54 protein-coding genes (1 of these 54 running past the window's edge) are annotated in these 55,861 nt (G+C 66.1%); 20 read left to right on the forward strand and 34 right to left on the reverse strand.

Annotated elements, in window-relative coordinates:
* The first annotated feature begins 131 nt into the window (after window positions 1-131).
* The 3 genes from ACQR1F_RS05145 (at window position 132) to ACQR1F_RS05155 (ending at window position 3,193) form a co-directional block, all read left to right on the forward strand.
* On the forward strand, window positions 132-1,160 hold the full coding sequence (locus ACQR1F_RS05145; RefSeq protein ID WP_315800088.1) for a PrsW family glutamic-type intramembrane protease: 1,029 nt from the start codon (window positions 132-134) through the stop codon (window positions 1,158-1,160).
* A gap of 129 nt (window positions 1,161-1,289) precedes the next feature.
* Window positions 1,290-1,877: an HdeD family acid-resistance protein gene (locus tag ACQR1F_RS05150; RefSeq protein WP_316178874.1), complete on the forward strand. Its 588-nt coding sequence runs from the start codon at window positions 1,290-1,292 to the stop codon at window positions 1,875-1,877.
* 230 nt (window positions 1,878-2,107) lie between these two features.
* Window positions 2,108-3,193 (forward strand): 3-deoxy-7-phosphoheptulonate synthase, encoded by a 1,086-nt coding sequence (locus ACQR1F_RS05155; RefSeq protein ID WP_315800090.1) that lies wholly within the window; start codon window positions 2,108-2,110, stop codon window positions 3,191-3,193.
* Between the two features lie 50 nt (window positions 3,194-3,243).
* On the opposite strand, the gene ACQR1F_RS05160 is transcribed toward ACQR1F_RS05155, so the two are convergent.
* The 3 genes from ACQR1F_RS05160 to epmA are packed head-to-tail and all read right to left on the reverse strand — an operon-like array spanning window position 3,244 to window position 5,678.
* Complete coding sequence (locus tag ACQR1F_RS05160) at window positions 3,244-3,501, reverse strand: hypothetical protein (protein ID WP_315800091.1); 258 nt, start codon at window positions 3,499-3,501, stop codon at window positions 3,244-3,246.
* Window positions 3,502-3,537: 36 nt separating this feature from the next.
* Complete coding sequence (locus tag ACQR1F_RS05165) at window positions 3,538-4,632, reverse strand: lysine-2,3-aminomutase-like protein (protein WP_316178878.1); 1,095 nt, start codon at window positions 4,630-4,632, stop codon at window positions 3,538-3,540.
* Window positions 4,629-5,678 carry an EF-P lysine aminoacylase EpmA gene (epmA, locus tag ACQR1F_RS05170; RefSeq protein ID WP_434872756.1) on the reverse strand — a complete coding sequence of 350 codons (1,050 nt, stop codon included), beginning with the start codon at window positions 5,676-5,678 and terminating at the stop codon, window positions 4,629-4,631. The genes ACQR1F_RS05165 and epmA overlap by 4 nt, the downstream gene beginning before the upstream one ends.
* A 138-nt stretch (window positions 5,679-5,816) precedes the next feature.
* Between epmA and efp the strand changes: the two genes are divergently transcribed.
* From efp to ACQR1F_RS05185, 3 genes are all read left to right on the forward strand, one after another.
* Window positions 5,817-6,383, forward strand: coding sequence for an elongation factor P (gene efp / locus ACQR1F_RS05175; protein ID WP_006614774.1), 567 nt, complete (start codon window positions 5,817-5,819; stop codon window positions 6,381-6,383).
* 39 nt (window positions 6,384-6,422) lie between these two features.
* Window positions 6,423-8,042, forward strand: coding sequence for a M23 family peptidase (locus tag ACQR1F_RS05180; protein ID WP_434872755.1), 1,620 nt, complete (start codon window positions 6,423-6,425; stop codon window positions 8,040-8,042).
* 63 nt (window positions 8,043-8,105) lie between these two features.
* Window positions 8,106-8,366, forward strand: coding sequence for a hypothetical protein (locus ACQR1F_RS05185; protein WP_315800095.1), 261 nt, complete (start codon window positions 8,106-8,108; stop codon window positions 8,364-8,366).
* A 273-nt stretch (window positions 8,367-8,639) separates the two neighbouring features.
* On the opposite strand, the gene ACQR1F_RS05190 is transcribed toward ACQR1F_RS05185, so the two are convergent.
* Both ACQR1F_RS05190 and ACQR1F_RS05195 read right to left on the reverse strand, forming a co-directional pair.
* Window positions 8,640-8,822: a hypothetical protein gene (locus ACQR1F_RS05190; protein ID WP_316178884.1), complete on the reverse strand. Its 183-nt coding sequence runs from the start codon at window positions 8,820-8,822 to the stop codon at window positions 8,640-8,642.
* 59 nt (window positions 8,823-8,881) lie between these two features.
* The gene (locus tag ACQR1F_RS05195) at window positions 8,882-9,352 is read right to left on the reverse strand and encodes a carboxymuconolactone decarboxylase family protein (RefSeq protein WP_316178886.1); all 471 of its coding nucleotides are present in this window, start codon (window positions 9,350-9,352) and stop codon (window positions 8,882-8,884) included.
* Between the two features lie 53 nt (window positions 9,353-9,405).
* Here ACQR1F_RS05195 and ACQR1F_RS05200 point away from each other — a divergent pair, with 53 nt between their 5' ends.
* Complete coding sequence (locus ACQR1F_RS05200) at window positions 9,406-9,984, forward strand: MarR family winged helix-turn-helix transcriptional regulator (protein ID WP_316178888.1); 579 nt, start codon at window positions 9,406-9,408, stop codon at window positions 9,982-9,984.
* A gap of 61 nt (window positions 9,985-10,045) precedes the next feature.
* Complete coding sequence (locus ACQR1F_RS05205) at window positions 10,046-11,278, forward strand: lytic murein transglycosylase (protein ID WP_434912628.1); 1,233 nt, start codon at window positions 10,046-10,048, stop codon at window positions 11,276-11,278.
* A 229-nt stretch (window positions 11,279-11,507) separates the two neighbouring features.
* Here ACQR1F_RS05205 and ACQR1F_RS05210 read toward each other — a convergent pair whose 3' ends face one another.
* On the reverse strand, window positions 11,508-12,305 hold the full coding sequence (locus ACQR1F_RS05210) for an NYN domain-containing protein (protein ID WP_434912629.1): 798 nt from the start codon (window positions 12,303-12,305) through the stop codon (window positions 11,508-11,510).
* A gap of 272 nt (window positions 12,306-12,577) precedes the next feature.
* Between ACQR1F_RS05210 and ACQR1F_RS05215 the strand changes: the two genes are divergently transcribed.
* Window positions 12,578-12,979: a hypothetical protein gene (locus tag ACQR1F_RS05215; RefSeq protein WP_316178893.1), complete on the forward strand. Its 402-nt coding sequence runs from the start codon at window positions 12,578-12,580 to the stop codon at window positions 12,977-12,979.
* Between the two features lie 181 nt (window positions 12,980-13,160).
* Here the strand turns inward: ACQR1F_RS05215 and ACQR1F_RS05220 are convergent, their stop codons facing one another.
* Together ACQR1F_RS05220 and recJ are read right to left on the reverse strand one after the other, a co-directional pair.
* Complete coding sequence (locus ACQR1F_RS05220; protein ID WP_434872751.1) at window positions 13,161-13,415, reverse strand: hypothetical protein; 255 nt, start codon at window positions 13,413-13,415, stop codon at window positions 13,161-13,163.
* Between the two features lie 886 nt (window positions 13,416-14,301).
* The gene (recJ, locus tag ACQR1F_RS05225; protein ID WP_434907585.1) at window positions 14,302-16,143 is read right to left on the reverse strand and encodes a single-stranded-DNA-specific exonuclease RecJ; all 1,842 of its coding nucleotides are present in this window, start codon (window positions 16,141-16,143) and stop codon (window positions 14,302-14,304) included.
* Between the two features lie 308 nt (window positions 16,144-16,451).
* Here recJ and ACQR1F_RS05230 point away from each other — a divergent pair, with 308 nt between their 5' ends.
* On the forward strand, window positions 16,452-17,540 hold the full coding sequence (locus tag ACQR1F_RS05230) for a methyl-accepting chemotaxis protein (protein ID WP_434892156.1): 1,089 nt from the start codon (window positions 16,452-16,454) through the stop codon (window positions 17,538-17,540).
* A 10-nt stretch (window positions 17,541-17,550) separates the two neighbouring features.
* On the opposite strand, the gene ACQR1F_RS05235 is transcribed toward ACQR1F_RS05230, so the two are convergent.
* The 5 genes from ACQR1F_RS05235 to ACQR1F_RS05255 all read right to left on the reverse strand — a co-directional run bounded on the left by ACQR1F_RS05235 (window position 17,551) and on the right by ACQR1F_RS05255 (window position 22,682).
* Window positions 17,551-18,270, reverse strand: coding sequence for a haloacid dehalogenase type II (locus ACQR1F_RS05235; RefSeq protein ID WP_315800107.1), 720 nt, complete (start codon window positions 18,268-18,270; stop codon window positions 17,551-17,553).
* Window positions 18,271-18,426: 156 nt separating this feature from the next.
* Window positions 18,427-19,428, reverse strand: coding sequence for a class II fructose-bisphosphatase (glpX, locus tag ACQR1F_RS05240; RefSeq protein ID WP_315712118.1), 1,002 nt, complete (start codon window positions 19,426-19,428; stop codon window positions 18,427-18,429).
* A gap of 204 nt (window positions 19,429-19,632) precedes the next feature.
* Window positions 19,633-20,952, reverse strand: coding sequence for a homoserine dehydrogenase (locus ACQR1F_RS05245; protein WP_315800108.1), 1,320 nt, complete (start codon window positions 20,950-20,952; stop codon window positions 19,633-19,635).
* A 39-nt stretch (window positions 20,953-20,991) separates the two neighbouring features.
* Window positions 20,992-22,212 (reverse strand): LL-diaminopimelate aminotransferase, encoded by a 1,221-nt coding sequence (locus tag ACQR1F_RS05250; protein WP_315800109.1) that lies wholly within the window; start codon window positions 22,210-22,212, stop codon window positions 20,992-20,994.
* A gap of 233 nt (window positions 22,213-22,445) precedes the next feature.
* Window positions 22,446-22,682, reverse strand: a complete 237-nt coding sequence (locus ACQR1F_RS05255) for a hypothetical protein (protein WP_315800110.1) — start codon at window positions 22,680-22,682, stop codon at window positions 22,446-22,448.
* A 321-nt stretch (window positions 22,683-23,003) separates the two neighbouring features.
* Here ACQR1F_RS05255 and ACQR1F_RS05260 point away from each other — a divergent pair, with 321 nt between their 5' ends.
* Complete coding sequence (locus ACQR1F_RS05260; protein WP_434912630.1) at window positions 23,004-24,809, forward strand: PHA/PHB synthase family protein; 1,806 nt, start codon at window positions 23,004-23,006, stop codon at window positions 24,807-24,809.
* A gap of 73 nt (window positions 24,810-24,882) precedes the next feature.
* A complete protein-coding gene (locus tag ACQR1F_RS05265; RefSeq protein ID WP_315800112.1) occupies window positions 24,883-25,281 on the forward strand; it encodes an MAPEG family protein in 399 nt (132 codons plus the stop codon).
* A 7-nt stretch (window positions 25,282-25,288) separates the two neighbouring features.
* On the opposite strand, the gene ACQR1F_RS05270 is transcribed toward ACQR1F_RS05265, so the two are convergent.
* The 10 genes from ACQR1F_RS05270 to ACQR1F_RS05315 all read right to left on the reverse strand — a co-directional run bounded on the left by ACQR1F_RS05270 (window position 25,289) and on the right by ACQR1F_RS05315 (window position 35,146).
* Entirely contained in the window at window positions 25,289-26,338 is a 1,050-nt protein-coding gene (locus ACQR1F_RS05270) for a LacI family DNA-binding transcriptional regulator (protein WP_434912631.1), read from the reverse strand.
* Window positions 26,335-26,979, reverse strand: coding sequence for a ThuA domain-containing protein (locus ACQR1F_RS05275; RefSeq protein ID WP_315712128.1), 645 nt, complete (start codon window positions 26,977-26,979; stop codon window positions 26,335-26,337). The genes ACQR1F_RS05270 and ACQR1F_RS05275 overlap by 4 nt, the downstream gene beginning before the upstream one ends.
* A 10-nt stretch (window positions 26,980-26,989) precedes the next feature.
* Complete coding sequence (locus ACQR1F_RS05280; RefSeq protein ID WP_434889291.1) at window positions 26,990-28,087, reverse strand: Gfo/Idh/MocA family protein; 1,098 nt, start codon at window positions 28,085-28,087, stop codon at window positions 26,990-26,992.
* A gap of 22 nt (window positions 28,088-28,109) precedes the next feature.
* Complete coding sequence (locus tag ACQR1F_RS05285) at window positions 28,110-28,958, reverse strand: carbohydrate ABC transporter permease (protein WP_315800115.1); 849 nt, start codon at window positions 28,956-28,958, stop codon at window positions 28,110-28,112.
* Window positions 28,951-29,889, reverse strand: coding sequence for a carbohydrate ABC transporter permease (locus ACQR1F_RS05290; protein ID WP_315800116.1), 939 nt, complete (start codon window positions 29,887-29,889; stop codon window positions 28,951-28,953). Before ACQR1F_RS05290 ends, ACQR1F_RS05285 begins: the two co-directional genes overlap by 8 nt.
* Before the next feature lies 1 nt (window position 29,890).
* Window positions 29,891-31,150 carry an extracellular solute-binding protein gene (locus ACQR1F_RS05295; protein ID WP_434912632.1) on the reverse strand — a complete coding sequence of 420 codons (1,260 nt, stop codon included), beginning with the start codon at window positions 31,148-31,150 and terminating at the stop codon, window positions 29,891-29,893.
* 221 nt (window positions 31,151-31,371) lie between these two features.
* A complete protein-coding gene (locus tag ACQR1F_RS05300; RefSeq protein WP_434912633.1) occupies window positions 31,372-32,598 on the reverse strand; it encodes a threonine ammonia-lyase in 1,227 nt (408 codons plus the stop codon).
* A 118-nt stretch (window positions 32,599-32,716) separates the two neighbouring features.
* Complete coding sequence (argC, locus tag ACQR1F_RS05305) at window positions 32,717-33,709, reverse strand: N-acetyl-gamma-glutamyl-phosphate reductase (protein WP_434912634.1); 993 nt, start codon at window positions 33,707-33,709, stop codon at window positions 32,717-32,719.
* 10 nt (window positions 33,710-33,719) lie between these two features.
* Complete coding sequence (locus tag ACQR1F_RS05310) at window positions 33,720-34,370, reverse strand: FMN-binding negative transcriptional regulator (protein ID WP_315800120.1); 651 nt, start codon at window positions 34,368-34,370, stop codon at window positions 33,720-33,722.
* 245 nt (window positions 34,371-34,615) lie between these two features.
* Window positions 34,616-35,146 (reverse strand): DedA family protein, encoded by a 531-nt coding sequence (locus ACQR1F_RS05315; RefSeq protein WP_315800121.1) that lies wholly within the window; start codon window positions 35,144-35,146, stop codon window positions 34,616-34,618.
* 271 nt (window positions 35,147-35,417) lie between these two features.
* Between ACQR1F_RS05315 and parE the strand changes: the two genes are divergently transcribed.
* The 4 genes from parE to ACQR1F_RS05335 all read left to right on the forward strand — a co-directional run bounded on the left by parE (window position 35,418) and on the right by ACQR1F_RS05335 (window position 39,676).
* Window positions 35,418-37,481: a DNA topoisomerase IV subunit B gene (gene parE, locus ACQR1F_RS05320; protein ID WP_316215734.1), complete on the forward strand. Its 2,064-nt coding sequence runs from the start codon at window positions 35,418-35,420 to the stop codon at window positions 37,479-37,481.
* A 238-nt stretch (window positions 37,482-37,719) separates the two neighbouring features.
* Window positions 37,720-38,493 carry an outer membrane protein gene (locus tag ACQR1F_RS05325; protein WP_315800123.1) on the forward strand — a complete coding sequence of 258 codons (774 nt, stop codon included), beginning with the start codon at window positions 37,720-37,722 and terminating at the stop codon, window positions 38,491-38,493.
* 202 nt (window positions 38,494-38,695) lie between these two features.
* Window positions 38,696-38,881: a hypothetical protein gene (locus ACQR1F_RS05330; protein ID WP_009027935.1), complete on the forward strand. Its 186-nt coding sequence runs from the start codon at window positions 38,696-38,698 to the stop codon at window positions 38,879-38,881.
* A gap of 27 nt (window positions 38,882-38,908) precedes the next feature.
* Window positions 38,909-39,676, forward strand: coding sequence for an SDR family NAD(P)-dependent oxidoreductase (locus ACQR1F_RS05335; protein ID WP_315800124.1), 768 nt, complete (start codon window positions 38,909-38,911; stop codon window positions 39,674-39,676).
* An 8-nt stretch (window positions 39,677-39,684) separates the two neighbouring features.
* Here ACQR1F_RS05335 and ACQR1F_RS05340 read toward each other — a convergent pair whose 3' ends face one another.
* Window positions 39,685-41,181: a caspase family protein gene (locus ACQR1F_RS05340; protein ID WP_409997859.1), complete on the reverse strand. Its 1,497-nt coding sequence runs from the start codon at window positions 41,179-41,181 to the stop codon at window positions 39,685-39,687.
* 479 nt (window positions 41,182-41,660) lie between these two features.
* Between ACQR1F_RS05340 and ACQR1F_RS05345 the strand changes: the two genes are divergently transcribed.
* Together ACQR1F_RS05345 and ACQR1F_RS05350 are read left to right on the forward strand one after the other, a co-directional pair.
* On the forward strand, window positions 41,661-43,127 hold the full coding sequence (locus tag ACQR1F_RS05345; protein ID WP_315800126.1) for a DEAD/DEAH box helicase: 1,467 nt from the start codon (window positions 41,661-41,663) through the stop codon (window positions 43,125-43,127).
* A gap of 347 nt (window positions 43,128-43,474) precedes the next feature.
* Entirely contained in the window at window positions 43,475-44,542 is a 1,068-nt protein-coding gene (locus ACQR1F_RS05350) for a GGDEF domain-containing protein (RefSeq protein ID WP_316178913.1), read from the forward strand.
* 31 nt (window positions 44,543-44,573) lie between these two features.
* Here ACQR1F_RS05350 and ACQR1F_RS05355 read toward each other — a convergent pair whose 3' ends face one another.
* The 8 genes from ACQR1F_RS05355 to ACQR1F_RS05390 all read right to left on the reverse strand — a co-directional run bounded on the left by ACQR1F_RS05355 (window position 44,574) and on the right by ACQR1F_RS05390 (window position 52,277).
* Window positions 44,574-45,152, reverse strand: coding sequence for a TfoX/Sxy family protein (locus tag ACQR1F_RS05355; RefSeq protein WP_434912635.1), 579 nt, complete (start codon window positions 45,150-45,152; stop codon window positions 44,574-44,576).
* A 117-nt stretch (window positions 45,153-45,269) separates the two neighbouring features.
* Complete coding sequence (locus ACQR1F_RS05360; RefSeq protein WP_257170803.1) at window positions 45,270-45,659, reverse strand: HesB/IscA family protein; 390 nt, start codon at window positions 45,657-45,659, stop codon at window positions 45,270-45,272.
* Window positions 45,660-45,720: 61 nt separating this feature from the next.
* Window positions 45,721-46,092, reverse strand: coding sequence for an SUF system Fe-S cluster assembly protein (locus ACQR1F_RS05365; protein ID WP_315800129.1), 372 nt, complete (start codon window positions 46,090-46,092; stop codon window positions 45,721-45,723).
* Entirely contained in the window at window positions 46,089-47,336 is a 1,248-nt protein-coding gene (locus ACQR1F_RS05370) for a cysteine desulfurase (RefSeq protein WP_434895167.1), read from the reverse strand. The genes ACQR1F_RS05365 and ACQR1F_RS05370 overlap by 4 nt, the downstream gene beginning before the upstream one ends.
* Window positions 47,333-48,646: a Fe-S cluster assembly protein SufD gene (gene sufD, locus ACQR1F_RS05375; RefSeq protein ID WP_316236565.1), complete on the reverse strand. Its 1,314-nt coding sequence runs from the start codon at window positions 48,644-48,646 to the stop codon at window positions 47,333-47,335. The genes ACQR1F_RS05370 and sufD overlap by 4 nt, the downstream gene beginning before the upstream one ends.
* 19 nt (window positions 48,647-48,665) lie before the next feature.
* The gene (gene sufC, locus ACQR1F_RS05380; protein ID WP_315800132.1) at window positions 48,666-49,418 is read right to left on the reverse strand and encodes a Fe-S cluster assembly ATPase SufC; all 753 of its coding nucleotides are present in this window, start codon (window positions 49,416-49,418) and stop codon (window positions 48,666-48,668) included.
* 114 nt (window positions 49,419-49,532) lie between these two features.
* Window positions 49,533-51,029 carry a Fe-S cluster assembly protein SufB gene (sufB, locus tag ACQR1F_RS05385; protein WP_434872744.1) on the reverse strand — a complete coding sequence of 499 codons (1,497 nt, stop codon included), beginning with the start codon at window positions 51,027-51,029 and terminating at the stop codon, window positions 49,533-49,535.
* Window positions 51,030-51,113: 84 nt separating this feature from the next.
* Window positions 51,114-52,277: a cysteine desulfurase family protein gene (locus ACQR1F_RS05390; RefSeq protein WP_434912636.1), complete on the reverse strand. Its 1,164-nt coding sequence runs from the start codon at window positions 52,275-52,277 to the stop codon at window positions 51,114-51,116.
* A 116-nt stretch (window positions 52,278-52,393) separates the two neighbouring features.
* Between ACQR1F_RS05390 and ACQR1F_RS05395 the strand changes: the two genes are divergently transcribed.
* On the forward strand, window positions 52,394-53,245 hold the full coding sequence (locus ACQR1F_RS05395) for a LytTR family DNA-binding domain-containing protein (protein ID WP_434912637.1): 852 nt from the start codon (window positions 52,394-52,396) through the stop codon (window positions 53,243-53,245).
* 333 nt (window positions 53,246-53,578) lie between these two features.
* Complete coding sequence (locus ACQR1F_RS05400; RefSeq protein ID WP_008971476.1) at window positions 53,579-54,226, forward strand: alpha/beta hydrolase; 648 nt, start codon at window positions 53,579-53,581, stop codon at window positions 54,224-54,226.
* Between the two features lie 188 nt (window positions 54,227-54,414).
* On the opposite strand, the gene ACQR1F_RS05405 is transcribed toward ACQR1F_RS05400, so the two are convergent.
* Both ACQR1F_RS05405 and ACQR1F_RS05410 read right to left on the reverse strand, forming a co-directional pair.
* Window positions 54,415-55,092: a glutathione S-transferase family protein gene (locus tag ACQR1F_RS05405; protein ID WP_434898678.1), complete on the reverse strand. Its 678-nt coding sequence runs from the start codon at window positions 55,090-55,092 to the stop codon at window positions 54,415-54,417.
* Window positions 55,093-55,173: 81 nt separating this feature from the next.
* Window positions 55,174-55,861: the 3' portion of an anhydro-N-acetylmuramic acid kinase gene (locus ACQR1F_RS05410; protein WP_315800137.1), read on the reverse strand. It continues 416 nt past the right edge of the window; only the last 688 of its 1,104 coding nucleotides appear in the window; its start codon lies beyond the right edge, outside the window; the stop codon is at window positions 55,174-55,176.

Consider the following 55,861-nt stretch of genomic DNA (forward strand, 5'->3'; position numbering starts at 1 on the left):
TTTCCCTTGAAGGGCGGCTCATTCTGCCGACATGTAGATCTTGCCGTGCGGCCACGGACCGATGTCAAATCCATCCCCCGTGCGGGTGGTGGCGGCCGGTTCGGCCCCGCCGCATTGGATGATCGGAGACCATGGCTTACTTGCCATCGCAAATGAACCTGCTCGAAGCCCTCGCGACCGTGATCGGCACCGCCGCGATCGCGCCCGCGCTACTGATCCTCTGGCTGGTGGTCGCCGCGGGTGACAATTCAGGCCCCCCGCTCAAGATCTGGACCGCCTTCCTGCTGGGTGCCGCCAGCGTGCTGCTGCTCGGCATCGTCCGGATCCCGTTCCAGCATGTCGGGCTGACGCTGGAGAATCCCTGGATCGCGCAAGCGGTCCGGGCTCTGTTCGGCGTCGCCTTGCCGGAAGAGCTCGCCAAGGTCGCGGTGATCGCCGCGCTCTGGTCGCGGCGCCGGCAGGTCGGCAATGCCATGGACACGGTGTTCTACGGCGCCGCCGTTGGGCTCGGCTTCGCGGCTTACGAGAACCTGGCTTATCTCGTCCAGCATGCCGAGATGTGGCGCTCGCTGGCGGTGCTGCGCAGCGTGCTCACCGTGCCGTTTCATGGCGCGCTCGGCATCATTGCCGGTGCCTATCTCGCGATCGCTCGCACCAGTACGGCGCTCGGCGCCAACCGCCACAATCGCGAAGGGGCGCGGCTGTCGAGCTGGGCACTGGTGCTGGCCGCTCCGGTGATGCTGCATGCGGCCTTCGACTATCCGTTGCTGCTGCTGCAGCGGGCGTCGACCCTCGACGCCGCCGCGCGCCTCTGGCTCGGCGGCGTCAGCGTGCTGATCGGGTTCTCCTCGATCGGTCTTGCCGTGCGGCTGGTGCGCCGGGTCGCCCATCACCACACGCCGCGCACCGAGGTAGCGCGGGCAAGGCTGAGCCAGCTGCGCAGGATGTGGGCGCTGCTGCTGTTCGGCGGCGCCGCCGGCTTCGTCGGGCTCGGATTCGTGCTGACCTCCATTCGGCACTGGCTTCTCAACCCCGACCGCAACGTCGCCGCCGTGCTGGTTCCACTCGGTCTCACCGCGATCATCGTCGGCATGGCCCTTCTGATTGTCACAACGACGGTCTATGTTTTCGGCCGCAACCGGATGCGGACGACGGCCTAGTCCCGGCCTGCTGCGGCCGGCAGAGCAACGAAACGCGCATCGCGCGCTTGTCCGGGCCGCAGGTCCTCACCATGTGCGTGGGCAGGCGGCCGCGGCGTTGAGCGCGTGACCTTGCCCGGAGTGACGATCATGACCCTTCCCCAGGATACGATTCCGCCCGAGCTCGAACGCATGAGGTCGCAAATGGGGGCGGCCATGCGCGCGCATTGGAAGGCCTTCCTGATCGAGGGCATCCTGCTCGCGGTGCTCGGCCTGCTGGCGATGATCCTCACCCCGCTGGCGAGCCTCGCGGTCACGATCTTCCTCGGCTGGATGTTCCTGATCTCGGGCATCGCCGGGCTCGCGCTCACCTTCTGGGCTCGCGGCATGCCGGGCTTCTGGTGGTCGCTGTTGTCGGCCGTGCTCGCCATCGTCGCCGGAATCATCCTGGTGGCGCAGCCGGTCCAGGGGACGGTGACGCTGACGATCGTGATCGGCGTCTATTTCCTCGCCGAGGGCGTCGCCACCATCATGTATGCGCTGGAGCACCGCCGCGAACTGTCCGGACGCTGGTCGTGGCTGGCAATCTCGGGCGTCGTCGACATCGCGATCGCCGGAATCATCATTTCGGGCCTGCCCGGCACGGCGATGTGGGCGATCGGTCTGCTGGTCGGCATCAACCTGCTGTTCGGCGGGCTGTCGATGATCGGCATGGCGCTCGCCGCCCGCAACGCCTGAGTCCGAGGGTTGCGATTTTCGAGATGACAAGCGGCCGCGCGGCCGCTATAGAGCGACCATGATCAACGCCGCCACCAGCTACTATTGGTACTTTAGCTACGACAGCTCGCTGGCGGCGGGAGGATCGCGCTCAATCTGACACATTGCAGCAAGATATCCGAACGAGCCGCCAGACCTGGCGGCTTTTTTATTGCCGGCAGGTGCCCACCCAAGAGACCCAGGAGCCCGCCGTGCTGAGCACCACAGACGATCTTCGTATCAAGGAAATCAAGGAATTGAGCCTGCCGGCGGAGGTGATGGGTGAAATCCCCCGCACCCTCACTGCCACCCGTGTGGTGATGGCCGCGCGCAATGCGATCCACGCCATCCTGACCGGCAGCGACGACCGCCTGCTGGTCATCGTCGGCCCCTGCTCCATCCACGATCCCGCCGCCGCGATCGACTACGCCGGCCGCCTCGCTGCCCTGCGCGAGCGCCTCGCCGACCGCCTGGAGATCGTGATGCGGGTCTATTTCGAGAAGCCGCGCACGACCGTCGGCTGGAAAGGCCTGATCAACGATCCCGGCCTCGACAATTCCTTCGACATCAACAAGGGCCTGCGGCTCGCGCGCAGCGTGCTGTCTGCCGTCAACAATCTCGGCCTGCCGGCGGGATGCGAATTCCTCGACATGACGACCCCGCAATACATCGCCGACCTCGTCGCCTGGGCGGCGATCGGCGCGCGCACCACCGAGAGCCAGATCCACCGCGAGCTGGCCTCGGGCCTGTCGTGCCCGGTCGGCTTCAAGAACGGCACCGACGGCAACATCCGCATCGCCGCGGATGCGGTGAAGTCGGCCGCCCATCCGCATCATTTCATGGCGGTGACCAAAGGCGGCCGCTCGGGCATCGCGGCGACCACGGGCAACGAGGACTGCCACATCATCCTGCGCGGCGGCAGCGGCCCCAATTACGACGCCGCCCATGTCGAGCAGGCCGCGGCCGAGCTGATCAAGTCCGGACTGCCGGCGCGCCTGATGATCGACACCAGCCACGCCAATTCGAGCAAGAAGCCGGAGAACCAGCCGCTGGTCGCCGCCGACGTCGGCCGCCAGCTCGCCGCAGGCGAGCAGCGCATCATGGGCGTGATGATCGAGAGCCATCTCGTCGCCGGACGGCAGGACGTCAAGCCGGGCGTGCCGCTGACCTACGGCCAGAGCATCACCGACGGCTGTATCGGCTGGGACACGACGGTGGAGGTGCTGGAGCAGCTCGCCGAAGCCGTCGCCGCCCGGCGTGCGGCGCTTCGCAACTCCCCACGCGAGCGCTCGGCGTAACACTCACGAACCAATAAGGCGGCGCGCGTCGGGCGCGCCGCTGGTCGGGCTCAGCAGCCGCGGCAGATGCCCTTGATCTTGCGATCGAGGTCGCGGTCTTCCTTGGTCATGCCGCTCATCGAATTGTCTTCGGTCTGCTCGGCCTTCGGCAGGTCGCTGGGACGCACCTGGCGATGGCCGATCGGCGCCTGCGGCGGCATGCCGCTCTTCGATCCGGTGCCGGCGGAGGAGCCGCTGCCGCTCTGCGCCAGCGCGATGCCGTCAGTCGCGGCCATCAGGAGCCCCATCGCGATCGCAAGTCTCTTCATGTTGCTCCTCCGTGTCAGCGGAATCAGCAGGACACTTCATCCCGCGGCGGGCGGATAGAGGTGCGCCTCACCGCAATAGTCAATCACACGATAGCGCGTTTGCGCAGCTGCCACATGATCCTGCTCAACAGTTTCATCGGCAGTGAGGTATTGCGGCCCCACCGGCGCCTTGCCGTAGCCGCCGGGAATGTCGAGCACGTAGTCGGGCTGGCACAGGCCGGACACCCGGCCGCGCAGCGTTCGAATCAGGGCCTGACCTTGCGCCAGCGTGGTCCGCAGATGCGCCGTGCCCGGCGCGAGGTCGCCATGGTGCAGGTAATACGGCTTGATGCGGGTCTCCACGAAGGCGCGCATCAGCGCCTCCAGGGTCGCCGCGTCATCATTGACGCCGCGCAGCAGCACCGACTGGCTGACCATGGGAATGCCGGCATCGATCAGCCGCGCGCAGGCCGCCTGAACCGGAGGACTGAGCTCGCGCGGATGGTTGGCGTGCAGCGCGACCCAGGTCGTTGCGCCCGGCACCTTCAGCGCGTCGACCAGCGCTGGCGTGATGCGCTGGGGATCGGCGACCGGCAAACGCGTGTGGATACGGATGATCCTGACGTGCTCGATGCCGGCGAGATCGGCCATTATCTCCTTCAGCCGCCGCGGTGACAGCATCAGCGGATCGCCGCCGGTGAGGATCACCTCCCAGATCTCGCGATGGCCGCGGATGTAGTCGAGCGCGCCGCGATAGGCCTCCTCCGACAGCGCATTGTCCTTGCCGGGCCCGACCATCTCGCGGCGGAAGCAGAAGCGGCAATAGACCGCGCAGACATGCACCAGCTTGAGCAGCACCCGATCGGGATAGCGGTGCACGACGCCGGGCACCGGGGCATGCGAATCGTCCCCGATCGGATCGCCGCGCTCGCCGGGCGCGGCCGTCAGCTCGTCCGGGCTGGGCACGAACTGGCGCGCGATCGGATCGTTGGGATCGTCGGCGTCGATCAGGTCGGCGAGATGCGTCGTCACCGCCACGGCGTAGCGCTGCGCCACGCGCGCCAGCGCCGGCTGCTCCGCCGGGTCGGCCAGTCCCTGCGCGACGAGATCCTCGGCGCTGCGCAATGTCGTCGGACGTTCGATCCTGTTCATCGCTCACCTGCCGGCGGCGTCCACACCACCTGGTCGATCCTGATGGCGCCGGCCGCCAGCATCACCAGGCGGTCGAAGCCGAGCGCAACGCCGCTCGCCTGCGGCATCTCGGTCACGGCGGCGAGGAAGTCGTCGTCGAGCGGATAGCGCTCGCCATAGCGGCGCTCCTTCTCGGCCATCTCCTGCTCGAAGCGGCGGCGCTGCTCGGCGGCGTCGGTGAGCTCGCCAAAGCCATTGGCGAGCTCGACGCCGCAGGCATAGACCTCGAACCGCTCGGCGACGCGGGGGTCGGCGGCCACCCGTGCCAGCGCGGCCTCCGGCGCCGGATATTCATAGAGCACGGTGAGCCGACCCTGCCCGAGATGCGGCTCGACATGCTCGACCAGCACCTTGCTGAACAGGTCCGACCAGGTGTCGTCGTCGCTGATCCGGATCTTGCCGGCGGCGGCCTCGGCCAGCGCCGCACGGTCGCCCGCGCCGTCGCGGATGGTCGCGAGCAGGTCGATCCCGGCATGGCGCGCGAACGCGCCGGCAACCGTCAGCAGCTCGGGCTCGGCGAAGGGATCGGCGGTGCGGCCACGGAACGCGAACTGCCGGATTCCGGTGGTCTGGGCGGCGTGGGCGATCACCACGACCGTGTCGGCCATGATCGCGTCGTAGGGCGCCTCCGCCCGATACCATTCCAGCATGGTGAATTCCGGCAGATGCAGATCACCGCGCTCGCGGTCGCGGAACACCCTGGCGAACTCGAAGATCCGCTGCTCACCGGCCGCCAGCAGCTTCTTGCAGGCGAATTCCGGTGAGGTTCGAAAAAACCGCCGGTAGCGGGTTCCATCCGGCTCCGTCAGGTCGGTGCGTGGTGCGTGCAGATGGGTCTCGTTGCCCGGCGAGACCTGCAGGATGCCGGTCTCGACCTCGGTAAAGCCCTGCTCGTCGAACCAGGCCCGCAACGCCCGGGTGATCGCGGCCCGGGCGAGCAGGAACGGCCTGACATCGGCGTGCCGCTGCGGCGACCACCACGGCGAAGGCGCGGGCTCCCGGGACATCAGGGGGTCGCCCGTTCAGGCCGCAAAAGACTGGCAACCCCGGACAAAATCAGTATGTTGCCGCCCGAAACCGCATTCCGCGTCGCGTGGCGCCCCGGCTTGGTCCGGCGCCCCCTTTTCAGTGTCAGGAAAACAGCTTTGAAAGTCATCGCCAGCTCTATTCGCAAGGGTAACGTCATTGAGCAAGATGGAAAGCTCTATGTCGTCGTGACCGCCGAGAACATCCATCCCGGCAAGGGCACCCCGGTCAGCCAGATCGAAATGCGCCGAATCAGCGATGGCGTGAAGATCTCGGAGCGCTTCAAGACCACCGACCAGGTCGAGAAGGCGACGATCGAGGAGCGCAACTTCACGTTCCTCTACGAGGATGCCGACGGCTTCCACTTCATGAACCCGGAGACCTACGACCAGGTCCAGGTGCCGAAGGACGTGGTCGGCAACCAGGCCGCCTATCTCCAGGAGAACATGACGGTCAAGCTGTCGATGCACGACGTGGTCCCGGTGGCAATCACGCTGCCACAGCGGGTCACGCTCGAGGTCGTCGAGACCGAGCCGGTCACCAAGGGCCAGACCGCGTCGTCGTCCTACAAGCCGGCGGTGCTCTCCAACGGCGTCCGCACCGGCGTGCCGGCGCATATCACGGTCGGCACCCGCATCGTCGTCATGACCGAGGACGGCTCCTACTGCGAGCGCGCCAAGGACTGAGGCATCGCGAGGATCTGACGCCGGGGGGCGTGGGGGAATTTGGGGGCACGGGTCATCACGCTCATCGCCGCCCTGGCGGCGATCATCACGCTGGCCGCGTTCTCCACGACGCGCGCGGCCGATGACTTCGCGCCGCCAGCCCTCACCATCAACCGCGCCGACTGGCGCGCGGCGCTGGATCAGCTCCGCTCCGAGCTCAACGCGGCGCCCGAGGTCGCCGCCGGCTTCGCTCTGTCCGCGCGCCGCAGCGGTGTTTCGGCCGACGATCCGCGGCGCAGGCCCGCGCTGGTCCAGCTCAACGGCGTGACCTCGACCATCTTCACGGGGATCGGACGCAGTCCGGTCCCCGTTTTGCTGCCGTTCGACACCACGTCCTATCTTGTGGCGCGCCGCAGCGCCGCCATCGCGGCACCCGACCTGCCGCGCTATCAGGCCGACTTCCACACCGACCTGTTCGATGCCGGCCTATCCGGCTACGACGCCGTGTTCTCGCTGCCGCCGGAGGTGACCTCCGGCCTGCCGTCGCGCGTCTTCGCCAAGCCGGTCGAGATCCAGATCACCGGCTCACTCCTCACCTACGAGGTCGCCGACCCCGCCGGCGGCAGAGGCGAAGCCGTCAAGGCGCTGTCAGCGCAATATCCGGATCTGCGCCGCTTCATCCGCGAGGGCTATGTCCGCTACGCCTTCACCCGCTTTGGCGTGCCCTATGTGGTTTCGATCCAGTGCCTCGACAGCGCGCCGCGGCCGCGGCGGCTGGCCTGCCGCGAGGCCTATCCCATCGCCGAACGATTCCTGAGGGCGCTGCGCATCGCCGGCGGGCAGCCGTCGCGCATCCCGCCGGAGATCGCGCCGCTCACAGCCGAGCGTCCGGTCACGTTCGATGCCGATTTCACCTATCGGCCTGTTGGCGACATCGTCGCCAACAGCGGCGGACGCGGCCGGAGCGGGCGGGCCGACCGCACCGTCTATTCGCAGATCCGCTATCCCCTGGATGCGCCGGCCTATGTGCACTCGCAGTCGTTCGGCCGCCGGCGCGCGAGCGACAAATTCGACCAGCCGTGGAGCCAGTATCCCTGGCGCGACAATTTCTGCGAGGCGCGCAGCTTCAACGTCGGCCAGTGCGCCAGCGGCTTCGGCCATCAGGGCCAGGATCTCAGGCCGGGGGCCTGCCCGGTGCGGCGCGACGGCGCCGAGGGCTGCAATCCGTGGCGGCAGCGCGTGCTCGCCGCGCGCGACGGCGTCGTGATCCGCTCGACCCGGCAGCAGGCCGTGACGGTGCAGGTCAACAGCGGCACCGAGCACATCCGCTTCCGCTACATGCACATGAATCCTTCGGCGATGGATGCCGACGGCCTGCTCAACGGCCGGCGCTTGCGCGAGGGCGAGCCCATCGGCGTGGTCTCGAACTATCTCGACCATCCCAACGGCACCACGCGCCATCTGCATTTCGACGTCCAGCTGTTCACGCGCGATGGCTGGATCTGGGTCAATCCCTACATGACGCTGATCGCGGCCTATGAGCGCCTGATCGGCGGCCGCGGCCGCGAGGTCGGGCTGGAGGAGATCACCGCGTCGCAGCCGCCGTTGACCACCGGCGCGCTCGGACCCTCGCCGCCCGGACCTGCGGCCGATGCTGCCGCCGGGCGCGACCGGAACTGATCGCGGGCGCGGCTGGAACCGCGGCCCACCGTTCCGGGTTGTCTGCGCGGAGGATCGCAGACGGTGACAGCCAACCCACATCGCAGAGCCGGCCCGGCGCTCGTTTCAGCGGCGATTGCGCTGGTCTGTGTCGGCGCGCTGACGATGCTGGTGCGCGACCGCTGGCATCCGCCCGAGATCAAGTCGGCCGACGAAGCGCGTCATTCGACCACCGGCCAGGTCGCCCGCGCTGCCGGCGCGCGCGTGATGCCGACCGACCCTAGCCTCGCGGTCGAGCCCAAGCCGGAAGGCCCCAAGCGCGCGCAGCCGGCCAATCCGTTCTGAGCGCGACATACTTATTAGCTTGCAGCCGGTATCTGTCTCCCGCGGCTCTCAGAGAGACACAAGCTTGCCCGCCATCACCGGTGTGCTCCCTCGCCCTGTTCTTAAGGGGAGAGGGTTGGCGTGAGGGGCAGCCGCACGGGAAGTATGAGTGGTAGACCTGTCACCCTCGATCCGACCTCTCCCGGCGAGGTGCATGGCGCAAGCCGCGAGATCATCGTTCACATCGCGCGGCTCGCCGTCTCGCAAGGCAACTCATGAGCTCGTTGTCGTCGGTCACGCCGACCACTTGTCCTCTTCGCGGCGTTGCTCCTCGGCATTGAGACGCTCGGCGATCTCGTGCGCCATCGCCTCGTTCTTCGTCGTGGCGATCGGCTTGCCGTCCTGGCGCTGCACGCGCTGCTTATCGGCTTCCAGCGGGAAATCCTCCGGCTTGAGCGGTTCGTCCGTCCCGGTCATGCGCGCCTCCTCCGAGTTGCACGCATAACCCGCCCGGCCCCGCTGCGGTTCCAGGCAGCTCAGGACGGCGCCCGTGCCGGCCGCTCCGCCGGCGTCCAACGGAACGCGACGCCATAGCGATTCCAGAGATTGATCACGCCGATCGCCGACGTCAGGAACACCAGCTCCGTTTCGGAAAATTCGGCCCGCGCCTGGGCGTAGACCTCGTCGCTGACGCCGCCGTGCAGCGTGGTCAGCGCCTCGGTGAACGCCAGCGCCGCGCGCTCGCGGGCCGAGAATTGCGGCGCCTCGCGCCACACGACGACCAGGTTGATCTTGTCGGCGGAGACGCCGAGCTTCTCGGCCAGCAGCACGTGATGCTGCACGCAGAATGCGCAGCCATTGATCTGCGACGCCCTGATCTTGACGAGCTCGAGCAACTGCTTGTCGAGGCCGGCCTTGGCCGCCTGCTGGCTCACCGCCAGGATGGCCTCGTACAGCTCCGGCGCCTGGCTCCGGAACGCGGTGTATTCGCTGCGCGCATGTGACATTATCCGTCTCTCATGTTATCAGATCTCTGACAACTTATCAGGGCTCTGATGACATGCGCAAGGCACCGGCGTTGACGAACTCGCGAGCCTCGCGAAAGGCCGGCCCCGCGCGTCGGCCCAAATCGCAATCCAAGACGCAACCCAAGTCTCAACCCAAGAGTCAGCCCAAGACGGCGGCCCGTCCGCCATCGCCCGGCGAGGGCAAGCGCGGCGAGGACGGCCACCTCGCCTATCTGCTGCGCCAGGCGCAGGCCGCGGCGCGGCTCTCGCTCGACCGCGCGCTCGTCGCCACCGGCCTGACCCATCCGCAATTCGTGGTGCTGACGATGCTCAAGGCCTATCCCGGCCTGTCCGGCGCCGACTGCGCCCGCGTCGCGCTGCTGACGCCGCAGACCGTCAACGTCATCATCGGCAATCTGGAGCGGGACGGCGCCGTCCGGCGGACGCCGCATCCGGTCCATGGCCGGATGCTGCAATGGAGCCTGACGCGCCGTGGCCTCGCGCTGCTCGCTACGGCGCGCCGACAGGCGACTGCCATCGAACGCAGGCTTGCCCGCGGCTTGAAACGGAGTGAGCTCGCGACCATCCGGCGCTGGCTCGCGCACATCGCCGCCGATCTCCACGGCGCCTAGCGGGTTCCCGGCGCTGCCAAGGCTTTGCCGCGCACCGCCCTGACCGGGTAGACTGGCGGCCATGACCCAGTCCGATTCACGACCCGATCCGATGACCCGCCGCGCCCTGCTCCGCTCCGGCCTCGGCGCCGCCGCGCTGCTCGTCCCGGCCCTGCCGGCGTCCGCGGCGCCGGCCGAGTTCGAGGCGTGGCGCGACGGCTTCCGCAACCGCGCGCTCGCCAAGGGCATCTCGCAGGCGACCTGGACGCGGGTCATGGCACGGCTCGAGCCGGACATGACCGTGTTCAAGGAGATGCGCAACCAGCCCGAGTTCAAGGAGCAGCTCTGGCAGTACATCAACCGCCGCGTCTCCGACTGGCGCGTCATCAACGGCAAGATCGCGCTGCAGAAGAACGAGGCGCTGTTCGTGCGCATCGAGAAGGATTTTGGCGTCGAGCGCGGCACGCTTCTCGCGCTGTGGGGCGTCGAATCCGCGTTCGGCGATCCACTGGTGCAGCAGAACCACATGCGCCCGGTGTTTCCGGCGCTCGCCGCGCTCGCCTGGAACGAGCCGCGCCGCAAGGCCTATTGGGAGACCGAGCTCACCAATGCGCTGAAAATCGTCGACCGCGGCTGGAGCACGCCGGAGGAGATGCGCGGCTCCTGGGCCGGCGCCATGGGTCACACGCAATGGATGCCTGAGGTCTGGCTCAATGTCGGCTTCGACTATGACGGCGATGGCAAGATCAACCCCTTCGGCCGCCCCGACGACGCGCTCGGCTCGACCGCGCGCTATCTCGTCAACCGCGGCAAATATCACCGCGGCGAGCACTGGGGCTACGAGGTGCGCGCGCCCGGCAACATGTCTGGCAGCCGCAGCTATGCGGCGTGGCAGGCGGCCGGCGTCACCCGCGCCGACGGCCAGCCGTTCCCGCAGCCCAATGCGTCAGCGCAGCTCTGGATTCCGGTCGCGGGCGGCCCCGCCTTCCTGCTCGGCCCGAACTTCTACTCGGTGAAGTCCTACAATCCGGCCATGAGCTACGCGCTCGCGATCTGCCATCTCGGCGACCGCATTCTGGGCGCCCCGCCCTTCCTGCAGCCCTTCCCCGGCTCGGAGCGCGCGCTGACCTTGGCCGAGGTGCAGGAGATGCAGAAGCGCCTGACCGCCGCCGGCTTCGACACCGGCGGCACCGATGGCCGCGTCGGCAACGACACCATGAAGGCGATCCGCGACTTCCAGGCCAAGGCAGGCCTCACGCCGGCCGACGGCTATGGCGGGCTGAAGGTGCTGGCGAAGCTCAGACAGGGCGGTTGAGCGGTACGGTCGCTGCCGTGTGACCAACAAGTAGAGTGGGCAAAGGCGCTGCCGTGCTCTCTCAACGATCGAAATCGCGGTGGCGCCGTGCCCACCATCCCGCGGTTGAGCACGCGGCCCGACGGTGGGCACGCGGCCTCCTTCGGCGGCTGCTTCGGCCACCCTACGAGTTCGCCGTCATGGCGAGTAGCGCAACGCTCCGGTCATCGCGAGCCTCGCGCCGAAGCGATCACGATTTGGCGGCCGCCTCGCGGTGGCCGGACCTCGACGCCCGCGCCTTGGGCTGCGACGCGCTGGCAGCCTTCACCCGGATGCGCACCGAGCCGCCGCCCTTGGCCTGCTCCTCGATCTCGAAGGCGCCGGTCTTGCGAACGAGATCGCTGAGCTTGCGACAGCCATAGGTGCGCGGATCGAAGTCGGAGACCAGGTTGGAGAGCTGCTTGCCGACCTCGCCGAGCGCGACCCAGCCGTCCTCGCTCTCCATCTGCGTGATGACCTTCCTGATCATCGGCGTCGCCGCGCTGATCGGCAGCAGCGACTTCGGCGCCGCAGCGCTGTCCGCATCCTTGCTGCTCGCAGCGTCGCTGCGCAAATTCTCCGTGTAGATGAACCTGCGGCAGGCCTGCCGAAAGCTCTCCGGCGTCTTCTGCTCGCCGAAGCCGAACACGTCGGTGCCCTGCTCGCGGATGCGCGCGGCGAGCCGGGTGAAGTCGCTGTCCGACGACACCAGGCAGAAGCCGTCGAACCGTCCGCTGTGCAGCAGGTCCATCGCGTCGATCACCAGCGTGATGTCGGAGGCGTTCTTGCCGGTCGTATAGGCGAACTGCTGCTGCGGCACGATCGCGTGACGCGCCAGCGTATCGGCCCACGGCTTCGAGCGCGGGCTGGAGAAGTCGCCATAGATCCGGCGCACGCTCGCCTCGCCGATCTTGGCGATCTCCTCGAACAGCCCGTCCGCGATCTTCGCCGACGCATTGTCGGCATCGATCAGAACGGCAAGACGCGGCGAGCGAGGTTCAGACGGCATCGGATAGTCCTCAAGGTAGGCCCTGTTCTCATTCCCTTATACGCGGGCCGGCATCCAGCCGGATGATTTTCTTGAGACGAACGACACGGCCACGGGATGCGCGACCTGGCACGGCCCCAGGGGCGTAGCGAGCGGAGACGGTCTGCAGCGCTCCCCACCATTCGTACACGAACAAATTCCGGGTTCCCGGCCTGTTCTGACGATCGTTTTCACCTTCCCTTAATTTGCGTCGCACAACGATGCGCGCGACCCAACGGTGGGATCTACGGCAGATGATGAAAGAAGGCACCTATTCAGCCTGGTTCAGGACCCCCAAGGGCCAGGGAACGGGCATCGTCGAGCTGGTCGGTGGCAGGATCTGCGGCGGCGATACAGTGCTGAGCTATGCCGGCAGCTACGAGGCCCATGGCGATCGTTTCACCGCCATCATCAAGACCAAGCGCCATGCCCCGGGACAGCCGTCGCTGTTCGGCCCGGACGAGCTGACGCTCAGCCTCGAAGGGTGCTGCCGAGGCACGCCCGTCACCTGCTCCGGCTATGCCGCGGAAGCTCCCGACGTGCCGTTCGAGGCGCTTCTGCTGTTCTCGGCGTCCGACGACGCCGAGCCTCCCCCAGCTCCCCGGCCAACGCCGAAATTCAATCCCGATCAACTCCCGAAGCCATCCTGGCGCTGAGCTTCCGGCGCGGCCCGCCGGCTGTCACTGCGGCTTCGTGTGGCGCATGCTGAGATATCCGCCAACAGCGCCAGCACCGGGCTCAAGGCGATGAGGGCCAGCTGCGTCCCAAGCCTGCCACGGCCGCCAAACATCGCGTACGCGCCGAACCCCATGCACAGGATCGACGAGAGAGCTCCGTTCAAGATGTCGTCGTGCTTGGCAAGCCGCCCGGACACGTAGCGCCCAACACGGAGCTGAGGGCTCCGAACGTGAACGACAACGCCTTGAAGAGATTGCTCGCCATCAGTGCGCGCGGATCGGAGGCCGCGAGCTCCGCCGCGGCCGATCCCGACACGATGAAGACGAGGATCGTCACGGGAAAGATGGCAAGGTTCGTCGACAGAATGTCGACGATGTTTCCGATCACGACGCCCTTGAACGATACGCGATTCATCTAGCCCCCCCCTCAGCCGCCTGCGCACCTTGCCGAGCCGGTCAAGAGCGTGCAACCGCCTCGCGCGTGCGCGTCCTCGACGTTCGCCAAAGCGCGCTGCCCCGGGGGCCTCAGTTCTCCAATCACGTGGCGCCATGCCGGCATCGCTGCGCCAATCGAACCCATTCCGCAGGACAATCAGCCGCCTGCTTCCTTCAGCTCTCGGGAGCCAACTTTCCGCTTGCTTTTATTCCGAAAATCGGAAATAACATCCGGGTCTCGTCCTCATGAGAGGGGCGCTTCGCGATCGTCATGAACGTGGAGGGCGGGATGCGGTGGCCGCGATCGTGTCGCAGCGTGCTCCATGCGCGCGGACGAACGGCAGGTTGCGGACGTGAAATCGCGTGGTCCTGGCGCCCCGAAGCTGGCGCCAAGTCGTCGGGTGATGATGAGCCCTGAGGGCGACGGTGGCTAACAAGCCGGACACCGGGGAGATCGCGTATAAGCGTGAAAACCATCGCGCAGGGAATGCCGGTTGATCGGCCTACCTGTGGTGACTGCCGCCTGCTTTTTGTTTGCAGGCGGGCCATGGGTGAGGCCTTCGCCCGGCATTCCCTGCGCCCTCTCCCATCAAGAGGGTCTTTGACGATGCATCACTCGGGCGCGAATGCGCGGCGGGATGCAAAGACACGCGAATTCATGAGAGGCACGACAGCCGCGTCATCCCCCGCTGTCGTCGCCCCAGCCTCCGCGCCGGGACCCATACCCACAGGGAGCAAGGTGAGGCACGAACAGCGTGAGCATTTCGTTCTCACAACAACTGCTGCGACGGATGGGTCCCGGATCGGCGCTTCGCCGACGCGCGCGTCGTCGAAGCTTGTCCGGGACGACGCCGAATGTGGAACCGCTACCTGATCATCGCCGGCCCATGGTCCGGCACGGCCACATCCAGCACGCGCAGCTGCACGCGCTCGATACCCTGGTAGCGGTCGACGGTGAGGGTGCCGGCGACGTGCAGGATCTGGCCCCGATGCTGAACCAGGGCGTTGCCGAGCTTCTGGCCGACCGAGCGGAATGCGATCGCATTCACGGTAGCGCCGTCGCCGGATTTGAAGCGCAGCTTGAGATGCGCCTGCCCGACCTCGTCGGCATAAACCAGCTGATGCGACGGCAGCGCCACGATCGGCTCGGGATTGCCGCTGCCGAACGGACCTGCACGATTGAGCGTCGCCACCAGCTCGGGCGTTGCGGCGCGCGCGCTGATGGCGCCGTCGATCAGGATCTCATTGACGTGCCGCGCGTCGGCGACGTCGGCCGCCAGCGCACTTTCCAGATAGGCGCGGAATTCCGCCAGCCGCTCCTTGCGCAAGGTGACGCCGGCGGCCATCGCGTGCCCGCCGCCCTTCATCAGGATGCCCTGCTCCACCGCATGCCGCACCGCCTTGCCCAAATCGACGCCGGGGATCGAACGGCCCGATCCGGTGCCGATGCCGCCCGGCTCGAGCGCGATCGCAAACGCCGGCCGGGCAAACTTTTCCTTCAGCCGCGAGGCGACCAGCCCGACCACGCCGGGATGCCAGCCTTCCGACGCGGTCACGATCACCGCGCCCTTGTCCTCAAAGCCGAGCGAGGCCAGCGCCTCGGCCTCGGCCTGCGCTTCGGCCTGCTGCTCGATGACGCGGCGCTCGCTGTTGAGGCGGTCGAGCTCGGCGGCGATGCGCGCGGCTTCCGAGACGTCGCTCTCCAACAGCAGCCGCACGCCGAGATCGGCGCGGCCGATGCGCCCGCCCGCATTGATGCGCGGCCCCAGCATGAAGCCGAGATGCCAGGCTTCGGGCGGGCCGTTGAGACGGGCGACATCCATCAGCGCGGTGTGACCGACATGGTCGCGCCGGCGCATCGCGATCAGGCCCTTGGCGACGAAGGCGCGGTTGAGCGCGATCAGCGGCGCGACGTCGGCGACGGTGCCGAGCGCAACGTGATGCAACATGGACAGCAGATCCGGCTCCGGGCGCGTGCTGCTCCAGAAGCCGCGGCCGCGCAGCTCGCGATTGACGGCAACCAGCGTCACCAGGGTCAGCCCGACCGCGGCGAGATAGCCGAGGCCGGAGAGGTCGTCGGGCCGGTTTGGATTGACCAGCGCCTCGACCTCCGGCAGCTCGTCGCCGCATTGATGGTGATCGATCACCACCACGGACATGCCGAGCCGCCGCGCTTCCGCCAGCGGCTCGAGGCTGGTGGTGCCGCAATCGACCGTGACGAGCAAGGTCGCGCCCTTGTTCACCAGCGCCCGGATGGCGTCGACGTTCGGGCCGTAGCCTTCGAAGATGCGGTCGGGAATGTGGATCAGCGGATCGAGCCCGCAATGGCGCAGATGCCAGGCGAGCAGCGCCGCCGAGGTCGCGCCGTCGACATCGTAGTCGCCGAAGATCGCGACCTTCTCGCCCCTCACCGCGGCGTCGGCAATGCGCTGCGCCGCCGCTTCCATCTGCGTCACCGTGAACGGGTCCGGCATCAGCTTGCGGATGGTCGGATCGAGGAAGTCGTTGACCGCGTCGAGCTCGACGTCGCGGCCGGCGAGGACGCGCGCCAGCATCTCCGGCAACTGATAGCGTTGCACCATCGCCAGGGCCCGCGCCGCACCGCGCGCGTCCAGCCGGTCGCGCCACAATTTGTTGGTCAGCGACAGCCGCACGCCGAGGAACGCCTGCGGAGCGCTCAGGGGCAGTGCAAGGGCGGATGGTGCCATGATGCGCAGGGCCTCGCTTGCAGCGCAGCGATTCGAAAACGGACCCCTCGAATCTACAGCAACTGGCATCCATCAGCAGGTTCCTTCGCTGGAGCCCACCGGATTTGTGCCGGAGAACCACGGAACTCACAGGAAATGAGAGGGCTGCTGATATATACGCCCGGTTGCCTAAAATTAGAGCTGCGTTCAATGGAGTGCATTAAACAGCCGTTAGGCGAATTCCGTAACATTTCAATCAATTATTTCGTCCGATTTGTTCGCCCTCTTCGTGCCGACGAGGAGGCGCGGCAACATGGAGTTGATTGCCGATGCTGACCGCGCCCGAGTTGAAGACGCTTTCCTCCGCCGCTCCGTCGCAAACGACTCCCAAGGACGACGAGACCGACGTCTCGGCGCTGATCGCGCGGCTCACCGGCGAGGTCAATCAGATCGCCTGCGAGAAGACCAAGTCGATCCAGCAGATCACCAACCAGATGAAGATGCTGGCCTTGAACGCGCTGATCGAGAGCTCGCGGGTGGGCGCGCAGGGCGCGGGCTTCGCCGTGGTGGCCCAGGAGGTCCGCGCCGTCGGCCAATTGGTCGAGACCATCGCGCGCGAGCTCGAAGGCCAGCTCACGACGCGCACCGGCAATCTCAAGAGCTCGATCGAGCGCATGACCGAACGGGCCCGCGGCGAGCGCATGGTCGATCTGGCGCTGAATGCGATCGAGCTGATCGACCGCAATCTCTATGAGCGGACCTGCGACGTGCGCTGGTGGGCGACCGACTCCGCCGTGGTCGATTGCGCCGCCGCTCCGGACGCGGCGCGCGTCGCCCATGTCTCCGAACGGCTCGCGGTGATTCTCTCGGCCTACACGGTCTATCTCGATTTGTGGCTGTGCGATCCCAGCGGCAAGGTGATCGCCAACGGCCGCGCCGACCGCTTCAACGTCGTCGGCCAGAGCGTCGCCGAGACCAAATGGTTTCGCGAGGCGCGTGGATTGCGCTCGGGCGACGACTACGTCGCCGGCGACGTTGAGTGCCAGCCGCTGCTCGGCAACGCCCAGGTCGCGACCTATTGCGCCTCCGTGCGCGAGGATGGCAAGGCGCATGGCAAGCCGCTCGGCGTGCTCGCCATTCATTTCGACTGGGAAGCCCAGGCGCGCGCGATCGTCCAGGGCGTGCGCGTCAGCGAGAGCGACAGGGCGCGCGCACTGCTGGTGGATTCCAGCCATCGCGTGATCGCGTCCTCGGATGGCCAGGGCATTCTCAGCGAGCGGGTGTCGCTGAAGCTCGATGGCAAGCGCAGCGGCTTCTATCAGGATGCGTCCGGACGATTGGTCGCGTTCCACGCCACGCCCGGCTACGAGACCTACAAGGGGCTCGGCTGGTACGGCGTGATCGTGTCGGGCGCGTGAGGCGGGAGGATCAGCAGCCCAAGCGGTCGGCGATGCCGTTGAAATCATCGGCAACGATGTCCCAGGCCCCGGTGGCGTCGAAGTCGCGGCTCTGCAGCGGGCCGTATTCAGTGGGACGGGCGACGAAGGCGGTCTTCAGGCCGTAACGTTGTGCCGCCTCGAGATCGTTGTTGTGCGCGGCGACCATCATCACCTCGCCGGGCGCAAGACCCAGCAGACGCGCGGCGCCGAGATAGGTCTCGGGGTCGGGCTTGTAGTGCGCGAACAGCTCGGCGGAGAGGATCAGGTCCCACGGGAGGCCTGCGAACTTCGCCATGTTGGTGAGCAGCGCGACGTTGCCGTTGGAGAGCGGCGCGATGATGTATTTGGACTTCAGCCGGGTCAGGCCGGCGACACTGTCGGCCCACGGATGCAGCCGGTGCCAGCCGCGGGTGAGATGATCGAGATCGGCTTCGGTGAGCCCGGTGATGCCGAGCTTGGCGACCAGCGTCTCCAGCGAACGGCGATGCAGGACGTCGAGGATGACGTAGCCGCGCTCGGGGTGCTTGCGGACCTCGTCCATCGAGCCGACATAGAGCCCGCGCCAGCCATCGACCAGCGCGGTCCAGTCGCCCTGGATGCCGCGGGTCTTCGACCACGCGGTGAAGTCGTTGATCAGGCTGGTGCGCCAGTCGACGACGGTGCCGAACACGTCGAACACCAGCGCCTTGACCATGGACAGATCGGACATGCTGAATCGCTCCCCGACTTCGTCATTCCGGGATGCCTGCGAAGCGCGCAGACCCGGAATCTCGATCTGCGCGCTCGGGATTCCGGGTTCACGCTTCCGCCTTCGCTCTACGAGCTTCGGCGGACAAGTCGCGTGCCCCGGAATGACAGGGTTGGATTAGTCGAGGTGGAACTTCGCCAACTGGCGGTGCTCGGCGCGGATGTAGCGCACCGTGCCAGTGACCGAGCGCATCACGACGGTCTCGGTCTCGATGACGCCGTCCTTGCGGAACTTGACGCCGGAGAGCAGCGAGCCGGTGGTGACGCCGGTCGCCGCGAACAGGCAGTCGCCGCGGGCCATGTCCTCGATGCCGTAGATCATCTTGGGATCACCAACGCCCATCTTGTGGGCGCGCTCGCGCTTCTCCTCGGTGTCGAGGATCAGGCGGCACTGCATCTGGCCGCCGATGCAGCGCAGCGCCACTGCGGCCAGCACGCCCTCAGGCGCGCCGCCGGTGCCGAGATACATGTCGACGCCGGTATTGTCCGGGTCGGCGCAGTGGATCACGCCGGCGACGTCGCCGTCGGTGATCAGGCGCACCGCGGCGCCGGTCGAGCGGACGCCCTGGATGATGTCGGCGTGGCGCGGACGGTCGAGCACCAGCACCGTGATCGCGCCGGGCTCGACGCCCTTGGCCTTGGCGAGCCGGCGCACGTTGTCGGCCGGCGTCGCGTCGATGTCGACGACACCCTTGGCGTAGCCGGGGCCGACCGCGATCTTCTGCATGTACACGTCGGGGGCGTGCAGCAAGGTGCCGCCATCGGCCATCGCCATGGTTGCGATCGCGCCCGGCATGTTCTTGGCGCACAAGGTCGTCCCCTCGAGCGGATCGACCGCGATGTCGACCTTGGGGCCGGCATTGAGGCCGACCTTCTCGCCGATGTAGAGCATCGGCGCTTCGTCGCGCTCGCCCTCGCCGATCACGACCGTGCCTTCGATCGGCAGCTTGTTGAGCTCGCGGCGCATCGCATCCACGGCCGCCTGGTCGGCCGGCTTCTCCTGGCCGTGGCCGCGCAGCCGCGCCGCCGACACCGCCGCCCGTTCGGTCACGCGCACCAGCTCCAGCGTCAGGATGCGCTCGAGCAGCAATTGTTGCGGGACAGAAATCTGCGTCGACATCGATCAACTCCTCAAGACGTCAAGGCGGACATCCGCCATCAAAATCTACCGCTCGCACGCCGCCCCCCTGGGCGGCATCCGGGTCAGGCGGTCGGCACGAACGGCCGCTCCCCGCCTGTCTACTCTCCCGCTTTGAGCATGAACCTATACCAAACGCCACGCGTTTGTTTGAGCAGGGACAAGCGGTTCCCTGGGCATCATGCGCTAGTTCTTCTCGATCCGGATGACCTGGGGCTTGCCGCTGATGACCTTGTCGCGCTGCACCGCCTGGAGCGCGCGATGCACGGCATCCTCGTGTGTCGCATAGGTGATCAGGATGACCGGCACCGGCGCCGACTTGCCGGCCGTCTTCGCCGGCTCGCTGCCGTTGGGATGGCGCTGCACGATCGATTCGATCGAGATCTTCTGCTCGGCCAGCCGGGTGGCGATGGTGGCGGCGGTGCCGGCATGGTCACGCGCCATCAGGCGGATGTAATAGCCACCCTCGTGCCGCTCCATCGGCGCCTTCTCGGTCGCCTGCAGCTTCTCGACCGGGCGGCCGAACGGCGCGGCGCGGATGCCGCGCGCGACATCGGCGATATCGGCCACGACCGCGGAGGCCGTCGCGGCGCCCCCTGCTCCCGGACCGACCAGCGTGATCGGCGGGATACCGTCGCCGTCGATCGTGACCGCGTTGGTGACGCCCATCACCTGGGCGATCGAGGAGGATTTCGGCACCATCGTCGGATGCACCCGCTGCTCGATGCCCTTGGCGGTCCGCACGGCGACGCCGAGCAGCTTGACGCGGTAGCCGAGCTCGGCCGCCGCCTTCAGGTCCTCCGGGGCGATCGAGGAGATGCCTTCCACATAGATGGATTTCTCCGCCACCTGGGTGCCGAAGGCGAGGCTCGCGAGGATCGCGAGCTTCTGCGCGGTGTCGTGGCCATGAATGTCGAACGACGGATCGGCCTCGGCATAGCCGAGGCGCTGGGCGTCCTTCAGGCACTCGTCGAACGACAGCCCTTCCTGCTCCATCCGGGTCAGGATGTAGTTGCAGGTGCCGTTGAGGATGCCATAGACGCGGCTGATGCCGGTGCCGGCGAGACCCTCGCGCAGGGTCTTGATCACCGGAATGGCGGCGCAGACGGCCGCCTCGAAATTCAGCGCGCCGCCATGCTTCTCGGCCGCCTTGGCGAGCTTCAGACCGTGCTTTGCGATCAGCGCCTTGTTGGCGGTCACCACCGACTTGCCGGCCTTCAGCGCGGTGTCGATCGCCGACAGCGCAGGATCGCCGGCGCCGCCCATCAGCTCGACCAGGCAATCGACCTCCGGATCCGAGGCAAGCGCCAGCGCATCCTTGGCCCAGGTGATGCCGGACAGATCGATGCCGCGCTTCTTGGCCTTCGACCGCGCCGTCACGGCGACAACCTTGACCGGGCGCCCCGTCCGCTCGGTCAGCACGCGCGCCTGACGCTCGATGAGACGAACGACCTCGACACCCACGGTGCCGAGGCCCGCGATGCCCACTCTCAGGGGTGCGACCATGGAATCAAAGAACCTGTCGAAAGGAAAGTACGGGAGGGCTCAGCGCCGGTTGGCGATGGGAACGACGTTGTGCAACGTTTCGATCCCGCTTTCAAGGAAGCGGCGGACACCGCGCGCGGCCTGCCGAATGCGCTGCTCGTTCTCGACCATCGCGATGCGGACATAGCCCTCGCCATGCTCGCCGAAGCCGACGCCCGGCGACACCGCGACGCCGGACTTCTCGACCATGAGCGTCGCGAACTGCATGCTGCCGAGGCTCTTGAACTTCTCCGGCAGCGGCGCCCAGGCGAACATCGAGGCCTCGGGCGACGGGATCTCCCAGCCGGCCCGGCCGAACGACTCGACCAGCGTGTCGCGGCGCTTGCGATAGACGTCGCGCATCTCGCGGATGCAGTCGTCGGGGCCGTTGAGCGCAGCGGTGGCCGCCACCTGGACCGGCGTGAACGCGCCGTAGTCGAGGTACGATTTGACGCGCGCGAGCGCCGCGATGATGCGCTCGTTGCCGACGGCAAAGCCCATGCGCCAGCCGGCCATCGAATAGGTCTTGGACATCGAGGTGAATTCGACGGCGACATCCATCGCGCCGGGCACCTGCAGCACCGACGGCGGCGGGTTCTTGTCGTCGAAATACACCTCGGCATAAGCGAGGTCCGAGAGGATCAGGATCTCGTGCTTCTTCGCGAATGCGACGAGGTCGCGATAGAAGTCGAGGCTCGCGACATAGGCGGTCGGGTTGCTCGGATAGCAGACGATCAGCGCCAGCGGCTTCGGAATGGAATGGATGATCGCGCGCTCGGCCGCCTCGAAGAATTGCGGGGTCGGCTCGGACGGCACCGAGCGGATCACGCCGCCCGCCATCAGGAAACCGAAGGCGTGAATCGGATAGCTCGGATTCGGGCAGAGGATGACATCGCCCGGTGCGGTGATCGCCTGCGCGACGTTGGCAAAACCTTCCTTCGAGCCCAAGGTCGCCACGATCTGAGTGTCGGGATTGAGTTTCACCCCGAAACGGCGGTCGTAATAGCCGGCCTGCGCCCGGCGCAGTCCGACGATGCCGCGCGAGGCCGAATAGCGGTCGGTCCGCGGCTTGCCCAGGGTCTCCTTGAGCTTCTCCAGCACGTGCGGCGGCGCCGGGAGATCCGGATTGCCCATGCCGAGATCGATGATGTCGGCCCCGGCATTCCGCGCGGCCGCCTTGGCCCGGTTGACCTGCTCGAACACGTAAGGCGGCAAACGGCGGATGCGGTAAAAATCTTCCATGGGTCTCTCGGCTCCGGCAACCGGGGGCGGATTCGCCAGCAGGGCTGGCGCTGCGGCGGCGTTCGCCATGCCTTGAAACCGGTGCTGGATCAGGAGTTTAGCACGGGCTCGCGGCTTGGCTGGCAACGACACGCGGAGGTGTTGATTCCGGTTGTTTTATCATGGCCGCCGCGCCGCGCCAGACAATTACGCCGCGCCACGCGGCCGATCGCCCAGCCTTTGTCCCGGGCCGGTCATTTGGGCCTGACGCTGGTACCCGCCGAAGCCTGGCGGTCGCGCGCCGCGAGCAGCTCCTTTTCGATCTTGTCGCGCTCCTGCGGCGAGATGATCGGCGCATCGCGGTCGCGCGGCACGTCGTTGACGGGCAGATACCCACCCGGCTCCTTGGGTCGGGCGACGGCATCCGCGTCGAGCGAAGGCATGTCCGCGATTGGACTGGAGCACCCGGCAAGCGCGAGCGCGCCGAACACGACGAGTCCCGCAACAAGGGCGCGCCGTCCCGACCTCCAACCTCGCCCCTGCGTCCCCACGCGCACGTCCCTCAGCCCCCAACTTCCAGTCGACGGTCCCCGGCCCGACCGCAGCGCGGCGCATTTTGCCGCAGCACAACCAATTGTCACTCGAAACGTGACCGGCTTGAACAGGAATTTCATCCAGCTACGTGATCATGATGTCGGAAGCGAGAGATTTTTTCGCAGCGCAACAATCAGAAATCGAATTTGCCGCAAACTCGCGGATTATTGATCTCGCGCGGTGACGAAACGATCCCGACGCGATAGTGTGATCGAGCCATGACCGACGTTCAGAACAGCAGCAATCCAGAAAAAACATTCGATGCGGAAGCGTTCGCGATGAACATCGCGAAGGCCATGGAAAGCAGCGGCAAGGCGCTGTCCGCCTATCTGAAGCCGCGCGAGACCGGCGAGGTTCAGGACCGGCCACCGACCGAATTGACCGAGGTCGTCAAATCCTTCACCGCGGTCGCCGACTACTGGCTGTCGGACAAGGATCGCGCCAGCGACGTCCAGACCAAGATCGCCAAGGGCTATCTCGATTTGTGGGGCTCGGCCGCGCGCCGTCTCGCCGGCGAAGACGCGCCCCCGGCCATTTCGCCCTCGCCGCGCGACAAGCGCTTCGCCGATCCGGAATGGAAGTCGAGCCAGTTCTTCGATTTCGTGATGCAGGCCTATCTGCTGACGACGCAATGGGCGCAGGACCTCGTCCACAATGCCGAAGGCCTCGATCCGCACACGCGCAAGAAGGCCGAGTTCTACGTCAACCAGATCACCAATGCGCTGGCGCCCTCGAATTTCGTTCTGACCAATCCTGAGGTGCTGCGGCAGACGGTGGCGTCGAGCGGCGATAACCTGGTGCGTGGCATGCAGATGCTCGCGGAGGACATCGAGGCCGGCAAGGGCTCGCTCAAGATTCGCCAGTCCGACCCGGCCAATCTCGAGGTCGGCGTCAACATGGCGACGACGCCGGGCAAGGTCATCTTCCAGAACGACATGATGCAACTGATCCAGTACGCGCCGTCGACGGAGAACGTGCTGCGCACGCCGCTGCTGATCGTGCCGCCCTGGATCAACAAGTTCTACATCCTCGATCTGCGCCCCGAGAAATCCTTCATCAAATGGTGCGTCGATCAGGGCCTCACGGTGTTCGTGATCTCCTGGGTCAATCCCGACAAGAAGCTCGGGACCAAGACCTGGGAGGACTACATGAAGGAAGGTCCGCTCACCGCGATGGACGTCATCGAGAAGGTGACGGGCGAGATGAAGGTGCACACGATGGGCTATTGCGTCGGCGGCACCATGCTGGCGACGACGCTGGCCTGGCTCGCCGACAAGCGCCGCCAGCGCGTGACCTCCGCGACCTTCCTGGCCGCACAGGTCGACTTCACCCATGCCGGCGATCTCCTGGTGTTCGTCGACGAGACCCAGATCTCGGCGCTGGAACGCGACATGCAGGCCTCGGGCGTGCTCGAAGGCAGCAAGATGGCGATGGCCTTCAACATGCTGCGCTCGAACGACCTGATCTGGTCCTACGTCGTCAACAATTACCTGAAGGGCCAGGCGCCGCAGGCGTTTGACCTGCTGCACTGGAATTCGGACGCCACGCGGATGTCGGCGGCGAACCATTCCTACTATCTGCGCAACTGCTATCTGGAGAACCGGCTGACGCAGGGCACCATGGTGCTCGACAACACGCTGCTCGACCTCTCCAAGGTGAAGGTGCCGGTCTACAATCTCGCCACCCGCGAGGACCACATCGCGCCGGCCGACTCCGTGCTGTACGGATCGCAATTCTTCGGCGGTCCGGTGAAATACGTGCTGTCGGGCTCGGGCCACATCGCCGGCGTCGTCAACCCGCCCTCCTCCGGCAAGTATCAGTACTGGACCAATGACCAGATCCACGACATCTCGCTGAAGGACTGGATGAAGGGCGCGCAGGAGCACAAGGGCTCGTGGTGGCCGGACTGGCGCGAATGGCTGAGCCAGCTGGATCCGGAAGAAGTTCCCGCACGCGACGTCGGCAACGAGGCCTATCCACCGCTCGAGGATGCGCCGGGCTCCTATGTCCGCGTCCGCGCATAGCGTGATCCGCCGCGATTGACTATAACCGCTCCGTCCCGCCGGGACGGGACGGGAATCAGTTGAGGGGATCTCGATGACGCGCGAACTGTTCTGGCTGACGCTCACGGTCATTCTGACCGGCCTGCTGTGGGTTCCCTACATCCTGAACCGCTGCCAGGTCCGCGGCCTCACGGGCGCCATGGCCAATCCCTCCCGCAACGACAAGCCGCACGCGCCGTGGGCCACGCGGCTGATGTTCGCGCACGACAATGCGGTCGAGAACCTCGTGATCTTCGCGCCTCTGGTGCTGATCCTCAATGCGATCGACTACTCGACCAAATGGACCGTGCTCGCCTGCGCCGTCTATTTCTGGTCGCGCGTCGCTCACGTCATCGTCTACGCGATCGGCCTGCCGGTGTTCCGGACGCTGGCGTTCGTGGTCGGCTTCGCGGCACAGGCTGTGCTCGCGGTCGCGATCTTCGGCTGGCTCTAGCGATCCGCTAGGGCAGATTGTCCCGCAGGAAGATATCGATGCGGATGCGCTCCTGATCGGGACTGATCGGCTCCCCCGAGCAGTGCGCGAGCAGGACGCGCGCCGCCGAGCGCGCCTCGTGGCCGGGATCCTGGTTGATGATGGCGTCGCACGTGCCGCGGACAAGGAACCTCCTGGTGTGCTGGGTCAGCTCATGCGTGATCCACACCACGTCGCGAGCTCGCCCTGAGGCCTCCAGGGCATCGGCGATGCCGCGATTGCCGGCGCCGCAGCAATAGATGCCGAGCAGATCCGCATGGCGCGCGAGCAGCGCCGCGGTCAGCTCCCGCGTGCGCTCGCTGTCGTCGCGGCCCTCGATCACGGGCAGCGCCCGCAGGTTCGGATATTCGCTGGAGAGGATCTGGTTGAAGCCGAACTGCCGCTCGGCATGATCGCGCAGCGACAGAGATCCCGCGATCACCGCGACCGTTCCCTCGCGACCGCCGAGATAGCGTCCCATCAGGGTGGCGGCGGTTCGCCCCGCGGCCGGATTGTCGATCCCGACATAATGCAGGCGGCGCGAGCTGGGCGCGTCCGAGACCAGGGTCACCACCGCGACACCGCGCGCGGTGAGCTCGTCGATCGCGGCGCGCACTCTGGGGTGATCGAGCGCGATGACCGCAACGCCCTGATAGGCCGGCGACAGGTTCTCCAGCGCACCGGCCAGCACGTCAGGATCGAACACGTCGACGTGGAGGATATCGATGAAGCCGCGCTGGCCGGCCAGCCACTCCGCCGTGCGCTGGACCTGCTCGGTCAGGACGGTCATGAAGCTGTTGCCACCGGTCGGCAGCACGAAGGCAAAGCGGAAGCTCTGGCCGCGCGCGAGCCGTGCCGCGGCGACGTCGGCGCGATAACCCAGCTTGGCAACAGCGGCCTCCACCCGGGCAACGGTCTTGGCACGCACGCCCTCGCGCCGGTTGATGACGCGGTCGACGGTGGCGAGCGACACGCCCGCCGTCCGCGCGACGTCCTCCAGCGTGGCCCGGACCGGCAACGGGTTCGCGTCAGCCGTCACTCGCGCGCCGCCCATAACATGCCGCGGGTCATCAACGTCCGGATCTCCGGCACGTCGAGCTCGTAAGCGCGGTGGCCGAGCGAGGAATAGAACACCCTGCCCGCGCCGTAGCGCTTCTTCCAGACCACCGGCATCACCACCCCCTCGATCCACGGGGCGTGCTCTCCGGTGAAGGTCGTGGTCGCCAACACCTCGTTGGCCGGGTCGACGTGCATGTAATACTGCTCGGAACGGTGCTCGAAACTTGTCAGGCCCTTCATGATGGGATCGTCCGGCCGGGTCAAGTCGACCCGGTAGTCGATGATATTGCCGGGATGGGCGACCCATTGCCCGCCGCACAGGAACTGGTAGTCGACCGAATCGCGGAAGGCATCGCACATGCCGCCATGATGGCCGGCGAGCCCAACGCCGCTGCGCACCGCCGCGCAGAGATTGAGCGCTTCCGCCTTCTCGATCTTGGACATCGTGTAGATCGGGATGATCAGCGACAGATCGTGGATCGCAGGATCTGCGAATGCAGCCGTCGTGGTCTCGATCCGCACCTCGAAGCCTTCCGCCTTGAGCCAGCCGCGGATCATCGAGGCACAGAGATCGGGGTCATGTCCCGGCCAGCCGCCCCACACAATCATTGCCTTGCGCATGTCTCTGTCCTCAGTCGATCTGTCCGGTGTCGCGTCCAACCGGCAACATCGCCGGCCGCTCCACGCGGCTCTCGATCTTGACCCGCCGGCCTTCGTTTGCGGAGGTCTGGAACGCTTCCATGACCTCCAGCACGTGGAACGCGAGCGCGCCGCTGGCGCGATGCGGCCGGTCGTTCAGGATCGCGGTCGCCATGTCGGCGACGCCGATGGAGCGGAACTCGCCGTCGATGTGACCATGCGTCAACGGCATCGTCTGCCAGTCGCCGCCGGTCCTGGCGACCTGGACCTCGCCGCCGAAGCGGTTGGGGTCCGGCACCAGCATGCTGCCCTCGTCGCCATAGATCTCGATGGGGGCGTGCCGGTGCCTCGGGACGTCGAAGCTCATCGTGACCGAGACCACCGCACCGCTTTCGAATTCGAGCGTGCCTGCGACGTGCGTCTGCACCTCGACCGGAATCAGCGTGCCGCTCATCGGCTGGCTGGTGACGAGGCGCTCCGCTCGCGGGCGCGCGGTCGAGCCCATGACGCTCGCCACCGGGCCGAGCAGTTGCACGAGATCGGTGATGTAGTACGGCCCCATGTCGAGCATCGGCCCGCCGCCGCGCAGATAATAGAAGCCCGGCGCGGGATGCCAGCGCTCATGGCCGGGGCAGCCGAAGAAGGCGCTACCGGCCACGGGTGTGCCGATCGCGCCGTCGTCGATCAGCTTGCGTGCGGTCTGGTGTCCGCCGCCCAGGAAGGTGTCGGGCGCGCAGCCGACGCGGAGATTCTTCTGCGCGGCAAGCTCGATCACCTTGCGGGCCTCGGCGACGTCGATGCCCAGCGGCTTCTCGGAATGCACGTGCTTGCCGGCGTTCAGCACGGCGAGACTGACGTCGGTATGGGCGAGCGGCACGGTGAGATTGATGACGATCTCGACGTCATCGCGCTTCAGCAATTGATCGACCCGCATCGCCGGCAGGCCGAAGGCCGCGCCCTGCCGCTCGGCGGCGTCGCTGCGCATGTCGGCGAGCGCCTTGATGTCCAGAACGGGAAAGCGCTGCGCGGCCTTCAGATACGCCGTGCTGATGTTGCCGCAGCCGATGATGCCGATGCCGACTTTTCTCATTGGGGTCTCCGTGAGGTCTCGTTCATCCCTTGACCGCGCCCGATGTCAGGCCGGCAACGATGTGCTTCTGCGCCAGGAGGAAAAGGACGATCGTGGGCAGGATGGTCAGGGTGATGAAGGCGAGGATCAGGTGCCACTCGGAGGAATATTCGCCCTGATAGACCATGATGCCGAGCGGCCAGGGATACAGCGCGTCGGTGTTGAGCATCACGAGCGGCAACAGATAGGCGTTCCAGCTGTTCACGAAAGTGATGGTGCCCACGGTCGCCAGGATCGGGCGCGACAATGGCAGCGTCACATAGCGGAAGAATTTGACGTAGCTGCAGCCGTCGACCAGCGCGGCCTCGAGCAGCTCGTAGGGGATGTCCTTGAAGAAGCGGCGCAGCAGCAGCACGCTCATCGCAAGGCTGAAGGCGACCTGCGGCAGCGCGACGCCGAAATAGGTGTCCAGCAGCCCGAGATCGCGCACCTTGATGAACAGCGGCAACACCGCGGTCGCCGCCGGAAACAGCAGGCCGAGCGTCAGATAGCTCAACAGCATCGAGCTGCCGTAGAATCGGACATGAGCAAAGGTGAAGGCCGCCATCGACGCGACGATGAGAGTCAGGACCACCGTCAGCGTGGAGATGATCAGCGAGTTGCGCAGCAGCTGCCAGTAGCGCCCGGAGAACAGGATGTCGGCATAATTCTGCCACTCCCAGCGCTGCGGCAGGCCAAACGGATTGACGCGCAGTTCCCCGAGCGACTTGAAGCCGCCCAGCAGCGTCGCGAGCAGCGGCACCAGCACGAAGATGGCGACGATCGCGAGGAACACCGCCTTGAACAGCACGGCGGGATCGAACGGCGCTTGGCTCGTCTCGGCACTATTCATCGCGCATGAACCATCGCTTGTAGGTGAAGGCAAATGTCACACAGATCACGAACAGGATGACACCGATGGCGCTGCCATAGCCGACCCGCATGCGGGAGATGCCGTTGTTGTAGAGGAAGCTCACCATCGTGTTCGAGGAGTCGGCGGGGCCACCGCGGGTCAGCGGCATCACGAGATCGAACAGCTGCAGCGAGCCGACGATGGCGAAGAACACCGACAGCCGGATCGTCGGATAGAGCAAGGGGATGACGACATGGCGCAGGCTCTGCGTCCGGGTGGCTCCGTCGATCCGTGCCGCCTCGATCAGGCTCTTGTCGATGCTTTGCAGCGCCGCGATGAACAGCATCATGTGGAAGCCGAAATACTTCCAGACGATCACGATCAGCACCGCCAGCATCGCCGTGTCGGTCGAGGCCAGCAGATGCGGCGGCTCGGCGCCGAAGCTGCGCCAGATCGACGCGACCAGGCCGTAATCGCCGTCATAGACGAAGCTGAAGATCAGCCCGGTCGCGATCTCGGCGAGGATATAGGGCATGAAGAACAGCATGCGCAGCGCGACCGCGCCGCGAAACCGCTCCGCGAGCATCAGGGCCAGTGTCAACGCCAGCGGCAGCTGGACGCAGAGCGAGACCGCAATGATCAGGCCGTTGTTGCGCAGCGCGAGCCAGAAGGCGCGCGTCTCCAGCACGAAGCGGTAGTTGTCGAAGCCGATCCAATGGGTCGGCCGTCCGAATCCGTTCCAGTTGAAGCCGGAGTACCAGGCGGCCTCGCCGATCGGCAGCACCACGAACAGCGTGAACAGCAGCAGCGCCGGCGGCAGGAACAGGACCAGGACGGTGAAGCGGCCGTCCCAGCTCGGGCCGCGCACCGCGCGCGCGGAGAGCGATGCCGGCGACACCATCGCCGGCGAGCCCGCGATCGGCCGCGCCACGTCAGTTGCCCTGCTTCCGCGCCGCCTCGATCGCCTGGGCGGCGTCCTGCGGGGTCATGCTGCCGCCGGCAATCTCCGCGGAGACGTCATTGACGACACGGCCGACGGAGGGACCCAGGCTCTGGTCATAGAAGTTCTGGTGATAGTTCGATTTTGCCAGATTGGACGCGATCAGCTTCATGAAGGAATTGTTGAGGCCGGCGTCGGCGCCCTGCACCACCGGGATGATGAAATTCCCTGTCGCCAGCCGGGTCTGGACGTCCTTGGAGATGAAGTACTTCAGGAAATCGACCGCTTCCTTGGGCGAGCCCTTGGTGACCAGCCAGCCGGTGATGCCGCCGAGCGTATCCGTCGGCGCGCCCTTGCCGCCTTGCACGACCGGAAAATCGAACCAGCAGATCTTGTCTTCGCTGAGGCCCACCTTGTCGGCGGCGAGCGCCCGCTGCAGGTTGTAGACGGAGCTGATCGCGAGCGTCATGGCCGCCTTGCCGTCGCCGAAATAGCCGACGGCCTGCGGATTCTTGAAGCCAAGAAAGCCGTTCTGGAACGGCTGGAGATCGACGAGCTGCTTGAACAGCTCGCCGGACTTGACGAAGGTATCGCCAGCAAAGCCGCCATTCTCGCCGCGCAACGCCGCGTCGAATGCCGGCTTGCCGCCGATGCGCACCGCCAGATGCGTCCAGTAGAAATGCAGCGGCCATTTGTCGGCGCCGCCGACGACGATCGGGGTCACGCCCGCGGCCTTCAACGCCTTCACGGCCGCCAGCAGATCATCCCAGCTCTTGATGGCAGCCGGATCGACCTTCGCCTTGGCCATCAGCTCCTTGTTGCAGACGAAGCCGACCTGCGACAGCGAGATCGGCAGGCCGTAGACATGGCCGTTGTCGGTGAAGGCCGCGAGCGCTGCCGGCGTCACGCTGTCGCTGTAGCCCTTCACCTGGTCGGTGATGTCCTCGAGGACGCCGGCCTCGATCTGCGCCTTCAGCACGCCGCCGGCCCAGCTGTAGATGATGTTCGGCCGGTCCTTGGATTGCAGGATGGTCGGCAGCTTGGCCTTGTAGGCCTCGTTCTCGAGGAACTGCATCTCGATCTTGGTGCCGGGATGCGACGCCTCGTAGGCGCGGGCCACCTCCTCCCAGATCTTCACCTGGGCCGGATTGACCTCGATATGCAGCCATTTCACCGTGGTGTCGGCGCTTGCGGCGGTCGCACCAAGCAGGCATGCGGCAGCGGCGAGTCCCAGCTTCGCGAGCAGTCCCATCGGAATCCTCCCAACCGTCTTCTTTGTTGCGGTAATCCTGTCCTCATTTTCTGAGGTGCGCAACTGAAATTCTGACAGTGAGAACCTCAAGGATGAGGTGTTCGCGTTTGCGATACGTATTGCAGGCGGGAGAGACGGCTAGCTGAGCTGGGAAGGCGCGGACCGACCGGCGCGAGCTGGCGCCGGCTGCGCAAGAGAATAGGCCGTGGACCGTACGACGCTCAGGTGCACCGTGCCTTGAAATCGGCGGCAACGAGTTTTGCCATCACGTCGTTGAGGTGGGCCTGGTCGCGCGTCTCGATCACCAGCTCCAGCAGGGTCGCCTTCGCCGGCAGGTCCGAGAAGGTGCGCTGGTGCGAGACCTCGATGATGTTGGCGCCCGCATCCGCAAGCAGGGTGGAGACGGCCGCGAGCTGTCCCGGGCGGTCGACGATGTCGATCGACAACTGCGTCAGCCGCCCCTCACGCGCCAGCTCGCGGGTCAGGACCGAGGCGATCAACCGGGTATCGATGTTGCCGCCGCTCAGCACCAGGCCGACATTGCGTCCGGCAAACTGCGCAGGGTGCGCGAGCACGGCGGCGAGACCGACGGCGCCGGCGCCTTCGACCACTGTCTTCTCGATCGAGATCAAGGTCGCCAGCGCACGCTCGATCTGCGGCTCGGTGACCAGCAATATGTCATCGACGAGCTGTCGGATGATCTCGGTCGTGATCCGGCCCGGCGACTTCACCGCGATGCCCTCGGCCAGCGTATCACCGCGCATCGGCAGCTGGCTGTTGCGGACGGCGTTGTACATGGAGGGATAGAGTTCGGCCTGCACGCCGACGATGCGCAGGCCCGGCTTGATGGCGCGCGCCGCGACCGCCATGCCAGAGATCAGCCCGCCGCCCCCGATCGGCACCACGAGCGTATCGAGCTCGGGGACCACCGCGAGCATCTCCAGCGCCACTGTGCCCTGCCCGGCGATGATCAGCGGATCGTCGTACGGGTGGATCATGGTCATGCCCTTGGCCGCACCGTGCTCCCTGGCAAATGCCCCCGCCTCTTCCAGGGTGGCGCCGGAAATCACGACCTCGGCGCCGTGCCGCTTGGTGTTCTCCACCTTCACCATCGGCGTGCCCACCGGCATCACGATGGTCGCGGGAATGCCGAGACGCCGCGCATTGTAGGCGACGCCCTGCGCGTGGTTGCCGGCCGACATCGCGATCACGCCGCGTTCGCGCTGCCCGGCGGACAGCGCATTCAGCCGGTTCAGCGCGCCGCGCTCCTTGAACGAGGAGGTGAACTGCAGGTTCTCGAATTTGAGCCAGACGTTGCAGCCGCAGATCTCGCCGAGCGTCCTGCTCTGGTTGCAGGCCGTCGCGAGCACGGCGCCACCGATGGTCTCGGCGGCGGCGCGCACGTCTTTGACGGTGACGGGCAGCGCGTTCAGATCGATGACGGTCATGGGTCTGCCCATTCCTCAGCGTGCGTCAATGCACAGCGCGGCCCGCGGAACGCAGGCCGTCGCATGATGATGTCGATCGTGCCGGGCGCTTCCGCGACCGGGATGATCCAGATCGATCTCAGCTCTCGAGATCGGGCAGCCCGAGCATCAGCCGCATGTTCTGCACGGCCGCGCCCGACGCGCCCTTGCCGAGATTGTCGAGCCGCGCCACCAGCACCGCCTGGTGATGCGTGTCGCTGGCGAAGACGTAGAGCTCGAGCTCGTTGGTCTCGTTCAGCGCCTCCGGCTCCAGCCTGCCGCTCTTGGCCGCCGCGCCATCGAGCGGCATCACCGAAACGTATCTGCTGCCGGCATAGTGTTTCGCCAGGGCGGCCTGCAAGTCCGAGCCCGACGGCCTGCCCGGCAGCGTGTCGAGCTGCAGCGGCACGGAGACCAACATCCCCTGCCGGTAGTTGCCGACCGAGGGAATGAAGATCGGCCGCCGGGTCAGCCGCGAATAGAGCTGCAGCTCCGGCAGATGCTTGTGCTCGAGGCCGAGGCCGTACAGCTCGAAGTTCGGCGCGGTGCCGTTCTCGAAGGCCGCGATCATGGTCTTGCCGCCGCCGGAATAGCCGCTGACGGCATTCACCGTCACCGGATAGTCCTGCGGCAGCAGGCCGGCATCGACCAATGGCCGCAACAGCGCGATGCCACCGGTGGGATAGCAGCCGGGGTTGGAGACCTTGCGTGCATTGCGGATCTTGTCGGCCTGATCGGCGGCGAGCTCGGGAAAGCCATAGGCCCAGTCCGGCGCGACGCGATAGGCGGTCGACGCGTCCAGCACCTTCGGCGCAGAGCTGCCCATGCCGTCGATCAGCGCCACCGTCTCCTTGGCGGCGTCATCGGGCAGGCAAAGGATGACGAGATCGACCTCGGCCATCAGCGCCCGCTTGGCTGCCGGATCCTTGCGCTTGTCCTCGGCGATCGTCTTCACGACGATATCCGGCTGGTGCCGGAGCCGCTCGGCGATTCCCAGGCCGGTCGTGCCCGAGCCGCCGTCGACGAACACGGCGCGTGTCGCAGTCCCGGAGGTGATGTGAGCTTTCGGCAAATTGCTGTCGATCACGGTCATGGCACGCTCCTTAGGTCTGGGTTTCGCCGGCAAAGGCCTGGGGCCGCGCCTGCCGCATGAGAGACGATATCTGTTGCGAGCCGATGTCGGGCCGCTCGCCGAGCCGGGTCGCGACCGCCGCATAATCGGCTTCCGACTTATGCTGGTTGAGCTTGAAGCTGCCCTCGACCTCGTCGATCGTCATCACGATGCCGACGATCGCCTTGCGCATCGCCTCGAGCCGGCCAGCGCTCATCTTGCCCGAGGTCCACGGCGCCTTCGGCAACAGCCATTGCTCGAACTTGGCGCTGACCGCATCCACCTGCTCTGCAAGCTCCGCCTCCGACAGGATGCGCGCCGGGCCGGTCAGATGCACCGCCTGATAAAGCCAGGTCGGCACCTGATCGGGCGAGACGTACCAGTCGGCCGACACATAGGCATCGGCGCCGTTGACGGCGAGCAGCCACCGCGTCGCGCCGTCGGCGAGCTTCGCCAGCGGATTGCCGCGGGCGACGTGGAAGAACGCCTGCGGCGTGCCGTCGTTCAGCGCCCCCAGGTGAAACGGCACGGAGGACGCAATCGGCCTAGTGCCGTCCCACGCGCAGACCGTGCCGAAGCCGCGCGCCTCCGCAAAGCCGAGGCTCGCGGCGCGATCGGGCTTGAAGGGCGGTGGCGTGTACATCGGAAAACTCCTGCTGGGCGAAGGAGCCGCCTGATCGATCGCGCTGCAAGGAGAAAGTTTGCCGCGGGACGGATCCGGCGGCAGGGGCTGTGATCTAGACGCAGATCATCGCCCGTACCGCGGAGGTACGACGGCGCATTTCGGCGATCATGTTGGTCGCTGCGTTGATCATGGGGGCAGGCCTATAGGGCCGCAGGGTTCCTGCGTCAAGCTCGCACGTCGGCCCGGCCCGTTCGGGGCTGGCGTCAGACCGCATGCCACAGCCATTCCATGGTGCGCCCGATGATGTCGCCGAACAACAGCAGCACCGCCGACCACACCAGCGCCGACACGAAGTTGGCGATCTGGAACACCATGTAGGGCATCTCGAAAATGCCCGCCGCCAGCGGCACCGACGCGCGCAACGGGCCGAAGAACCGGCCGATGAAGATGCTCGGCACGCCCCAATCGCGCACGAAGGCCTCGCCGCGCGGCAGCAGCTCCGGGTATCGCGACAGCGGCCACATCTGGGCGACGCGGTCCTTGTAGCGGTAGCCGAACCAGTAGGAGACCCAGTCGCCGAGCGCGGCGCCGATTCCACCGGCCAGCCATATCGGCCAGAAGCTGATCCCGGTGGCGCCGATCAGGGCGCCGATCGCGACCAGGGCGCCCCAGGCGGGAATCAGGAGCGAGACGAAGGCCAGGGACTCGCCAAAGGCAAGCAGCAGGACGATCGGAGCAGCCCAGGCCTGATGGTCGCGCACGAAGTCGGCAACCGCGCGGCCAAAATCTTCCATCTGCTCGACGCCTTTCTGCTCCGCGGCGCTTAAGTGCTTGAAGGCCTTCGCGGTTCCATGGCGCGGACTGGTACGCCACCGAACCCGCCCACTTCAAGTCACAACAACCGGCTGAACCGCGTGAACAGCGGCGATCCGGCGATCGGAACCGGCCAAAACGTGGCGGGCTGGTGAACGTCGTTGTTTCCCGGGGTCATTGTTTTATGCCGGTCCATGGCATAGTCAGGCCCAACGATTCGTTCCATCTTGCGCACACGCAACATCCAATTCCATGGGTAAACCGTTGAAATCAGCTGCAAAAGCCAAGGCCAAGGGCGTCACGGACCCGTTGGCGGCGTTCGCCGCCAAGGGCAAGGCTCCGGCCAAGCCAGCCGCCCGCGCAGGCAGCGCCGAGGGCGATTACACCGCCCGTGACATCGAGGTCCTCGAGGGCCTGGAGCCGGTGCGGCGCCGCCCCGGCATGTATATCGGCGGCACCGACGAAAAGGCGCTGCACCACCTGTTCGCCGAGGTCATCGACAACTCGATGGACGAGGCGCTGGCCGGCCACGCCACCTTCATCGAGGTCGAGCTCGATGCCGAAGGCTTCCTCACCGTGACCGACAACGGCCGCGGCATTCCGATCGATCCACATCCGAAGTTTCCCAAGAAGTCGGCGCTCGAGATCATCATGTGCACCCTGCACGCGGGCGGCAAGTTCGACTCCAAGGTCTACGAGACCTCGGGCGGTCTGCACGGCGTCGGCATCTCCGTGGTGAACGCGCTGTCGACCCGGCTCGAGGTCGAGGTCGCACGCAACCAGAAGCTCTACCGCATGATCTTCGAGCGCGGCCACCCGAAGGGCAAGCTCGAGGAGGTCGGCAAGGTCGCCAACCGGCGCGGCACACGGGTGCGTTTCCAGCCCGACCCGACCATCTTCGGCGCCAAGGCGACGTTCAAGCCGCAGCGCCTGTTCAAGATGGCGCGCTCGAAAGCCTATCTGTTCGGCGGCGTCGAGATCCGCTGGAAATGCGATCCGTCGCTGCTGAAGGGCATCGAGGACGTCCAGCCCGAGGCGACGTTCCACTTCCCCGGCGGCCTGAAGGACTATCTGGCCGCAGCGATCCATGCCGACACGCTGGTCCATCCGGATATCTTCGCCGGCAAGTCGGGCCGCACCGGCGGCCATGGCGGCTGCGAATGGGCGGTCGCCTGGACCGCTGATGCCGACGGCTTCCTGTCGTCCTACTGCAACACGATTCCGACGCCCGACGGCGGCACGCACGAATCCGGCATCCGCAGCGCGCTGCTGCGCGGCCTGAAGGACCACGCCGAGCGCGTCGGCCAAGGCAAGCGCTCGGCCAACATCACCTCCGAGGACATCATGGCGGGCGCCGCCATCATGCTCTCGGTGTTCGTGCGCGAGCCCGAATTCCAGGGCCAGACCAAGGATCGCCTCGCGACCGCCGAGGCCCAGCGCATCGTCGAGCAAGCCGTCAAGGATCCGTTCGATCACTGGCTGTCGGGCAATCCGGTGCAGGCCAACCGGCTGCTCGATTTCGTCATCGAGCGCGCCGAGGAGCGCATCCGCCGTCGCCAGGAGAAGGAGACGGCGCGCAAGACCGCGACCAAGAAGCTGCGCCTGCCGGGCAAGCTTGCCGATTGCACCGATGCCGGCACCGAGGGCTCCGAGCTGTTCATCGTCGAGGGCGATTCGGCCGGCGGCAGCGCCAAGCAGGCGCGCGACCGCAAGAAGCAGGCGGTGCTGCCGCTGCGCGGCAAGATCCTCAACGTGGCCTCGGCCGGCAAGGACAAGCTGACGGCGAATGCCCAGCTCGCCGACCTCGTGATGGCGATCGGCGCTGGCACGGGCACGTCGTATCGCGAAGAGGATCTGCGCTACCAGCGTATCATCATCATGACCGATGCCGACGTGGACGGCGCCCACATCGCCTCGCTGCTGATCACGTTCTTCTACAGGCAGATGAGACCGCTGATCGACGAGGGCCACCTCTACCTCGCCGTGCCGCCGCTCTACCGACTGACCCATGGCAGCAAGACGTTCTACGCGCGCGACGATGCCCACCGGGACGAGCTCCTCAAGCGCGAGTTCAACGCCAACGCCAAGGTCGAGATCGGCCGCTTCAAAGGTCTCGGCGAGATGATGCCGGCGCAATTGAAGGAAACCACCATGGATCCGGCCAAGCGCACCCTGCTGCGCGTGATGCTGCTCGCCGAAGATCGCGACGGCACGGCCGACTCGGTCGAGCGGCTGATGGGGACCAAGGCGGAGGCCCGCTTTGCCTTCATTTCGGAAAAGGCCGAATTCGCCAGCGACGAGCTGCTCGACGTCTAGCTTTTGACCCGATTTCACGCCTCGATTGCAGGTTCCATTCACTCGCGCGAACCTGCAATCACCTAGTTTGATCAGAGACTTACGAGGGCCGCGCGCATCCCGCAGCGCACTTTCCCCTCCGGTGTGCTCAACCTGCAACAGCTTTTGGGCACCAATCGGCTATAGTTCGGGCACATCTGGCGAGGGAATCGCCGCCGCAACCCGGCACCTGCGACACGACGATCTTGGGGAATTGAATATGAAAAAGCTTTTGCTTGCTGCCACTGCGCTGGTTGCGATCACGGGTGCCGCTTCGGCTGCTGATCTGGCGGCTCGCCCCTATGTGAAGGCGCCGATGATGCCGGTGGCGCCGAGCTGGACCGGTTTCTACATCTTCGGTGGCGCCGGCGGCGGCCTCTGGGATGCCGACTCGCACACCAACTTCAACGGCGTGCCGGTGACGATTGATCAGCGCGTCGGCGGCGACGGCTTCCTCGGCACGGTCGGCGCGGGCTATGACTGGCAGGTCAACCCGACCTGGGTTTTCGGCCTGTTCGCTGACGGCCAGTTCGGCAGCCTGCGCGGCACCCTGCAGGATCAGTTCGCTGCCCTGACCGGCCGCATCAAGATGGAAACCGCCTGGGCCGCGGGCGCCCGCGTCGGCTATCTGGTTGCGCCGAACGTGCTGTCCTACGTCAACGCCGGCTACTCCGGTTCGCACTGGTCGGGCACTGGCCTGACCACCCTCACGGGCGCGGCGTCCGGCTTCCACACCGACTCGTTCAACCGCAACGGCTGGTTCGTCGGTGGCGGCGTCGAGAACAACCTGAACATCTTCGGCATCTCGGCGCCGGGCTGGTTCATGAAGACCGAATATCGCGCCGCCTACTACGACCGCAAGGACATCGCGGTCCGTACCGACGTCGGCAACCTCGCGACGACCGACTCGGTCAGCTTCAAGCCGTGGGTGCAGACCATCAGCACCTCGCTGGTCTACCGCTTCAACTGGACCGGCCCGGCCGTCAAGTACTGAGCAGACCGCACTCGGTCGTTCGATCATTCTGCGAAAAGCCCCGGTTGATCCGGGGCTTTTTGTTTTCGGCTCGGATATTGGCGGCTGGAGCCGCTGGTCATCTGCCGCGGCGGCCGCTAGCCTCCTCGTCATAAAACTTCACAAAAAAGACGGCAGCAGCGTCTCCGATGCTGTGACGCGGTCGATGAGGGAGGAAGTGGCCATGCGGAGATTCCTGATGATCGGCGGCCTGCTTCTGCTCGCCGTCGGCCTGCTCTGGGTCGGCCAGGGCACCGGGGTGGTGGCATGGCCGCGGACGAGCTTCATGATCAACCAGCTGCAATGGGCCGGCTACGGCGTCGGCATGGGTGCACTCGGCCTGGTGATGATCTGGCAGGGCACCTGCTGACGTCTGACAACAACATGGAGACACGACATGGCGGGCCGCTTCGACCTGAGTGGCAAGGTTGCGATCGTGACAGGAGGCAACGGCGGAATCGGCCTGGGGATGGCGCGCGGGCTTGCCGATGCCGGCGCCGACATTGCCGTGGTCGGCCGCAACGAAGCCAAGTCACAGGCGGCGGTGGCTGATCTCGCCGGTCGCGGCGGCCGTGCCATCGCCGTCACAGCCGACGTCAGCGACAAGGACGACGTCGCCGCCATGGTCGCGCGCGTGGCCAGCGAGCTCGGTCGCATCGACATCCTCATCAACAATGCCGGCATGAGCATTCGCAAGCCGCCGCACGTGCTCGAGCTGGAGGAGTGGCAGCAGGTGATCGACACCAATCTCACCAGCGCGTTCCTGTGCTCGAAGGCCGCCTACCCGGCCCTCAAGGCGAGCGGCGGCGGCAAAATCATCAACATCGGCTCGATGCTGTCGATCTTCGGCGCCAGCTTCGCGCCGGCCTACGCGGCCAGCAAAGGCGGCATCGTGCAGTACACGCGCGCCTGTGCCTGCGCCTGGGCGCCCGACAACATCCAGGTCAACGCGATTCTGCCGGGCTGGATCGACACCGACCTGACGCGCGCGGCGCGTAGCCAGATCGACGGCCTGCACGACCGCGTGCTGGCGCGCACGCCCGCGGCACGGTGGGGCGACATCGACGACTTCGCCGGCATCGCGACGTTCCTGAGCTCGCCGGCCTCCGACTTCGTCACCGGTACCGCGATTCCCGTCGATGGTGGCTATTCGATCATGGCGTAGCCGACGCCTCAGCGTCGAAAGCTCTTGATCTCGGAGACGCTGCCGTCGCGATAGGTCAACTCCACCGAGACGAACTTCGTCGCCGGCGGCAGCTTCAAATAAGGCGTGGCGTTGGAGGGAATCGCAATGGGATCGCGCATGTCGCAGCCGGGCATGTTGAGGACCTTGTCCGGCACCGCCGTGTCGATGCCGATGCGGACCTCGCGGATGGCGCAGCGATACGACATCAGGTGCGTGTAGTAGACCAGGAGGCCGTTGAACTCGCGGAACGACAGCCAGCTCGTCGCGGTCATGTCGAGGATCTTGCGCTGGTCGTGCACCAGCGCGGCCTCCGGCTCGAAGCGGATCGGGAACGGTCCCTGCATCTCGCCGGATGCATCGACATAGCGGACCTGGATGGTGCCCGCGGGCGCATCCGCCGGCAGCTGGATCGAGGGATTGGGCATGCGCTTGCGCGTGCGCGGATCGAGCACGTCCATGAAGCCAGTCTCGCGAAACTCTCCTGCGTCGCCCATGCGCCAGGAAATGCCGAGCGTCGGATCGGCGATCGAGAAGGTGACGGTCCAGCCGCCATTGTGGCGCGAGAACATCGCGATCGGTGCGTTCAGGCTCTCGTTCGCCGGCGGAATGCGCGGCGCAGAGACGGGAGGCAGCGCCGCAAGCTTCTGCTGCGGCTCGGCCGGCTTGTCGGCCGCAGCCGGCCCCTTCGCCATGCCGTTGAGAAAGACATCGTCGACCATCTGGTCGAAATAGACCGGGATCTGCTTGTGCCGCACGGTCTCGGCGAGCTCGCTGACCACGCGGCGGGTGCGCTGCGCGACCTGCACCAGATTGACGCCAGGCTGCGTCAGCTCCTTGGCGAAGGTGCGCGTGAACACCGAGTTCGGATTGGCGTCATCGTTGGAGAGACGGTCGAGCGCGGTCTGGCGTGGGCCGGCCGAGAACACCGAGAATACGCCTTCGGGCAACTGCGTCATCGGCGCCAGGCCGCCCCCGCCCGCCACCGCGCGCGTGCCCGAGCGCTCGAACGGATTGTTGCGGCAGGCATCGAACACCAGGATCGAGGTGCGCGCCTTCTTGTTCTGCAGCCGCTCGATGACGCGGTCCGCGAGGATCGAGGCGTCGCGCACCAGCTCTTCCTGGCCTTCGGTGGCCGCGGGCACGTCGGTCGGCAACAGGAAGTTCTGGCCCGCGATCTCGAAGCCATGACCGGCATAGAAGAAGAACGCGGTGTCGCCCGGCTCGACGGCGTTGTCGAACGCCAGCAGCGTCTGGCTGAACTGCTGGCGATTGAGATTCTCCGCGACCATGACGTTGAAGCCGAGCTGCTTCAGCGTGTCGCCCATCGTCCGCGCGTCGTTGACGGCCTTCTGCAACTTCGGCACGAACCGGTAGTCGTTATTGCCGATCACGAGCGCGACGCGCTTCTCGGCATGCGCGGCCGGCGCCAGAACCACCGCCAGCATCGCCAGCCCGCACGCCAGCCACATCCGCATCGATCTCATCGTCCGTCCCTGCACTCATCGCGTGGGCTGCCGCCCTCGGATAGTCGACGGCACGCCGCCACCGGTTCATCCCCGGGGCACACGCGGCTGCTCCCCCTGCCGAACACACGCCGCAATTCCGTCGACAATTCGACCGGAGCGCTTTCCGCGACCGGCCGCCAGTGCTTCGGAGCACCCGAATGCGACAGCTCGACGACAGGTTGCCTGCAAATAATGCAAAAACATTAAGCTTTTTCGGTACTTCGCCCCCCTCTTCCATTGACTTTGCAGGATTCGCCCCTATCTTGCGCAGTAGCGCGGCCGGATCGCATCCGATTCCTGAGAAATTGACCGCGGGCCGGCGCTAGTCAGAAAACCCCCAGCTTCCTTAGAGCATGCCGTTTCGGGGTTGAGCGCGACCACAGCCTTTTACCCTCGATTCCTAACGGCGGCGTCGAATAGAGGCCCCGTCGCCTATCGGCGCGTGACATAGAGGCTCGATGTCTTTTTCCAATCTCGGCTTGTCCGACAAGGTGTTGGCTGCAGTTGCGGCCACCGGCTACACCAACCCGACCCCCATTCAGGAACAGGCGATTCCTCATGTGCTGGCGCGCCGCGACGTGCTCGGCATCGCCCAGACCGGTACCGGCAAGACCGCCGCTTTCGTCCTGCCGATGCTCACGATCCTCGAAAAGGGCCGCGCCCGCGCGCGAATGCCGCGCACCCTGATCCTGGAGCCGACCCGCGAGCTGGCGGCCCAGGTCAAAGAGAACTTCGATCGCTACGGCGCCGGACAGAAGCTCAATGTCGCCCTGCTGATCGGCGGCGTCTCCTTCGGCGACCAGGACGCCAAGCTGACCCGCGGGGTCGACGTGCTGATCGCCACGCCGGGCCGACTGCTCGATCATACCGAGCGCGGCGGCCTTCTCCTCACTGGCGTCGAGTTGCTGGTCATCGACGAAGCCGACCGCATGCTCGACATGGGCTTCATTCCCGACATCGAACGCATCTGCAAGCTCGTTCCCTTCACCCGCCAGACCCTGTTCTTCACCGCGACCATGCCGCCGGAAATCCGGCGCATCACCGAAGCCTTCCTGCACAATCCGCAGAAGGTCGAGGTCTCCAAGCCGGCGACGACAGCCGTCACGGTGACCCAGTTGCAGGTGCCCTCGGGACGCGAGGCGCATCAGAAGCGCGAGGTGCTGCGCAGGCTGTTGCGGGACGCCAAGGATCTCAACAACGCGATCATCTTCTGCAACCGCAAGCGTGATGTCGCCATCGTTCACAAGTCGCTGCAGAAGCATGGCTTCAGCGTCGGCGCCCTGCACGGCGACATGGACCAGTCGGCCCGCACCGCCGCGCTCGATCAATTCCGCAAGGGCGAACTGCCATTGCTCGTCGCCTCCGACGTCGCCGCACGCGGCCTCGACATTCCCGAAGTCAGCCACGTCTTCAATTTCGACGTGCCGCATCATTCGGACGACTACGTTCACCGCATCGGCCGTACCGGCCGCGCCGGACGGACCGGCACTGCAATCTCGATCGTGGCTCCGGCCGACCAGAAGTCGATGGTCGCGATCGAGAAGCTGATCGGACAAGGCATTCCCACCATCGAAGGCGACTACGAGGTGCAGGAATCCTCGGGCGACGAGGACAGCCGTGAGCGGCGTCCGCGCGACGCCGCGCGTCGCGGCAGCCGCGGCAAGGCGCGGGAGCGCGATGCGGGATCGCGTGATCGTGATGCAGCTCCGCGCGAGCGCGATCGTGAGCCGCGGCCAGCAGCGCCGCGCGCCGCCCAGGCAGCTTCTCCCCGGCCTGCTGCGCCTAGCGCCCGCAAGGAACAACCGCGTAACGAACAGCCTCGCAATGAAGCGCGGCGGCCGCGGCGCGACCACGACAACGAGCCTGCCGATCATTCACATCTGCCGGCGTTCCTGCTTCGCCCGGTGCGGGCCCCGCTTCCCTGAGCGAGTACAAGATTCCGGGCTGCGCGACATGCGGCCGCCCGGACTGTCGCGTCCGCGATGATCAGTTGCTGCATTCGTCGTACTTGACTGGAGTCGACATCGCCGAGCCCTCGGCGAATGCGCGCGTGCGCGAATAGTTCCAGCTCGCGTCAGCAAGTTCCCGCAGCATCCTATGCAGCTCATTGAACATATGCGGTGCCGGTCCCAGATGAACGGCTCGTGCGCACATCCGGGACTCTACGGCCGTATTTACCCCTGGTTCACAAACGTCCTTTAGCTTGGCCGGCATTGTTTATTTCATTGCTGTGACGACGACGGCGACGCGGGCGATTGGGGGAGAACCTGTGGTGGTCAATGCGCTTGACGAACACGAACGCACGATAGGCTTCGCCGAAGTCGCGCTCAGCCAGATCAGAACGCTTCGCCATTCGGCAAATCCGCGCAACTACGAGATCTGGTACGTCTACGCGACGGGCTACAACGCACCGCTGAACGAGATCATCAACGAGACGCTGTCGCGCAACGGCAGGCTGTCGCAATCCGATCTGGATCAGCTCTACGACTCCTACCTCGCGCATCTCAAGACCTCGGATCGCATCGACAAGGTCGGCGCGCGCGTGGTCGGCGAGATCGACGACCTGATGAACATGCTCAGCGATGCCCTCGGCAGAACCGCGAGCTACGATGCGAGCCTCGCGGGCGCCGATCAACGGCTCGCATCGGCCACCAGCCGCGAGCAACTGGTCGACATCATCGAGGCGCTAGCCCATTCGACCAAGCAGATGCGCGAAACCAACCGCATCCTCGAAGAGCGGCTGACGCTGTCGAAGGACGAGATCAGCGGGCTGCAACACAGCCTGGAGGTGATCCGGGCCGAGAGCCTGACCGATCCGCTCACAGGGCTCGGCAACCGCAAATATTTCGACCGGATGCTCGAGACGACGGTGCAGTCGGGGCTCGCGACCCAGCAGCCGCTGTCGCTGCTGATGTTTGACATCGACCATTTCAAGTCCTTCAACGACTCCTACGGACATCTCACCGGAGACCAGGTGCTGCGGCTGGTCGGGATGACCCTGAAGCATGCCATCAAGGGCCAGGACATCGCCGCGCGCTACGGCGGCGAGGAGTTCGCTGTCGTGCTGCCGAACACCACGCTGCAGCACGCACTGACAGTGGCCGATCACATCCGCCGCGCCGTCACGGCAAAGGAGCTGAAGAAGAAGTCGACCGGGGAGATCCTCGGACGTGTGACGATCTCGGTCGGCCTGTCCCTGCTGCGGGCCGGTGACGATACGGATACGCTGATCGAACGCGCCGACGCCTGCCTCTATGCCGCCAAGCGCAGCGGGCGCAACAAGGTGGTGTGCGAGAACGATCCCGAATATGCGGCAGCCACGCGCGGCCAGGTTGCCTGAGGGCCAGGTGGCCAGCCGAGCGTCGAGAGCATCAGCGCGTCCGCGATGATGCTGTGCGCGACGTCCGGCCCCGCACCGCCGTCGCGCTGCGAGCCTTGCGGCCGGCGGGCGCCGTTTCCGCGCCCTTGCCAACGCTCTTGGCAACGTTCTTGGCAACGTTCTTGGCCACCTTCCCCGTCTTGACCGACTTGGTCTTTTTCGCTGCTGTCTTGGTCGCTCCGGACTTGCTCCGACCACGCGCCGGTACCGCCTCGCTGCGCGGCGCAGCCCGTTTCTTGCTGGTCCGCTTGCTCAAGGCGGCCCTCTGCGCCGCCGCAAACGCATCTCTCGCCCATGCCGCGAACTCATCGGTGTCGTCGAACAGATGCGCCGGCACCTGCCAATACGAGCGCACCGTCATGGTCCGCGCGCGCGTCTCGTAGGAGAACGGCTTGGATCCGGCCTCCTCGAACCTGGCAAAGCTGGCCTCATCGGCGCGCAGATAGAGACCGCTGCGCAGCGCGAGCGCAAAGTTGATGCCATCGGCAGAGATGCCGAAGCCGGAGAACATCCGCCGGATCGTGACCGGACCGAAGCCGGCGAACAGATCGGTCAGGAATTCGCGGTCCATCGCACCAGCTCCCGCCAACACCCAGTTGCTCGCCTGGAGTTTTCGGTCGGGAGGGTGGCGTGTGTCAATGTCCGGAACGCGACAGGGTCCGGTGCCGTCCCGGCGGAAAGCCGACGATCAGACCTCGGCCGGCTTGAGCTGAACCGACTCGCCGCAGCCGCAGGCGCTGATCTGGTTCGGGTTGTTGAACACGAACTGCGCCTGCATCTTGTCGGCCTGATAGTCCATCTCGGTCCCGAGCAGAAACAGCACGGCCTTGGGATCGACCAGGATCTTCACGCCCTTGTCCTCGACCACCTCGTCGGTCGGCCGGATATCGTGGGCATATTCGACCGTGTAGGACTGTCCGGCGCAGCCGCCGTTCTTGACCCCGACGCGCAATCCGATGATCTCGGATTCCGCGCGTGCGGTCAGTTCGCGGATGCGCGTGGCCGCGGCATCGGTCAGCCGCATGACCTGCGGACGGGGCCGCGGCTTCGGCTTGCTGGCGACTGGCGTGTTGGTCATATCGGTCATCTGGTCAATCCCGGCGTTCGATCAATCCCGACCGCCATTCAAACGTCGTGCCTCACCACATGTTGAGGACGAGGCGGGCCTCGTCGCTCATCCGGTCCGGCGTCCATTGCGGCTCCCAGACAATGCTCACATTGACCACGCCGACCCCCGGAACGCTGGCGATCGCGTTCTCGACCATGGTCGGCAGCTCGCCGGCCGCCGGACAGTTCGGCGTCGTCAAGGTCATCATCACGTCGACGCTGCGGTCGTCCTTGATGTCGACCTTGTAGATCAGGCCGAGCTCGTAGATGTCGGCCGGGATCTCCGGGTCGAACACCGTCTTCAGCGCTGCGATGATCTCGGTGGAAAGCCGCTCGGTCTCCTCCGGCGGCAGCGCCGAATGGGTTTCGACAGTCTGAGTTTTGACGTCGGCCGTGTCGGTCATGCAAACAATTCCCGCGCCTTGATCAATGCCTGTGCAAGCTGATCGACCTCTTCCCTCGTATTGTACATGCCAAACGAGGCCCTGCAGGTCGCCGTGACGTTGAATCTCTCCAAAAGCGGCATCACGCAGTGCGTGCCCGCACGCACCGCGACGCCCTGGCGGTCGATCACGGTCGCGATGTCATGAGCATGCGCCCCCTTCATCTCGAACGAGATCACCGGCCCCTTGCCCTTGGCGGTGCCGATCAGCCGCAGCGAGTTGATCTCGCGCAGCCGATCCTGGGCATAGGTGAGCAGGTCGTGCTCATGCGCGGCGATGCGCTCCTTGCCGACCGAGTTGACGTAATCGATCGCGGCGCCCAGCCCGACCGCCTCGACGATCATCGGGGTGCCCGCCTCGAACTTGTGCGGCGGATCGCCATAAGTGACCCAGTCGCGCGCAACCTCGCGGATCATCTCGCCGCCGCCATTGTAGGGGCGCATGGCAACGAGGTGGTCGTATTTGGCGTAGAGCACGCCGATCCCGGTCGGCCCGTACAGCTTATGGCCGGTGAAGACGTAGAAGTCGCAGTCGATGTCCTGGACGTCGATGGCGAGGTGCACGGCGGCCTGGCTGCCGTCGACCAGCACCGGGATGCCGCGCGCATGCGCAATCCGAACGACCTCCTTCACCGGCACCAGCGTGCCCAGCATGTTCGACATCTGCGTGATCGCGACCAGCTTGGTCCTGGGCGTCAGCAGCTTCTCGAACTCGTCGATCAGGAAGTTGCCGTCGTCGTCGACCGGGGCCCACTTGATCACCGCGCCCTGCCGCTCCCTGAGGAAATGCCAGGGGACGATGTTGGAATGGTGCTCCATGATCGAGAGCACGATCTCGTCGCCCTCGCCGATGTTCGGCCCGCCCCACGACGACGCGACCAGATTGATCGCCTCGGTCGCGTTGCGGGTGAAGATGATCTCCTCGCTGCGGCGCGCATTGAGGAAGCGCGTGACCCGCTCCCGGCCGCCCTCATAAGCTTCCGTGGCGGCATTGGCGAGATAATGCAGGCCGCGATGCACGTTGGCATATTCGCTGGTATAGGCCTGCGTCATGCGGTCGAGCACCGCGCGCGGCTTCTGTGCCGAGGCGGCATTGTCGAGATAGACGAGCTTCTTGCCGTAGACCTGCAGCGCCAGCGCCGGAAAGTCCTCGCGGATGCGGGCGACGTCGTAGGATCCGTTGGAGACGGCGGGATGCGTGCTCATGCGCGCGCCTCCATCCAGTCCTGGGCGGCCGCGATGACGCGCTCGCGCAAGGAATCGTCCTCGATCGCCTCGATGGCTTCGCCGACGAAGGCCTGGATCAGCAGCGCCTGGGCCTGCTTCTCCGGCAGGCCGCGGGCCTGCAGATAGAACAACAGGCTGTCGTCGAGCGCGCCGGCGGTGGCGCCATGGCCGCAGGAGACGTCGTCGGCGAAGATCTCGAGTTCGGGCTTGCTGTCGGCCTCGGCCTCGTCGGACAACAGTAGCGCCCGCGTCATCATCTTGCCGTCGGTCTGCTGCGCGTCGGGGCGGACGATGATGCGGCCCTGGAACACCGAATGGGCGCGATCGTCGAGCACCGCGCGAAAGTTCTCGCGGCTGGTGCAGCCGGGCACCGCGTGATCGACCACCAGCGTCAGGTCGCCATGCTGCTTGTCGCGCAGCAGGTTGACGCCGTTGATGATCAGCTCGCTGCCTTCGCCCTTGAGAGTGATGAAGCCCTGCAGACGACTGACGGCGCCGCCGGTCGTCATGTTGAAGAGATTGAGTTTCGACCGCGCACCGACCTCGTACTTGGCTGACGTGATGTTAACGGCATCCCTGGCATCGCGCATCAGGCGAATGGTGGACAACGCAGCGTCGTCACCGAGGGAGACGACCACGGCGTCATTGGCCTGATAGCCCGAGGCGCCATCGGCGGCGATCGCGCTTTCGATCAAGGTGGCCTGCGCGCCGTTCCCCACCGAAAGATGCGAGCGACTGGCACGCGATGCCTGCGATGCCGTCGCGATGTGAATGATCTGCAGCGGATGCGAGAGCTTTGCACCATCCGCCACGGAGATCAGGACTCCGTCGGTCGCGAGCGCACCGTTCAACAGGACCATCGCATCGTTGACGGTCGTCTCCAGCAGCCGCTCGCTGCCGGCGCTCTGCAGCGCCTCGCGCAGCGTGTGAACCTTGACACCATCTTCGGAGGCCGAGATGTCCGAGAGCTCCGCCACGAACACGCCGTCGACCAGCACCAGCTTCCGAGCACCGTCGACGGCAACAGAAGCCAGCACGGTTTTTGCCCGCGCCAGCGCCGCCGCGTCCGGCGCGCCTGCCAGCGGCAGCACCTCGCGCATCAGCGCACGCAGATCGGTGTACTTCCATTCCTCGATACGACGGTGCGGCAGGCCGGTGCGCTCGAAGGCCGAGAAGGCTTCGCGCCGGATATCGACCACCTTGCCGGTGCCGGGCAGACGGCCCAGAGCGGCAGAGAGCAAGCTGCTCGCCGCCGGACCGCTGTCGTTCTTGACCAAAGCTACGTTCATCACAGATCCATTCGCGAGCTCAGGCCGCGTCCTCGAACTGGGCGTAGCCGGACGCCTCCAGCTCGAGCGCGAGCTCCTTGCCGCCGCTCTTCACGACGCGCCCCTTCGACATCACATGAACGACGTCGGGGACGATGTAGTTCAGCAGCCGCTGATAGTGGGTGATCACGATCATCGAGCGATCGGCTGCGCGCAGCGCGTTGACGCCGTCGGCGGCGATGCGCAGCGCGTCGATGTCGAGGCCGGAATCCATCTCGTCGAGGATGCAGAGCGACGGCTGGAACAGCGCCATCTGCAGCACCTCGTTGCGCTTCTTCTCGCCGCCGGAAAAGCCGACATTGACGCCGCGCTTGAGCATGTCCTGCGGAATGCTGAGCGATTTCGATATCTCGCGCACCTTCCTGAGGAAGTCCGGCGTCGAATATTCCTCCTCGCCGCGCGCCTTGCGCTGCGCGTTCAGCGCTGTCCGCAGGAAGGTCATGGTCGCGACGCCGGGGATCTCCACCGGGTACTGGAACGCCAGGAACACGCCCTTGGCGGCACGCTCGTCCGGTGCCATGGCGAGCAGATCCTCGCCCTTGAACAGGATCTCGCCGCCGGTCACCTCATAGCCCGGCTTGCCGGCGATGACGTGGGACAGCGTCGACTTGCCGGAGCCGTTCGGCCCCATGATCGCATGCACCTTGCCGGCGTCGATCGACAGCGTCAGGCCGTGGAGGATCTCGCGCTCCTCGACGCGGACCTGCAGGTTGTTGATTTCGAGTAGTGCCATGATCTGTTTCCGCTCAACGCTTGCCCTGGCGGCACCGATTCCATCGGGTCCAAGGACGTATGATATCGATATCAGCACGAGCGGGCCGCGCCGCGGCCCTGCTGCAATATGGCCTCAGCCGACCGAACCTTCGAGGCTGATCGAGATCAGCTTCTGCGCCTCGACTGCGAACTCCATCGGGAGCTGCTGCAGCACGTCCTTGACGAAGCCGTTGACGACCAGGCCAACCGCCTCCTCCTGCGAAAGACCGCGCTGGATGCAGTAGAACAGCACGTCTTCGGAGATCTTGGACGTGGTCGCCTCGTGCTCGAAGGTGGCCGAGGAATTCTTGGCCTCGATATACGGCACGGTATGCGCGCCGCATTTGTCGCCGATCAGCAGCGAATCGCAGGCAGTGAAGTTGCGCGCGCCGGTCGCCTTGCGATGCGCCGTGACCAGACCACGATAGGTGTTCTGCGAGCGGCCCGCGGCGATGCCCTTGGAAATGATGCGGCTCGACGTGTTCTTACCGAGGTGAATCATCTTGGTGCCCGAGTCGACCTGCTGGAAGCCGTTCGAGATCGCGATCGAATAGAACTCGCCGCGCGAATTGTCGCCGCGCAGGATGCAGCTCGGATACTTCCAGGTGATCGCAGATCCCGTCTCGACCTGGGTCCAGGAGATCTTGGAGTTGGCGCCGCGGCAGTCGCCACGCTTGGTGACGAAATTGTAGATGCCGCCCTTGCCTTCCGAATTGCCCGGATACCAGTTCTGCACCGTCGAGTACTTGATCTCGGCATCATCCAGCGCGACCAGCTCGACCACCGCCGCGTGCAACTGGTTCTCGTCGCGCTGCGGCGCGGTGCAGCCCTCGAGATAGGACACGTAGGCGCCCTTGTCGGCGATGATCAGCGTGCGCTCGAACTGGCCGGTGTTGCGCTCGTTGATGCGGAAATAGGTCGACAGCTCCATCGGGCAGCGCACGCCCGGCGGGATATAGACGAACGAGCCGTCGGAGAAGACGGCCGAGTTCAAGGTCGCGTAGAAATTGTCGGAGGTCGGCACCACGCTGCCGAGATATTTCTGCACCAGCTCGGGATGCTCGCGGATCGCTTCCGAGATCGGCATGAAGATCACGCCCGCCTTCTTCAGCTCCTCCTTGAACGTCGTCGCCACCGACACCGAATCGAACACGGCGTCGACCGCGATCTTGCGGCTCTCGGGGCTGCCAGCGCCGGGCACCGGCTCGACGCCCTCGAGGATCGCGACCTCGCGGAGCGGAATGCCGAGCTTCTCGTAGGTCTTCAGAATCTCCGGGTCGATCTCGTCGATCGAGGAGAGCTGCTTCTTCGGCTTGGGCGCGGCGTAATAATACAGATCCTGGAAGTCGATCTTGGGGTAGTCGACGCGCGCCCAGGTCGGCTCCTGCATGGTCAGCCAGCGGCGATACGCCTCCAGCCGCCATTCGAGCATCCAGGCGGGCTCGTTCTTCTTGCCCGAGATGAAGCGGATCGTGTCTTCGGAAAGCCCCTTGGGAGCCTTCTCGGATTCGATGAGTGTCTCGAACCCATAACGATATTGGTCGACGTCGATCCGCCTGACGCGGTCGACCGTCTCTTGTACGGCTGGCATTCCATCCTCCGCTCGCGGTTTCAAGGACCGCGGTGGACACGTTCTGGAACCGTCTTACGACGTTTCGCGGACGAAATCACGCCCTTAGAATCGCTCAAGCACGGTTTCGTCGCCACCTTTAAGTAGGGTCAATGACAGCTTTCGCCAAGCCTGCAGGCACCGGTCGACATCCGCCTCGGTCGTGGACCAGCCCAGACTGAGGCGCACCGCTCCCTGCGCCGCTGCGGAACCGACGCCCATCGCTTCCAGGACATGGGATGGCTGGACCTTACCGGACGAGCAGGCCGAGCCGGAAGACACCGCGATCCCTTCGAGATCGAACCCGATCACGGCCGTCTCGGCCTTGAGCCCCGGCGCCGTGAACAGCGTCGTATTCGGAAGCCGCGCCGCTTCGGAGGAAAATACCGTCACGCCGGCGGTCTGACGAAGGCCCGTTTCCAGCCGGTCGCGCAGCGCCGTGATCCGGGGCAGGTCGACCTCGAGCACAGCCAGGGCAGCGCCGGCTGCGGCGCCAAATCCGGCAATTCCGGCCACGTTTTCGGTTCCAGCCCGGCGACCGCGCTCCTGGCCGCCACCGCGGAGAACCGGAATCGGCTCCTCCACGCCGGCGCCCAGAACCAGCGCGCCGACGCCCTTGGGTCCGCCGATCTTGTGCGCAGAGATGGTCACAAGGTCCGCGCCCATCTGTTTGATATCGAGGGGTATTTTCCCAAATGCCTGGACCGCGTCGACCTGCAGCAGGCCGCCCGCCTGGTGCACGATCTCAGCAACTTTCGAAACCGGTTGAAGCACCCCGGTCTCGTTGTTGGCGGCCATCACCGACACCAGCGCCGGCGGCCCGCCGGCCAGCAGGGCTTCCAGGCGGCCGGGATCGACCACGCCGGAGGCATCGACCGGGATCGTCTGCACCGCAGATGGCGCGAACCGGCCGCCGGCCAGCACCGAGGCATGCTCGATCGCCGAGACCAGCAGCCGCTCGACCGGGCCGGCCGGCGCGCGCAGACCCGGGCTCAAAGCGAGCACATTGGCCTCGGTTCCGCCGGAGGTGAACATCACGCGGCGCGCGACGGTGCCGAGCCCGCGGGCGATGACCTCGCGGGCCTCCTCCATCAGCCGCCGTGCCTTGCGGCCTTCGGCGTGAACCGACGAGGGATTGCCGACCAGATCCATGGCAGCGAGAATCGCCGCGCGCGCTTGCGGCCGCAGCGGGGTCGTCGCATTCCAGTCGAGATAGATCCTGTCGGCCATCGGTCCGTTCATATCAACTCGGGCCACGAACGACCATGGCTCGTCGGCACCATGATGATGCGCGACGGCCAGCGTGGTATCGTCGGGCGCGAGATTGAGATAGCGGGTCCGGTGCCATGAACAAGCTTGTCGGCTCGATGCTGCGTCCGAATGATCGGAGCTTCTACGCCATCATGGCCGGGCTCTCGCTCGGCATCGGCGTCGTCAACGCCCTCTCGGCCGCCCACGATGCCGTCAGGCGGGGAGCCGCCTATGATCTGGAAAAGCAGCTGCTGTGGGAGATGACGAGCATCATCGTCATCATCCTGCTGGCGCCGCTGCTGGTCGTCACCGTTCGATTGATCCGGCGGGGCCCGGCCGCCCCTGTCCGTCTCATCGCGCTCGCCGTTGCCGCCGTCATCGTCTTCTCCCTGCTCCACATCACCGGCATGGTGATGCTGCGCAAGCTGCTGATGTGGGGCGCTGGCGGCGCCTACGACTTCCAGTTCTCGCTCGCCACCATCGTGTACGAGTTCCGCAAGGACGTCATGACGGCGCTGCTCATCGGTGCCACACTCTGGCTATATGACGGCTATCGCGCGAGCGCCCTCCAACAGCCGACGCGGCGATCTGAGCCTCCTGCCCCTGCCACGCTCTGGCTGCGCGACGGCGCGAGCCGCATCCGCGTCGCGCCGGCCGACATCCTGTGGGTCGCTGCGGCCGGCAACTACGTGGAATACGCCATGGCCGACGGCAGGCGACATCTGATCCGCGGCACCCTGTCGGCCGCCGAGGCCGAACTCGCCCGCTTCGCGCTGGTGCGCATCCACCGCGGCCGGCTCGTCAACATGACCAGGGTCACCGCGCTTTCGGTTCTGCCATCAGGCGAGTTCGACCTGACCTTCGACGGCGGCCAATCCGTCCAGGGCAGCCGCCGCTATCGCAGCGCGGTTGCGCCATGGGAGCAGACGGTGGTGGCGGCGCGCTGAAGCGGCCGCGGCTGCCGACGAAAACGCCTGTATTTTCATCGAATTGCAGGCGCATTCGGGGCACGCTCCGCGGCCGCCTCGGCCCGCAGCCGCTTCGAGGGCGCGCTCGGCATCCCTGCCGCAGCCGCCTCGCCGGGCGTTGAAAATCCTTGCTTTTTGCCCTGCGCTCCATGCTAGAAGGCCAACTTCCAGTCACGCCAGCGCCGCTCCGTCCAAGCGAACGGATGGCGCTCGATCACCACTTTTCCTGCTGATGTCCCCTGCTGAACTCTTCGGCGAGGCGCCAGATGAAGCATGGACGAAGTCGGTCGACGCTCTGCCAAGGATTCTCTGATGCCTGAAGTCATCTTCAACGGTCCGGCCGGCCGCCTCGAAGGCCGTTACCATCCGGCGAAGCAGAAGAACGCGCCGATCGCGATGATCCTGCATCCGCATCCGCAGTTCCACGGCACGATGAACCATCAGATCGTGTACCAGTGCTACTACGCCTTCGCGCATCGCGGCTTCTCGGTGCTGCGCTTCAATTTCCGCGGCGTCGGCCGCAGCCAAGGCTCGTTCGACCACGGCACCGGCGAGCTGTCCGATGCGGCCTCCGCGCTCGATTGGGCGCAGACCATCAACCCCGAGGCGCGCGCCTGCTGGGTTGCCGGCTTCTCGTTCGGCGCCTGGATCGGCATGCAGCTCCTGATGCGCCGCCCGGAAGTCGAGGGCTTCATCTCGATCGCGCCGCCCGCCAACCTCTACGACTTCTCGTTCCTGGCGCCCTGCCCGTCCTCCGGCCTGATCGTGCACGGCGAGCGCGATGCGGTGGTGCCGCCCAAGGACGTCAACACGCTGGTCGAGAAGCTGAAGACGCAGAAGGGCATCGTGATCGACCAGCAGGTCATCCCCGGTGCCAACCACTTCTTCGACGGCAAGCTCGAGCCGCTCATGGAGACGATCACGGCCTATCTGGACATGCGCCTCGCCAATGTGAGGTGAGGCCGGCTGAAAGCGACGATCTGTAGGGTGGGCAAAGGCGCGATCGACGCTTCGTCAACATGGATGATCGCCAACGCGCCGTGCCCACCGACTTCATGTGAGCATGCTGAGCCAATGGTGGGCACGCGATCAGATCAGCGCGTTGCGCCGATCTGATCGCTTTGCCCACCCTACGCTCGCGTACTTCCTCACGCCGCCTGCTTCAACAAATACGCTTGGTGTCGCGCGAGGAATGCGCGGAGCAGTTGCGGATAGTCGGCGCTGACCGCCGTCGTCACGCTCGGCCGCTGCGCGAGCTGATCACGCCAGGCCCGAACCTTCGGCGTTGACGCAAAGATGCCGAGATCGCCGTAACCATCGAACACATCGAAATAGCGAAAGATCGGCGCGAACACCGCGTCGACCAGGCTGAAGCGCACGCCATCGAAATACGGTCCCTCGCCCAGCGCGTCCTCGACGCGGGCGAACTTCGCCGTCAGCGCCTCGCGCTTCGCGCCGAACACGGCAGCATCCTGCGTCGTCTCCAGGCCCCAGAGATCGCCGAGGATCGCCGAGCCGAACTCCATCCAGGCGCGATGCTGCGCGCGCTGGAGCGCGTCATCGGGATGCAGCCTAGCTCCGGGCTGCGCGTCCTCGATGTACTCGCAGATCACGTTGCTCTCGAACACCGCCACCTCGCCCTGCGCCGTCGGCACCACCAGCACCGGCACCTTGCCGAGCGGCGCGATCTTCAGGAACCAGTCGGGCTTGTCGGCAAGATCGATGTCGATCCGCTCGAACGCGACACCCTTCTCGGTGAGCGCGATGACGGCGCGTTGCACATAGGGGCAGAGCTTGTGGCTGATCAGCTTCAGGGAGGGCGACATGACATCCTCGACAGTTTGATGCAGATGCATCAAACTAGATGCACACGCATGGAACTGTCAAGATTCATGCAATTGCATGGATCACGGACGCGCGATCACTCCGCCGGTCATCGGAAACGGCACCCCGGTGGTGGTGGGATAGCTCAGCGGCAGGCCCTTCATGCCGCGCACCGCCAGGAAGCCGAATGCCTGGGCCTCGATGGCGTCAGCCGACCAGCCCAGCGCATCGGCCGATTCGACGCTCGCCGGCGCGACGCGCTCCCGCAGCATCCGCATCATGGTATGGTTGCGGGCCCCGCCGCCGCACACGATCCAGCTCGCCGGCGGCTTCGGCAGCAGCGGAACGACGCGGGCGATCGCAGCCGCCGTGAACGCCGTCAGGGTCGCGGCCCCGTCCGCCGGCGTCACATCGCCGAGCTTCAGCGCGGCGAAATCGTTGCGGTCGAGCGATTTCGGCGGCGGCAGCGCGAAGAAGGGCATGTCGAGCGCGCTCGTGATCCAGGCCTCGTCCGGCCTGCCCTGCTCCGCCACGCGGCCATCCTGATCGAACGCCTGGCCGGTCGTGCGGTGCATGAAGTCGTCGAGCAGCGCATTGCCCGGACCGGTGTCGCAGGCGATCAGCACGTCGTCGCCATCGATATAGGTGATGTTGGAGACGCCGCCGATATTGACCACGGCGATCGGCCCGGGGCGTGACAGCGATTGCGCCAGGGCACGATGATAGACCGGCACGAACGGCGCGCCCTGCCCGCCGAAATCGACGTCGGCG

This window comes from Bradyrhizobium sp. HKCCYLS3013, from assembly GCF_051167615.1.
In the GTDB taxonomy this organism is placed as follows: domain Bacteria; phylum Pseudomonadota; class Alphaproteobacteria; order Rhizobiales; family Xanthobacteraceae; genus Bradyrhizobium.

Bases quoted from the DNA above. Each gene is read 5' to 3' on its own strand.
- ACQR1F_RS05265 (WP_315800112.1), top strand. From the start codon at position 24,883: ATGACGCGCGAACTGTTCTGGCTGACGCTCACGGTCATTCTGACCGGC.
- ACQR1F_RS05235 (WP_315800107.1), bottom strand. From the start codon at position 18,270: ATGTCCGATCTGTCCATGGTCAAGGCGCTGGTGTTCGACGTGTTCGGC.
- ACQR1F_RS05230 (WP_434892156.1), top strand. From the start codon at position 16,452: ATGCTGACCGCGCCCGAGTTGAAGACGCTTTCCTCCGCCGCTCCGTCG.
- ACQR1F_RS05295 (WP_434912632.1), bottom strand. From the start codon at position 31,150: ATGGGACTGCTCGCGAAGCTGGGACTCGCCGCTGCCGCATGCCTGCTT.
- ACQR1F_RS05260 (WP_434912630.1), top strand. From the start codon at position 23,004: ATGACCGACGTTCAGAACAGCAGCAATCCAGAAAAAACATTCGATGCG.
- ACQR1F_RS05195 (WP_316178886.1), bottom strand. From the start codon at position 9,352: ATGTCACATGCGCGCAGCGAATACACCGCGTTCCGGAGCCAGGCGCCG.
- ACQR1F_RS05315 (WP_315800121.1), bottom strand. From the start codon at position 35,146: ATGGAAGATTTTGGCCGCGCGGTTGCCGACTTCGTGCGCGACCATCAG.
- ACQR1F_RS05215 (WP_316178893.1), top strand. From the start codon at position 12,578: ATGATGAAAGAAGGCACCTATTCAGCCTGGTTCAGGACCCCCAAGGGC.
- ACQR1F_RS05340 (WP_409997859.1), bottom strand. From the start codon at position 41,181: ATGAGATCGATGCGGATGTGGCTGGCGTGCGGGCTGGCGATGCTGGCG.
- ACQR1F_RS05360 (WP_257170803.1), bottom strand. From the start codon at position 45,659: ATGACCAACACGCCAGTCGCCAGCAAGCCGAAGCCGCGGCCCCGTCCG.
- parE (WP_316215734.1), top strand. From the start codon at position 35,418: ATGGGTAAACCGTTGAAATCAGCTGCAAAAGCCAAGGCCAAGGGCGTC.
- ACQR1F_RS05250 (WP_315800109.1), bottom strand. From the start codon at position 22,212: ATGGAAGATTTTTACCGCATCCGCCGTTTGCCGCCTTACGTGTTCGAG.
- argC (WP_434912634.1), bottom strand. From the start codon at position 33,709: ATGACCGTGATCGACAGCAATTTGCCGAAAGCTCACATCACCTCCGGG.
- ACQR1F_RS05150 (WP_316178874.1), top strand. From the start codon at position 1,290: ATGACCCTTCCCCAGGATACGATTCCGCCCGAGCTCGAACGCATGAGG.
- ACQR1F_RS05395 (WP_434912637.1), top strand. From the start codon at position 52,394: ATGAACAAGCTTGTCGGCTCGATGCTGCGTCCGAATGATCGGAGCTTC.
- ACQR1F_RS05280 (WP_434889291.1), bottom strand. From the start codon at position 28,087: ATGAGAAAAGTCGGCATCGGCATCATCGGCTGCGGCAACATCAGCACG.
- ACQR1F_RS05285 (WP_315800115.1), bottom strand. From the start codon at position 28,958: ATGAATAGTGCCGAGACGAGCCAAGCGCCGTTCGATCCCGCCGTGCTG.
- recJ (WP_434907585.1), bottom strand. From the start codon at position 16,143: ATGGCACCATCCGCCCTTGCACTGCCCCTGAGCGCTCCGCAGGCGTTC.
- ACQR1F_RS05365 (WP_315800129.1), bottom strand. From the start codon at position 46,092: ATGACCGACACGGCCGACGTCAAAACTCAGACTGTCGAAACCCATTCG.
- ACQR1F_RS05200 (WP_316178888.1), top strand. From the start codon at position 9,406: ATGCGCAAGGCACCGGCGTTGACGAACTCGCGAGCCTCGCGAAAGGCC.
- ACQR1F_RS05325 (WP_315800123.1), top strand. From the start codon at position 37,720: ATGAAAAAGCTTTTGCTTGCTGCCACTGCGCTGGTTGCGATCACGGGT.
- ACQR1F_RS05405 (WP_434898678.1), bottom strand. From the start codon at position 55,092: ATGTCGCCCTCCCTGAAGCTGATCAGCCACAAGCTCTGCCCCTATGTG.
- ACQR1F_RS05335 (WP_315800124.1), top strand. From the start codon at position 38,909: ATGGCGGGCCGCTTCGACCTGAGTGGCAAGGTTGCGATCGTGACAGGA.
- ACQR1F_RS05345 (WP_315800126.1), top strand. From the start codon at position 41,661: ATGTCTTTTTCCAATCTCGGCTTGTCCGACAAGGTGTTGGCTGCAGTT.
- ACQR1F_RS05275 (WP_315712128.1), bottom strand. From the start codon at position 26,979: ATGCGCAAGGCAATGATTGTGTGGGGCGGCTGGCCGGGACATGACCCC.
- ACQR1F_RS05370 (WP_434895167.1), bottom strand. From the start codon at position 47,336: ATGAGCACGCATCCCGCCGTCTCCAACGGATCCTACGACGTCGCCCGC.
- sufC (WP_315800132.1), bottom strand. From the start codon at position 49,418: ATGGCACTACTCGAAATCAACAACCTGCAGGTCCGCGTCGAGGAGCGC.
- ACQR1F_RS05300 (WP_434912633.1), bottom strand. From the start codon at position 32,598: ATGACCGTCATCGATCTGAACGCGCTGCCCGTCACCGTCAAAGACGTG.
- ACQR1F_RS05330 (WP_009027935.1), top strand. From the start codon at position 38,696: ATGCGGAGATTCCTGATGATCGGCGGCCTGCTTCTGCTCGCCGTCGGC.
- ACQR1F_RS05400 (WP_008971476.1), top strand. From the start codon at position 53,579: ATGCCTGAAGTCATCTTCAACGGTCCGGCCGGCCGCCTCGAAGGCCGT.
- ACQR1F_RS05165 (WP_316178878.1), bottom strand. From the start codon at position 4,632: ATGAACAGGATCGAACGTCCGACGACATTGCGCAGCGCCGAGGATCTC.
- ACQR1F_RS05390 (WP_434912636.1), bottom strand. From the start codon at position 52,277: ATGGCCGACAGGATCTATCTCGACTGGAATGCGACGACCCCGCTGCGG.
- ACQR1F_RS05145 (WP_315800088.1), top strand. From the start codon at position 132: ATGGCTTACTTGCCATCGCAAATGAACCTGCTCGAAGCCCTCGCGACC.
- ACQR1F_RS05245 (WP_315800108.1), bottom strand. From the start codon at position 20,952: ATGGTCGCACCCCTGAGAGTGGGCATCGCGGGCCTCGGCACCGTGGGT.
- ACQR1F_RS05220 (WP_434872751.1), bottom strand. From the start codon at position 13,415: ATGAATCGCGTATCGTTCAAGGGCGTCGTGATCGGAAACATCGTCGAC.
- ACQR1F_RS05190 (WP_316178884.1), bottom strand. From the start codon at position 8,822: ATGACCGGGACGGACGAACCGCTCAAGCCGGAGGATTTCCCGCTGGAA.
- glpX (WP_315712118.1), bottom strand. From the start codon at position 19,428: ATGTCGACGCAGATTTCTGTCCCGCAACAATTGCTGCTCGAGCGCATC.
- ACQR1F_RS05210 (WP_434912629.1), bottom strand. From the start codon at position 12,305: ATGCCGTCTGAACCTCGCTCGCCGCGTCTTGCCGTTCTGATCGATGCC.
- ACQR1F_RS05160 (WP_315800091.1), bottom strand. From the start codon at position 3,501: ATGAAGAGACTTGCGATCGCGATGGGGCTCCTGATGGCCGCGACTGAC.
- ACQR1F_RS05205 (WP_434912628.1), top strand. From the start codon at position 10,046: ATGACCCAGTCCGATTCACGACCCGATCCGATGACCCGCCGCGCCCTG.
- ACQR1F_RS05310 (WP_315800120.1), bottom strand. From the start codon at position 34,370: ATGTACACGCCACCGCCCTTCAAGCCCGATCGCGCCGCGAGCCTCGGC.
- epmA (WP_434872756.1), bottom strand. From the start codon at position 5,678: ATGTCCCGGGAGCCCGCGCCTTCGCCGTGGTGGTCGCCGCAGCGGCAC.
- ACQR1F_RS05355 (WP_434912635.1), bottom strand. From the start codon at position 45,152: ATGGACCGCGAATTCCTGACCGATCTGTTCGCCGGCTTCGGTCCGGTC.
- sufB (WP_434872744.1), bottom strand. From the start codon at position 51,029: ATGCCAGCCGTACAAGAGACGGTCGACCGCGTCAGGCGGATCGACGTC.
- sufD (WP_316236565.1), bottom strand. From the start codon at position 48,646: ATGAACGTAGCTTTGGTCAAGAACGACAGCGGTCCGGCGGCGAGCAGC.